The following is a 57,671-nucleotide window of genomic DNA, read 5'->3' as shown; positions in this document are numbered from 1 at the left end:
ATGCTGGAAACGGCCCGTCGTGAGGTGATCCTGCCTTACTGGCAGCAGCTGATTAATGCGGTGAAGGCTCTCGCCAGTGAATACCGTGATATTCCGCTGCTCTCCCGTACCCACGGCCAGCCCGCTACGCCGTCGACCATGGGTAAAGAGATGGCTAACGTCGCTTATCGACTGGAGCGTCAGTTACGTCAGCTGAAACAGATTGAGGTGCTGGGTAAAATCAACGGCGCGGTCGGTAACTACAACGCCCACATCGCCGCATACCCGGAAGTGGACTGGCATGCGCTGAGCGAGAGCTTCGTTACCTCGCTGGGGATCACCTGGAACCCCTATACCACTCAGATTGAGCCGCACGACTACATTGCCGAAATGTTCGACTGTATCGCTCGCTTTAACACCATCCTGATCGATTTCGACCGCGATATCTGGGGCTATGTGGCGCTGAACCATTTCAAACAGAAGACGATTGCGGGTGAAATCGGCTCATCGACCATGCCGCATAAGGTCAATCCGATCGACTTCGAAAACTCCGAAGGCAATCTGGGCCTGGCGAATGCCGTAATGCAGCATCTGGCCAGCAAGCTGCCGGTCTCACGCTGGCAGCGAGATCTGACCGACTCTACCGTGCTGCGTAACCTTGGCGTGGGTGTCGGTTATGCGCTGATCGCCTATCAGGCGACGCTGAAAGGCATCTCGAAGCTGGAAGTGAACCGCGATCGTCTGCTGGACGAGCTGGATCATAACTGGGAAGTGCTGGCGGAACCGATCCAGACAGTGATGCGCCGTTACGGTATTGAGAAGCCGTATGAGAAGCTAAAAGAACTGACACGGGGTAAACGCGTGGATGCCGCCGGCATGCAGGCCTTTATCGACAGCCTCGCGCTGCCGGAAGAGGAAAAAGTGCGTCTGAAAAAGATGACGCCTGCAAACTATATTGGTCGCGCTATTCAGATGGTTGACGATCTGAAATAATGCCCGCCGCAGACCGGCTCAGTCCGGTCTGCGTTAACATCTGGTTTAATACATTTCGCGTATACTTTCTGCAGGTTGACTCAAACAGAGTGTAAGGAATTTCTATGCGTGTTCTGGTTGTTGAAGACAATGCCCTGCTGCGCCATCATCTCGCCGTCCAGTTACGTGACATGGGCCATCAGGTTGATGCCGCCGAAGACGCCAAAGAAGCCGACTATTTTCTTCGGGAACATCTGCCTGATATCGCGCTGGTGGATCTCGGCCTGCCAGATGAAGATGGTATGTCTCTGATTCGCCGCTGGCGCAGCGATGCTGTACGTCAGCCGATTCTGGTGCTGACCGCCCGTGAAGGCTGGCAGGCCAAAGTTGAAGCGCTGGAAGCCGGTGCTGATGACTACGTTACCAAACCGTTTCACATTGAAGAGGTGGCGGCACGTCTGCAGGCGCTGATGCGCCGTAACAGCGGTCATGCTTCGCAAATTATTGATATGTCGCCGTTCCAGGTTGATCTCTCTCGCCGTGAACTGACAGTAAATGAACAGCCGGTAAAGCTCACCGCCTTTGAGTACACCATTGTCGAGACGCTGATTCGCAACGCAGGCAAAGTGGTGAGCAAAGATTCGCTGATGCTGCAACTCTATCCCGACGCTGAGCTGCGCGAAAGCCACACCATCGACGTTCTGATGGGCCGTCTGCGCAAAAAGATCTTAGCGTTGCATCCTACCGACGTGATCGCCACCGTGCGTGGCCAGGGTTATCGCTTTGATCTCTGACCATGTCCTGGTTTAATCGTTATCGCCCTATTTCGCTGCGCGCCCGCTTTCTTCTGGCCTCCGCAGCCATAGTTCTGTTCCTCTCACTCTCTTACGGTATGGTCGCGGTGATTGGCTATGTCGTCAGTTTCGATAAAAATACCTACCGTGTGATGCGTGGCGAGAGCAACCTGTTCTTTACGCTGGCGCAATGGCATGACAACAAGCTCACCATCGCTCAGCCAGAACGGATGACGCTCAACTTCCCGACGCTGGTGTTTATTTACGATGAGAAAGGCAGGCTGTTGTGGCAGCAACGCGATGTGCCAGAGATCCGTAAAAAGATCCACAGTGAATGGTTGCTGAAGCCCGATTTCTACGAGATTGATACCAGCAACCGTACCAGCATGGTGGCGATGGGCAATAATCTGAATGCTCAGCGACGACTCAACGACTGGGACAATGACAACAATGATACCTTTACCCATTCGGTCGCCGTTAACCGTTACGATGCCACCACGAATCTGCCTGCACTGACCATTGTGGTAGTCGACTCAATCCCACAGGAGTTGCAGCATTCCGATGTGGTCTGGTCGTGGTTCAGTTATGTGCTGGCTGCCAACCTGATACTGATTATTCCCTTACTGTGGCTGGCGGCGCACTGGAGTCTGCGGCCGATTGGCGCGCTGACACAGCAGGTGCGCGAACTGGAGACCAGTCAGCGCGAAAATCTGGCGGATAATCCGCCGCAAGAGCTGCGCAGTCTGGTTCGCAACCTCAATCTGTTGCTGACCAATGAGCGGCAGCGTTATACCCGCTATCGCACCACCCTTTCTGACCTGACCCACAGTCTGAAAACGCCGCTGGCCGTGTTGCAGAGTACCCTGCGATCGCTGCGCAACGGCAAAGAGCTGACGGTGGAACAGGCTGAGCCGGTGATGCTTGAGCAGATCAGTCGTATCTCGCAGCAGGTCGGTTATTATCTGCATCGCGCCAGTATGCAGGCCGATCACAATCCACTGCAGCGCGATCTGCATTCCGTCTCTGGTCTGCTTGACAGCCTCTGTTCGGCACTCAATAAAGTCTATCAGCGTAAAGGCGTGGCGATTACGCTGGATATCTCACCGGAGCTGACTTTTGTTGGCGACCAGAATGATTTCATGGAAGTCATGGGTAACGTGCTGGATAACGCCTGTAAATATTGCCTGGAGTTTATTGAAGTCAGCGCTTTCCAGAGTGAGAAAGCGCTGCATCTCTATATCGATGATGACGGTCCCGGCATCCCGGAGAGCAAGCGCGATCTGGTGTTTGTCCGCGGTCAGCGCGCCGATACTTTGCGTCCGGGTCAGGGGCTCGGGCTGGCGGTGGTACTGGATATCCTGGAGCAATATGCGGGTAAGGTCATCGCCTCCAGCAGTGCGTTGGGCGGTACCCGGATGGAAGTGGTGTTTCAGCGCCAGCAAGTCGAACATCGCCGCGAGTAGAAACCGGCCCGGGCTGTTATACTTGCTGGCATTTACAGCCCTAAGCGGAACCCTTGTATGGACTATCAGCTCGATCTCAACTGGCCCGATTTTATTCAACGTTACTGGCAAAAACGCCCGGTGGTGCTGAAGCGTGGCTTCAAAGACTTTGTCGACCCTCTCTCTCCGGATGAACTGGCCGGACTGGCGATGGAAAACGAGGTGGATAGCCGCCTGGTGAGTCATCAGGATGGCAAATGGCAGGTCAGTCACGGACCGTTTGAGAGCTACGATCATCTGGGCGAGAATAACTGGTCCCTGCTGGTGCAGGCGGTTAATCACTGGCATGAGCCTTCTGCCGCCCTGATGCGCCCTTTCCGCTTTCTGCCTGACTGGCGTATTGATGACCTGATGGTCTCATTCGCCGTGCCGGGTGGCGGCGTGGGACCGCATTTCGATCAATATGACGTGTTCATCATTCAGGGCAGTGGTCGCCGTCGCTGGCGTGTCGGAGAAAAAGTGCCGATGAAACAGCACTGCCCACACCCTGACTTACTGCAGGTAGAACCGTTCGACGCCATCATTGATGAAGAGATGGAGCCGGGCGATATCCTCTATATCCCACCCGGGTTCCCGCATGAAGGCTATTCGCTGGAAAATGCGCTCAACTATTCAGTGGGTTTCCGCGCGCCTAGCGGCCGTGAACTGATCAGCGGCTTTGCCGATTACACGCTGGCAAATGAGCTGGGTAGCCTGCGCTTTAGCGATCCCGACGTGCCGTCGCGCGATTGCCCGTCGCAGATCCTGCCACAGGAGATTGAAGGCGTGCGCCAGGTGATGCTGGACGTGATTAACCAGCCGGAACATTTTGCGCAGTGGTTTGGCGAGTTTATTTCACAGTCGCGTCACGAGCTGGATGTTGCGCCGCCAGAGCCGCCTTACCAGCCCGATGAGATCTATGACGCCCTGCAACAGGGTGATGCCCTGAGCCGGTTGGGTGGCCTGCGGGTGCTGACGATTGGTGATGCCGTTTACGTTAACGGAGAGCGGGTTGAATGCTCGCATCCTGAGGTCATGGCCGTACTGGCACACCACTACCGTATTACGCTGGAGGATCTGGGTGATGCGCTGGACGATCCGGCCGTACTGGCGCAGATCGCCGGGCTGGTAAATGCCGGTTACTGGTATTTTGGCGAAGAGTAATCGTGACCGCAGCTGACAATGCCCGTCGCCAGCGGCGGCGCTGGCATTCTGAACAGGCTCTCATGCCACTGCGGCAGAGAGCCTTTTTCGTCATCTGTTTCGTGGTCTTTTTCGATACAGGCCGGTTCGATCCAGGTCTCTACGATACATTTCTGTTTCGATAAAAGTCTGTTGCAATGGCCGCTGGCTTCGGCAACTCAGCCGCCCGGCAGAGTTACGCTTTCTTCTGCGCTGCCAGTTCCGACAACCGCACAATCACATCCACCGACTTCGCCATGATATTCAGCGAGGCAAACTCATGCTTGCCGTGATAGTTGTAGCCGCCAGTAAACAGATTCGGGCAGGGTAAGCCTTTCCATGACAGCGCTGAGCCATCCGTGCCGCCACGAATCGGTTTCACCACCGGCTCAATCCCACAGTCGCGCATCGCCTGCAGCGCCAGTTCCATGATGTGTGGGAACGGCTCAACCTTTTCGCGCATATTACGATAGCTGTTCGTAATCTCGACCGTCACTGAGCAATCCTTGTGCAGATTTTTCGTCATCTCCGTCGCAATCTGCTACAGCGTCTGTTTGCGCTGCTCAAAGCTCTCTGTTTCAAAATCGCGAATAATATAGTGCAATTCAGCGTGTTCAACCGTGCCTTTTATCTGGTGCAGATGATAAAAACCCTGATATCCATCGGTGTACTGCGGCTTTTCACTGGCCGGCACGGCGGCATGAAACTGATTAGCCAGATCCAGCGCGTTCACCATGACTCCTTTGGCTGAGCCAGGATGGACATTGTTACCCACGATTTTGACCGTGGCTGAGGCGGCGTTAAAGTTTTCATACTCAAACTCACCCAGATCGCTGCCGTCGACGGTATAGGCCCAGTCAGCGGCAAAACCTTCGACATCAAAATGCGAGGTGCCGCGACCGATCTCTTCGTCGGGCGTAAAGGCCACGCGGATGGCACCATGCGGAATATCGCTGCCAGCCAGCCGGGCCATCGCCGTCATGATTTCGGCAATACCCGCTTTATCGTCCGCGCCCAGCAGGGTTTTGCCATCCGTAGTGATCAGCGTATGGCCGATCAGCTTATGCAGCACCGGGAACATCACCGGCGACAGAATCTCATCGCCATTGCCCAGCGCAATGTCACCGCCGCGATAGTTTTCGATAATCTGTGGATTAACGTGCTTCGCAGTGAAGTCAGGCGAGGTATCCATATGGGAGATAAAACCGATCACCGGGGTGGGCCAGTCGACATTGGCGGGCAAGGTGCCCATCACACAGCAGTGATCGCTTAACGTGACGTCAGCAAAGCCCAACGCCAGCAGCTCTTCCTGCAGCTGACGCGCCAGCGTCCACTGCCCTTCACTGCTCGGCACCTGACGCGCCTGCGGTTTTGCCTGGGTTTCGACTGCGACGTAGCTCAAAAAACGCTCTAGTAACTGTTCCATATCCCATCCTTTAAAAGTGCTGTCCGTTATTATTCACAGACCAGCCGGACGCAACGTTGCGTCAAATCATTAGCTGACAGGTTAGCGCTGTCGATCCCCTTTGGGAAAGCGATCACGTCGAAAAAAAACAGGATTATGAGATTATTGCGGCAGGTCTCGCAATGCGTTGTTAATAATCCCGATTATCGGCTGCCCGGCGTGCTCAAAACATGGCAATGACACCGTTTTCAGGTATCATCCGCCCCTTCTTGCTGGCTGGCTGCGGTAGGCGGCTATGCTGTAACCTGTTCGACCTTTGACAGACTGAGACTAAAATGACGCAAACACGCGCACAGCAGGCGCTGGTTACGCTTTCTGGCATCAGTAAAGCTTTCGATGGCAAAACCATCATTGATGATTTTAATCTGACTATTCACCACGGCGAATTTATTACGCTGCTTGGCCCCTCCGGCTGTGGCAAAACCACCATTCTGCGCCTGATTGCCGGGCTGGAAGAGGCCGATCGCGGGCGCATCCTGCTGGATAATCAGGATATCACCGCCACCGTCGCTGAACATCGTCACGTCAATACGGTGTTTCAGAGCTACGCACTGTTCCCGCATATGACGGTATTCGAGAACGTTGCCTTTGGTTTACGGATGCAAAAAACACCGGCGGCGCAAATCACCTCCCGGGTCACTGATGCGCTGGCGATGGTGCAGCTGGAGAGTTTTGCCGATCGTCGTCCCCATCAGCTGTCGGGCGGACAGCAGCAGCGAGTTGCTATCGCCCGAGCGGTGGTCAATCGGCCAAAAGTGCTGTTGCTGGATGAGTCGCTCTCTGCGCTGGATTATAAGTTGCGTAAGCAGATGCAGAACGAGTTGAAAGCGCTGCAGCGTAAGCTGGGTATTACCTTTGTTTTTGTCACCCACGATCAGGAAGAGGCGCTGACCATGTCCGATCGCATCGTGGTGATGCGCGACGGAAAAATTGTGCAGGACGGCACGCCGCGTGAGATCTACGAAGAGCCTGATAATCTGTTTGTCGCCCGCTTTATCGGCGAGATTAACGTCTTTGATGCTGAAGTGATTGCCAGCGATAATGCCCCGCGGATTCGGGCGAGGGTGGAAGGCCGCGAGTGCGATATTCATTGTGCTTTCCCGGTCCGGACAGGTGACCGGTTGCATGTAATGCTGCGTCCGGAGGATTTACGCGTGGAAGAGATTCACGGTGACAGCGCAGTTGATGGCCTGATCGGCTATGTCCGTGAGCGTAATTACAAAGGCATGACGCTGGAATCGACCGTTGAACTGGAGAACGGCAAGCTGGTGACGGTGAGCGAGTTCTTTAATGAAGACGATCCTGACTTTGACCACTCACTGAACCAGAAAATGGCGGTGAACTGGGTGCCCAGCTGGGAGGTGGTATTGCCGTATGAAGCTGATGCGTAACGGTTTTCAGAAAAGTGTCATTGCGCTGATCGTCGGCTGGCTGGCGCTGTTTGTCTTTCTGCCTAACCTGATGATCTTTATCACCAGCTTTCTGACGCGCGATGATGCGCACTTTGTCAGCGCGGTATTTACCCTCAGCAACTACACGCGCCTGCTTGATCCGCTGTATGCCGAAGTGCTGCTGCATTCGCTCAACATGGCAACAATTGCCACGCTCTGCTGCCTGCTGCTGGGCTATCCGTTCGCCTGGTGCCTGACGAAATTGCCGGCGCGCCTGCGTCCGCTGATGCTGTTCCTGTTGATTGTGCCCTTCTGGACTAACTCACTGATCCGCATTTATGGCCTGAAAATATTCCTCAGTACCCGTGGCTGGTTAAATGATTTTCTGCTGACACTCGGCCTGATCGATAAGCCGTTTCGGATAATCTACACCCCGGAAGCGGTGGTACTTGGCCTGATCTACATTCTGCTGCCGTTTATGGTGCTGCCGCTCTACTCCAGCCTGGAAAAGCTGGACAAGCCGCTGCTGGAAGCGGCGCGTGATTTGGGAGCCGGAAAAATACAGACCTTCTTTCGCATCATTCTGCCGCTCACCATGCCGGGCATCATTGCTGGCTGCCTGCTGGTGTTGATCCCGGCGATGGGGCTGTTCTACGTGGCCGATTTAATGGGCGGCGCGAAAAATCTGCTGATTGGTAATGTGATCAAAAGTCAGTTCCTGAATATCCGCGACTGGCCATTTGGTGCTGCCACCAGCATTGTGATGACGCTGTTAATGGGCCTGCTGCTGCTGATTTACTGGCGCGTTGCGCGTCTGCTGAATAACAAGGTGGATTTAGGATGATGGCACGCCTGTTACGCGGCAGTTTTATGGCGATGATTTACGCCTGGTTTTATATTCCGATTGTGATTTTGATCGTCAATTCGTTTAACGCCTCGCGGTTCGGCATTAACTGGCAGGGATTCACAACGCAGTGGTATCACCTGCTGCTGAATAATGACAGCCTGCTGCAGGCGGCGCAGCATTCACTCATCATGGGGGTGCTGTCAGCCAGCTGTGCGACACTGATCGGCTCGCTTACCGCCGTGGCGCTCTATCGCTACCGCTTTCGCGGCAAGCCCTTCGTCAGCGGTATGCTGTTTGTGGTGATGATGTCGCCGGATATTGTCATGGCGATTTCGCTGCTGGTGCTGTTTATGCTGCTGGGGATCTCGCTGGGTTTCTGGTCGCTGCTGTTCTCACATATCACCTTCTGTCTGCCGTTTGTGGTGATTACCGTTTACTCGCGACTGAAAGGCTTTGATGTGCGGATGCTGGAGGCGGCGAAAGATATGGGTGCCAGCGAGACCACGATTTTGCGCAAAATTATCCTGCCGCTGGCGATGCCCGCCGTCGCGGCCGGCTGGTTGCTGAGCTTTACCCTCTCCATGGATGATGTGGTGGTCTCCTCGTTTGTGACTGGCCCAACCTTTGAAATATTGCCGCTGAAGATTTACTCAATGGTCAAGGTGGGGGTCTCACCGGAGGTGAATGCGCTCGCCACCATTCTGATGCTGCTGTCGTTGCTGCTGGTAGCCGGCAGTCAGTGGTTACTGCGTGACAGAAATTAATAACCGGGGAATGATAATGAAAAAATGGTCTCACTGGCTGGCGGCTGGCGCGCTGGCACTGGGGATGCAGTCTGCTCAGGCAGACGACGGCAAAACGCTCTACTTCTATAACTGGACCGAGTATGTCCCGCCGGGTCTGCTGGAACAGTTTACCAAAGAGACCGGCATCAGGGTGATCTACTCGACATATGAATCCAATGAGAGCATGTATGCCAAGCTCAAAACCTGGAAAGATGGCGCCTACGATCTGGTGGTGCCCTCAACCTACTTCGTGGCGAAAATGCGCAACGAAGGCATGTTGCAGAAGATCGACAAGAGCCAGCTGAGTAACTTCAGCAATCTTGATCCGAACCTGCTGAACAAGCCGTTCGATCCCAATAACGATTACTCCATTCCTTATATCTGGGGCGCAACGGCGATTGGCGTCAACCGTGACGAGATCGACCCTAAGAGCGTGACCCGCTGGGCCGATTTGTGGAAACCGGAATATAAGCAGAGCCTGTTGCTGACCGACGATGCGCGGGAAGTGTTTCAGATGGCGCTGCGTAAGCTCGGTTACTCCGGTAACACCCGCGATCCGGCGCAGATCAAGGCGGCCTATCAGGAACTGAAAAAGCTGATGCCAAACGTGCTGGCGTTCAACTCTGACAATCCGGGCAACCCTTATATGGAAGGTGAGGTGAATCTGGGGATGATCTGGAATGGCTCGGCCTACGTGGCCCGTCAGGCGGGAACGCCGCTGGAGATCGTCTGGCCCGAAGAAGGCGGCATCTTCTGGATGGATAACCTGGCCATTCCTGCTAACGCGAAGAACAAAGCGGGCGCGCTGAAGTTGATCAACTTCCTGCTGCGCCCCGACGTGGCGGCAAAAGTGGCAGAGACCATCGGCTATCCGACGCCAAATCTGGCCGCCAGAAAACTGCTGCCAGCGGCGGTGGCGAACGATCCGTCACTCTATCCGTCCGATGACATCATTCAGCACGGCGAATGGCAGGATGATGTCGGCGACGCCAGCGTGCAGTATGAGACGCTGTTCCAGCAGTTAAAAGCGGGCCGTTAAGCCTGATAAGCGGGCGGCAACTGCCGCCCGTTTTATTTGTACAGACCGCGCAGCAGCGTATGCACGAATTCCGGCACCACTTCGCTGGCCAGGCCGTAGTGACGCTCGGCAAACTCATTGCCAACCTGACTCGGTTCCAGGTTCAGCTCGACGGTATGCGCGCCCTGCAGTTTCGCCTCATGCACAAAACCCGCTGCCGGATAGACATGGCCTGAGGTCCCGATAGCAATAAAGTAGTCGGCCTGCTCCAGCGCCTGATAGATCTGCTCCATGCCCAGCGGCATCTCACCGAACCACACCACATGCGGGCGCAGCGCGGACGGAAACTGGCAGCAGGTACAGCGGTCGTCCGGGGTGATATCACCGGTCCACTCAATCACCTGGCCGCTGCTGACACAGCGTACCTTCAGCAGTTCGCCGTGCATATGCAGTACCCGCGCATTGCCGGCACGCTCATGCAGATTATCGATATTCTGCGTCACCAGCAGGAAGTTATCACCCAACACCTGTTCCAGTTCAGCCAGCGCCAGATGGGCGGCATTGGGCTGAATCTCCGCCTGTTGCAGCTGCTGACGACGGGCATTATAGAAACGTTGCACCAGCGCAGGATCGCGCTGGAAGCCTTCCGGTGTGGCAACATCCTCGACATGATGTTCTTCCCACAAGCCATCAGCGGCGCGGAAGGTGCGGATGCCGGACTCAGCAGAAATGCCAGCGCCGGTCAGCACCACCACATGGGGTTGCGGATGGGCGGCCAGTTCGGCCTGACGATCACGCTCGAAAATTCGCTGGCGAAAGCGCTGATGCACCTTTCTCCTGGTCTTTTTAAGGCGGGCAAGTCGTATGCGGCGACGTGGTGTACGCATAAAATCTCCTGGAGCAGCGGCTTCGGCGAGCCGCTATAAACAAATTCTGGGCTGAACTCACCCGATAATAACGGTTGCGCATGACAGCGCCATGCAGCAGAGGCCGAAAATGTGCGCGGCGCGAAGGGTGAATTCGCGCCGCGTGTCGTTACTGTCCGCTCAATACCCGAGCCGGGTCGATGCGGCTGGCGCGTCTGGCTGGATACCAGCTGGCTAGCAGGCTCAACACGATGGCGGTAATCAGAACGGAGAACACATCGATCCAGTGCAGTTCCGACGGCAGGAAGTCGATAAAGTAAATATCCCCTGCCAGCAGATGATGGCCGGTGAGTGATTCCAGCCCGTGCACCAGATGCGTCAGATTGAGTGACACCAGCACGCCCACTACCACGCCGCTGACGCTGCCGAGCAGGCCTGCCAGCAGACCGTACCAGATGAAGATGGCGCGAATCAGGCGATCTTTGGCACCAAGGGTGCGCAGTACCGCAATGTCACTGCTTTTATCCTTGACCGCCATCACCAGCGTGGAAACGATGTTAAAGCAGGCAACGCCAATCACCAGCACCATCGCCAGATACATGATGGCGCGAATCATCTGGATGTCGCGATACATGTAGCCGTAGGTGCCAATCCAGCTTTTGATATATACATACGAGCGGGTCGCTTCACCGGCATCACGCACCAGTTTCACTGCCTGGAACGGGTCATTCATTTTTAACGCAATGCCGGTAACGCTGTTGCCCATATCCAGATACTGTTGTGCATCGGCCAGCGGCACCAGCGCCAGGCTGTGATCGAGCATACCACTCAGTTGCAGGATTCCGCTGACCTGAAGCCGGATACGCTTCGGCTGCAGCAGCTTATTGTCCCCGTCGTTATTCGGGATCATGATGGTAATCCAGTCACCCTGTTTAACCTTCAGCGTATCTGCAATGCCACCGCCCAGGATGATCTGCTGTTTACCGGCGGCAAAAGCGGACCAGGCGTTGTTGGCGACAAACTGCGGCAGCGCGCTGAGACGCGGCTCCTGCGCCGGATCGACGCCTTTAACCTGCAGCGCTTCCAGCCGTGCACCGCTTTCTATCAGCCCGGTAAAATTGATATAAGGCGCCGCCGCCGCAATGCCGGGGACTTTTTCAATCGGTGCAATCATCGACTGCCAGCGCTGAAATGGCTGATTCACCGCTTCAATCTCACCGTGCGGCACCACCGCCAGAATGCGGTTATTCAGCTCACGTTCAAACCCGTTCATCGCGCTCAGGCCGATGATTAACACCGCCACGCCCAGCGCAATACCGATGGTTGAGATCACCGAAATCAGCGATACCATGCCGCCACGGCGACGGCCCCGGCTAAAGCGCAGGCCTAACAGCAGCGATAACGACGATCCCATTACACCGCTCCTGCCATGCTCAGCTGTTCGCTTAACTGACCGTCACGCATCTCCATCTGGCGCGACATGCGTTTCGCCAGTTGCAAATCATGGGTCACCACCAGAAACGCGGTGCCCTGACGCACGTTGAGCTCACCCAACAGGGCAAAAATCGCATCGGCGTTGCGCGCATCGAGGTTACCGGTTGGCTCATCGGCCATCACCAGACGAGGACGGTTGACCAGCGCACGGGCAATCGCCACGCGCTGACGTTCGCCGCCCGACAGTTCTGATGGCCGGTGTGCGGCGCGGTGGTCGAGTCCGACGGCGGCCAGCATCTCGCGGGCGCGGTCCTGCGCTTCAGCTTTGGCAACTTTGCCAATCAGCAACGGCATCGCCACATTCTCCAGCGCGCTAAAATCGGGCAACAGATGATGAAACTGATAGATGAAGCCCAGCTCGCGGTTGCGCAGATCCGCTTTAGCCGAGGAGGACATGGCGTTCAGTGACTGACCATCAAATATCACATCGCCCGAGGTCGGCGCATCCAGACCGCCCAGCAGGTGCAGCAGGGTACTTTTGCCCGATCCCGAACTGCCGACGATGGCCGTCAGTTCACCAGGCTGCAGGCTGAAAGCCACATTGCGCAGCACATCGGTCTGCACGCTGCCTTCCTGATAGCGTTTGCACAGGTCGCGACACTGCAACAAAGGAGAGTTACTCATAACGTAAAGCCTCAGCGGGTTGAACGGCGGCAGCGCGCCACGAAGGATAGAGCGTAGAAAGCAGCGCCACCACCATCGCGCTCAGGGCGATGGTTACCACTTGCCACAGATTAATGTCGACCGGCAGCGCGGCACCATCAAGGAACAGGCCGATCAGCGGCATCAGATTATTCAGCTGACTGGCCAGCAGCACGCCCAACAGCGTACCGAGTAAGGTGCCAATAATGCCGGCGCTGGCGCCCTGCACCATAAACACCGCCACTATCTGCCGGCGCGTCAGCCCCTGCGTTTGCAGGATCGCTACCTCACCCTGCTTCTCCATAATCAGCAGGCCCAGCGAGGTAATGATGTTAAAGGCGGCAACGGCGATGATCAGGCTCAGCAGCAGCCCCATCATATTTTTCTCCATCCGCACCGCCTGGAAGAGATCGCCTTTACGCTCACGCCAGTCTTTCCATACCAGCCCGGCCGGCAGGGTCTGCTGACTCAGGCTATCAACCTGCAGCGGCTTATCCAGCCACAAGCGCCAGCCGGTAACATTTCCGGCCGGGTAACGCATCACGCGTGATGCATCCTGTTGATTGACCAGAATCTGATAGCCATCGACTTCACTGTTGGCAGCATAGGTACCCGCCACGGTAAACAGACGCTGACTCGGGACCCGCCCCATCGGGGTAAACTGGCTGACAGACGGCACCATCAGACGCAGCTGATCGCCACGCTTCACGCCGAGTTGTGACGCCAGCTGCTCGCCGAGGATCACATTATATTGTCCGGGTTGCAGCACGCTCTGTTGGGTATTGACCAGAAAAGGGGTCAGCGGATCCTTTTCATCCGGCTGAATGCCGAGCATCACGCCGACCGAGACGCTGTGCGGGCTTTGCAACACCACGTTGGCGGTAGTCAGCGGCGCAATGCGGCTAACGCCCTGCAACGCCAGGCTGGAAGCCGGTTGTTGTTGCGGGTTGATACTGCCTTTGTCGCTGGTCACCAGCGCCTGAGGCATCAGCCCAAGAATGTTGCCTTCAAGTTCACGTTCGAAGCCGTTCATGACAGACAGAACCGTCACCATCGCCAGCACGCCAAGCGTAATGCCAATAGTAGAAAGCCAGGAGACAAAGCGACCGAAGCGATCCGATGCGCGTCCGCGCATGTAACGCAGACCGATAAATAGCGCGACAGGTTGATACATGGAATCCAGTAAGCCGTTGCCTGAAAATAGGTAGGGGGATGATAAAGGAGCCGCTGCCTTTATGAAACCTCTAACCCTCTGAGTCGGCGGCAAAGTTGTATCAGAACAGGTCACTCTGCACGACAAAGCGCCAGTATAGCGGCTAAAGCAGCGGGTTATTGGCGGATTATCCCGCGATGATCGGGGTAGACTACAATCAGTAAGACGATAAAGCGTGACGTTATCGCACTGCGGTAAGAGGTAGCGACCATGTTTAAATTTCCCAAAGGCAGCATCGTAAAACATAAATCCGGGGAGATCAGAGGCGAAGTGATCAACGTCTTCGAACAGGGAGACGCGCCCGCCGGCTACTACGTTAAATGGGATGATGGCAATCATAGCTATCATTCTGAGCAGGAATTAACCTGGGCGAACATTGACCGCCCGCGCATGTATTACACACAGCAATCCATAAAATAACCCTCAGCCCTGTCCGGCTGTTTACCCCGTCGCCACCGTGCGACGGTGGTTTTCTCTCGCCCCTCTTCTCTGTTTGCCATCAACGCTGACGCTCGTTTCTCCCTGCCTGAACCGCGGGTTCCGCTCGCTGCCGCAGGAAAATTGTGCCGCAGAGGTGATCGCCATGACGTAATATGGAATGATTACGTCCTGGTAAAAATGGAGCAACCCCGAGATCCCATGTCCGAACAGACTCGCTATACCCTGCCCGTTAAATCCGGCGATCACCGTCAGCTCGGCCAGCTTATTGGCGCTGCGCACGCGGTGGAGTGTGCCAGCATTACCGAGCGACATGCCGGTCCGGTGTTAATGATTACGCCCGATACCCAAACCGCCCTGCGTCTGCTGGATGAGATCCGCCAGTTTACCGATCTGCCGGTGGCGCATCTCGCCGACTGGGAAACGCTGCCCTACGACAGTTTTTCACCGCATCAGGATATTATTTCCGCCCGTCTGTCGACGCTGTATGGATTGCCGGTGATGCAGCGCGGCATGCTGATTATGCCGGTCAATACCCTGATGCAGCGCGTCTGTCCGCACAGCTTCCTGCACGGCCATGCGCTGGTGATGAAACAGGGCCAGAAACTGTCGCGCGATCGGCTGCGCGATCAGCTCGAGCAGGCGGGCTACCGTCATGTCGATCAGGTGATGGAACACGGCGAATACGCTACGCGCGGTGCGCTGCTGGATCTGTTCCCGATGGGCAGCGACCAGCCCTATCGCATCGACTTTTTTGATGATGAGATCGACAGCCTGCGCCTGTTTGATGTCGACAGCCAGCGTACGCTGGAAGCGGTAGCGGAAATCAATCTGCTGCCGGCGCATGAATTCCCCAGCGACAAAGCGGCGATTGAGCTGTTCCGCAGCCGCTGGCGCGAAATTTTTGATGTGCGCCGCGAGTCGGAGCATGTCTATCAGCAGGTCAGCAAAGGGACGCTGCCCGCCGGTATCGAATACTGGCAGCCGCTGTTTTTGAACAGCCGCTGCCCAGCCTGTTCAGCTATCTGCCTGACAATACGCTGATTGTTAACTGCGGCGATCTGGAAGGGAGCGCAACCCGCTTCTGGCAGGATGCTGAGGCCCGCTATGAAAACCGCCGGGTTGATCCGATGCGTCCGCTGCTGGAACCCACCAGCCTGTGGTTACGGCCTGATGCATTAATGGGCGAGCTGAAAAGCTGGCCGCGTATCCAGATGACCAATGAGCAGCTGCCCGCGAAAGCTGCCAACACCAATCTGGGTTATCAGCCCCTGCCCGACCTGACGGTGCAGGCGCAGGCTAAAGCGCCGCTGGATCATCTGCGTCAGTTCATCGAAACCTTCAGCGGCGCGGTGGTGTTCTCGGTTGAAAGTGAGGGTCGCCGCGAAAGCCTGCAGGAGCTGCTGGCGCGCATTAAACTCCGTCCTCAGGTGGTCAAACGCTTTGATCAAACCGGCGAAGAACGTTTCAGCCTGATGATGGGTGCCAGCGAGCGCGGCTTTATCGATACGCAGGGCAACCGGGCGCTGATTTGTGAAAGCGACCTGCTGGGCGAGCGTGTCAGTCGCCGCCGCCAGGATACCCGCCGCACGATTAATCCTGACATTCTGATTCGTAATCTGGCCGAGCTGCATCCTGGCCAGCCGGTAGTCCATCTTGAGCATGGCGTCGGCCGCTACATTGGCCTGACGACGCTGGAAGCGGGCGGCATTCAGGCGGAATACCTGATGCTCTCTTACGCCAACGACGCCAAACTCTATGTGCCGGTCTCCTCGCTGCATCTGATCAGCCGTTACGCTGGCGGTGCCGACGATAATGCGCCGCTGCATAAGCTCGGCAGCGATGCCTGGTCACGCGCCCGGCAGAAAGCCGCCGAAAAAGTGCGTGACGTGGCGGCAGAACTGCTGGATATCTATGCTCAGCGTGCCGCCAAAACCGGTTTTGCCTTTAAACATAATCGTGAGCAGTATCAGCTGTTCTGCGAATCTTTCCCGTTTGAGACGACGCCCGATCAGGCGCAGGCGATCAATGCGGTGTTAAGTGATATGTGCGAGCCGCTGGCCATGGACCGTCTGGTATGTGGTGATGTGGGCTTCGGTAAAACCGAAGTGGCAATGCGCGCCGCGTTTCTGGCAGTGGAAAACAACAAGCAGGTGGCGGTGCTGGTGCCGACCACCCTGCTGGCGCAGCAGCACTACGATAATTTCCGCGATCGTTTCGCGAACTGGCCGGTGCGGATTGAAATGTTGTCGCGCTTCCGTACCGCCAAAGAGCAGGCCCAGGTACTGGAGCAGGCCAGCGAAGGCAAGATCGATATTCTGATCGGCACCCATAAGCTGCTGATGAGCGATCTCAAATGGCGCGATCTCGGCCTGCTGATCGTCGATGAGGAGCACCGCTTCGGGGTACGTCACAAAGAGCGGATTAAAGCGATGCGGGCTGATGTCGATATCCTGACCCTGACCGCTACGCCAATTCCGCGTACCCTGAATATGGCGATGAGCGGCATGCGTGATCTCTCGATCATAGCGACCCCGCCGGCGCGCCGTCTGGCGGTGAAAACCTTTGTGCGTGAGTTCGACAATCTGGTGATTCGGGAGGCGATCCTGCGCGAGATATTACGCGGCGGTCAGGTCTATTACCTCTACAACGACGTCGAAAATATCGAGAAAGCGGCACAGCGCTTAACCGAGCTGGTGCCGGAAGCGCGCGTCGCTATTGGTCACGGTCAGATGCGTGAACGCGATCTGGAACGGGTGATGAATGACTTCCACCATCAGCGGTTTAACGTGCTGGTGTGTACCACCATCATCGAAACCGGCATCGATATTCCAACCGCCAATACCATCATCATTGAGCGTGCGGATCACTTCGGTCTGGCGCAGCTGCACCAGTTACGGGGACGCGTCGGCCGCTCCCATCATCAGGCATACGCATGGCTGCTGACGCCACATCCTAAAGCGATGACTGCCGATGCCCAGAAGCGACTGGAAGCGATTGCGTCGCTGGAAGATCTGGGTGCCGGTTTTGCGCTGGCGACGCACGATCTGGAGATTCGTGGTGCCGGTGAGCTGTTGGGTGAGGAACAGAGCGGCCAGATGGAGACGCTGGGCTTCTCGCTCTATATGGAGCTGCTGGAAAATGCGGTGGATGCACTGAAAGAGGGTCGCGAGCCATCGCTTGAAGATCTCACCAGCAACCAGACAGAAGTCGAGCTGCGGATGCCCGCCCTGCTGCCGGAAGCGTTTATTCCGGATGTCAGCACGCGCCTCTCCCTGTACAAACGCATCGCCAGCGCGGAGAGCGAGGATGAGCTGCAGGAGCTGAAGGTCGAGATGATCGACCGCTTTGGCCTGCTGCCCGATCCGGCGCGTAACCTGCTGGACGTGGCGATATTGCGGCTTAAAGCACGGGCTGTGGGCGTACGCAAGATTGAAGCCAGCGATAAAGGTGGCTATTTCGACTTTGCGCCCAACAACAGTGTTGATCCGGCCTGGCTGATTGGCCTGCTGCAGAAAGATCCTAAACAGTGGAAGCTGGAAGGTCCGACTCGCTTACGCTTTACCCGTGAACTGTCGGAAAGGAAAGTCCGCATGGAATGGGTGCAGGGATTTGTATCGCAACTGGCTGAAAATCGGGCCTAGAGTGCCCTTTCACTGCAGCGTGCGGCAAGGTGAATGTCAAAACAAAAAGGCGCATCCTGAGATGCGCCTTTTTGTTTACTACTGTGCTGTGTGGCCGCTAACGCGGCAAAGCTTTGCCCAATTACGCCTGGTCGCTGTTAAGAATCAGCTGACCATTGCGGTCCAGTGGAATACGTGTGCCAGGGTCGTTTTCCATGCGGATTTTGCCCTGCTGGTCGCCTATTTTATAGGTCACGTCATATCCCAGCATTTTCTCTTGTTTATCGTATACCGTTTTGCAGCGCTGTTCGGTAGTGGTGTAGGTATCACGGTTCTGCATGCCGGCCTGGACCTGATTACCGGCATAACCACCTGCGACTGCACCTGCTACGGTTGCTACATCTTTACCGCGACCGCCACCGAACTGGTGACCTAATACTCCACCCGCCACTGCACCTAATACCGAGCCAGCCAGACGGTTTTCATCCTGTACCGCACGACGATGCGTCAGCGTCACATTACGACATTCCTGACGCGGCTGCTTGATGCTCTCTTTGATGGGTGTTGCAGCCAGCACCTGTGCATATTGTGGACCGCGATCAAACACATTCATGCCTGCCACGGCGGCAACACCTAAGGCCGCTGCCACACCAATACCGATACCCGCTAACATTGATTTATTCACAGGACGTTCCTCCTGAAAGTGTTACCGCGCATTCCTGCCGCTGAAGCATCCTCTTCAACTGAGGCAGACCGGCGTGCGCGACTCGCCGTGTTTCCTGAGATGAAGTTTTACAGATGGACCGAAATTGCAACATCAGATAAATGGAGGAAAAACGGTCACTCCGGCAACAGGGCCAGCTTTTAGGAGAGTTCTGAGGCGAAAAAAACGGCAGTGAAATTGCGTAATGCAGAGGGATGAGAAACACAGAATCAACAAGAGCAGCGCGGTTTCGCCGGGTCTGGCCGCGAAGGATGATCGGAATAATGAGGTCGCGTTTGCCCGGCTCACTGCCCCTGCTTTGCTGCAGAGCTCGATGCCTCATGCTTGCGGATGCAGGCTGGCCGTGCGTGAGGCTTCTGAGGTGTCCGGGCAACAGATAAAAAAGCCCCTGATGCGGGGGCTTGATAAAACACAGCAGACAGTATGCTGAGTCGCGGGCGTCAGGAGATTAGTGCAGTTTCAACCGCGGGCGGATCACCCGATTAATACTGCCGACCAGCATCATCAGTCCGGTTTTGAAATAGCCGTGCAGTGCAATCTGGTGCATACGGTAGAGCGAGATGTAAACAAAGCGCGCAATCCGTCCTTCAACCATCATCGATCCGCGCATCAGGTTACCCATCAGACTCCCTACGGTACTGAAGCGTGACAGCGAGACCAGCGAGCCGTGATCTTTATAGACGTAGGCTTTCAGGGGCTTACCCTGGCGCTGCAGCAGAATATTTTCCATGGCGCGTGATGCCATCTGGTGTGCCGATTGTGCACGCGGCGGCACAAAACCGCCACCCGGCAAGGCACAGGAGGCGCAATCGCCAATCGCATAGATGTCATCATCCAGCGTGGTTTGCAGCGTCTCTTTCACCACCAGCTGATTGATACGGTTGGTCTCCAGCCCGCCAATCTCTTTCAGAAAGTCAGGGGCTTTGATGCCGGCGGCCCATACCATCAGGTCAGCCTCAATAAACTCACCGTTTTTAGTATTCAGGCCGTGGCGCTCAGCGCTGGTGACCATGGTCTGCGTCAACACCCGCACGCCCAGCCTGGTCAGCTCCTGATGGGCGGCCGCTGAGATGCGCGGCGGCAGCGCGGGCAGAATCCGCTCGCCCGCCTCAACCAGCGTGACGTTCAGCGCTTCACGTCCCAGCCCTTTGAAGCCATAACTGTGCAGCTGTTTTACCGCATTATGCAGTTCCGCCGACAGCTCGACACCGGTTGCGCCGCCGCCGACAATGGCGATATTCACCTTCTCTACTTTGCCTTCGCTGGCAGAGAACTTCAGGAACAGGTTGAGCATTTCATTGTGGAAACGGCGAGCCTGATGCGGATTGTCGAGGAAAATGCAGTGATCTTTGACGCCTGGCGTGCCGAAATCATTGGAGGTGCTGCCCAGCGCCATCACCAGCTGGTCGTAAGCCACTTCGCGTTGTGGCACCAGCACCTCACCATTCGCATCCAGTACTTCTGCCAGCTGGATCACTTTGCGGGTGCGATCGATATCGGTCAGCGAGCCAAACTGAAATTCAAATCCGTGATTGCGGGCATGCGCCAGATAGCTTAACGCATCAATACCTTCATCCATTGAGCCGGTTGCCACTTCATGCAGCAGCGGTTTCCACAGGTGGCTGTGGTTACGATCCACCAGAATGATTTCGGCTTTCTTTTTACGACCGAGTTTATGACCCAGCTGCGTCGCCATTTCCAGGCCGCCAGCGCCCCCTCCAACGATAACAATTTTCTTAACAGACGTAGTCAACAAGGACCCCCTCAAATTGTGAACCAAAAGTTAATCAATGGTTAAATTAAACCTTAATAAACATAGGGTTGGCGAAGTGAAAATCGCAATCTGAGGGCAGAATAGCATGGCGTGAACAGGAGAACATAAGAAAATTGATATACATCAAAGCAGACAGATAAAACTCAGAGAATTACGCAGAGAAAACAGGCACCTCGCGGTGCCATTCCGTTTAACCTAATGTTTTAAAAGCTTTTATCCGCTGAAGATGTGGGGAGATATTTTTGAATTTGTGCCCTTCGGACTCATCCCAGACAATTTCATAAAAAGGATGGAGTTGATCGGCGATGCGCTGGCTGTCGAGCGCCTCATCCTGTCGCGAAAGAAAGGTCAGACAGCGGTCACGATTGCGTTCGCGAAAATCGCTGACGCATTTGGTCGCGATATCCTGATACTCCTCCGGGCGGTCAATTTTTCCTTCCATGTTCTCAAACGGATAGAGGTTAGGATTAAAAATGGCCTGACGGATGCCGCACAAAAACCCGATGCGCTCTGACCAGTAACCGCCCAGCCCTACGCCACAAATCAGCGGGCGATCGTCGTCGCACAGGCTCAGCATTTTATCGGTCTCCTTCAGCAGAAACTGCATGTCATGTTTGGGATGACGGGTGCTGTAACTGATCAACCTGACGTCAGGATCGATAAACTGCAGTTGCAGCACCTTTTCGTGATTACCCGGACTGGTGGAATCAAAACCGTGCAGATAGATGATCATGATAATCCTCAAGGTAGAGATAGCGCCGGGCAGTCACTGCTTACCGCGACGCTTTATAAGCCAGCCAGCGTTCCTGAAGTGAACTCAGTTGCTGCGCATTGCTTTTCCAGCGACGGCTTGCCTGCAGGCTGTCGCGGGTAAAAGTGCCTCGATGATACAACTGCGTTACGCGCTCTGCCCCGATCAAGGTCAGGTTATCTAACACACTGATCGCCCCCTGACGCTGATTGCAAACCAGAATCATGTCACAGCCGGCAGTCAGTGATTGTTGCGCACGCTCCGGATAGCTCCCCATCACGGCAGCCCCTTCCATCGACAGATCGTCGGAGAAGATGACGCCATCAAAGCCCAGTTGCTGGCGTAACACTGTTTTGAGCCAGTAAGGCGAACCGCTGGCGGGTAGCGGATCGATTTCAGTGTAGATCACATGCGCCGGCATAATGGCGTCCAGCGCCTGTTCGCCGATCAGCGTACTGAAGATTGCCATATCATGTTCGCGCAGCGTGGCTTCATCGCGCGGATCGCGTGGCGTCTCTTTGTGTGAATCGGCGCTGACCGCCCCGTGGCCAGGGAAATGTTTCCCGGTGGTTTTCATGCCGGCTTCGTGCATGCCGGCGATAAAACGGCGGGCGACCGCCAGCGCAATCGCCGGATCGGCATGAAACGCCCGGTCGCCAATCGCTGCGCTGATGTGTCCGATGTCGAGCACTGGTGCGAAACTGATGTCGATATCCATCGCGATCATCTCGGCGGCCATCTGCCATCCCGCCTGCTGCGCCAGCTCGCCTGCGGTGGTCTGGTCATGGAGCGCAGCAAAGGACTGCATTGCCGGCAACTGGGTGAAACCCTCCCGGAAACGTTGTACCCGTCCACCCTCCTGATCGACCGCCACCACCAGCCGGGTATGCGATGCCGCGCGAATCTGTCGCACTAACTCCGCCAGCTGCGCCGGATCGTGATAATTACGGGCAAACAGTATCAGCCCGCCAACCAGCGGATGCTGCAAAATCTCGCGTTCTTCGCCGTCCAGCTCATAGCCTTCGACGTCGAGCATCAATGGGCCGGGTAAATGTGATGTCATAACCTGAATCCTGTAGCGTTGCGTCGCTGCGCAACGCAGTTAAATCTGTTCCCAGCTCTGTCGAGCCATCTGTTGCAAAGTTTCATCGCCACTTTGCTCGGCGCGCAGCTGATACCAGCTGGCCATCAATAGCCGCAGCCACGGCTGCCAGCGTGCCACCTGTCGCTGCAGCGTGCTTAACGGCAGTCGTGCCGCGTCAGCGTACTCTCTCAGCCAGTCAGCCTGATGCTGCGGATCGGCCGCGCACACTGCAGCCAGTTCCAGTGCCACATCGCCATCCGCCGCATATTCCCAGTCGATTAAACGCAGCTGCCGGGCATCCTGAATCAGATTGCCGGCGTGGACATCCATATGCAGCGGTGCCAGCCTCAGCGGTCGGGGTTCGCCCTGCCGGGTGACGCTCTGCAGCGCACGCTGCCAGCGGTGATGCCGCTGCTGACACGCCTGCCAGTAGTGCCACAGCAGCGGCCGCAACAGCAGGCGATAGCCGGTCAGCGGCTGCTGATGTAACTGTCGAAGCAGTGCGACGACCGCCGGACGTTGCTGGCTGAACCCCGCGCTGTCGAGCGGTTCGCCAGCCGACCATGCCAGCAACACGCCGTGAGCGTTGCCCGCGATCGGCCGTGCCGCCAGGCCACCCGGCTGCAGTTTGCTTAACAGACGAAATTCACGCTGCCGATCGACAAACGGAATAGCGGGATGGGGCGCGGGCCGCGCGATAAAAGTCCCGCGTGGCGTGACAATTTTCTGGCTCTGGCCGGTCAGGCCCGCCAGCGGCGTGACGGTCATTGACGCGGTCTCACCGATGGCCTGCTGAATAATCCGCTGGAAAGCCGGATTAATTCTGAGCAACGCCGTTACCGGACCAGATAATCTCGCCAGTCTGCACCAGCATCAGCTGCATCTGCAGCGTCGGCGCTTTCACGTCACCCTGCGCGTTGCTGTAGAGCACATACTGAGCGTTAACGTTGCGCGCCAGACCGATCGCTTTACTGCGCGAATTAAGGCTGTCGTCCGGTGATAAACCCAGCGTCTGCCTGGCCTGATTCAGTTGTTCGGTGGATACCAGCGTGAACTTACCATTGTTGTTCAGGGCATTCTGAATCGCGGCGGTCGCTTTCTCGCTTTGCAGCGCGCCGTTAGTGCTGTTTTTAATCCGGTCCACCAGCAGTACGCTGCCTGGCTCTGCGCTGGCGGCACTGACCATCTGCGCCACTAATGGCTGAACGCTGGCATCCCAGTTAATGGTTTTCAGCTTCGGCGGCTGAGGAATCGGCTGCGGTTGCGGTACCTGTTCAGGTTGCGGAACCGGCTGAACCGGTTCAGGCGGCTGCGTCGGTTCGACCGGTGCAGGCTGCTGCTGTTTCACCACACAACCGGTCAGAATGAGCGCCATCAGAAGCGCTCCAGTACGATTAACACTGCGTATCACGTAAACAATCCTTAAAGATAGAGATAAAGGCGAACCTTGCTGGCGCTCAGGTTACCCAGTTGCGACATCACGACAATGCTGCCCTGTGCCGGCACGCTGACGGTTTGTACCGGTTCCTGCGGGGTGATTTCCAGCCCCTTGTCGTCGTACCAGTAATAACGATAGTGCACAATCACCGGCGTTTCGCGTTGATTATAGAGCACGCTGGCGGCACGCTTCTGTCCATCGTGCTCATCCAGCGTCGGTTCATCGGTAATGATGCCCGCGGATAAGACAGACGACTCCATCACCAGTGACTGCGAGGTGTTGATCATCGGTTTATCACTGCTGCAGCCGGCCAGGCTAAGCAGGAACGGCAGGCCAATCAGCCAGGATCGCATAGCACGTTTCCGTAAGAGGTTCAGTTTGACAACATCGGCCCAAGCGGCTCGCCGCCCAGCAGATGCATATGGATGTGATACACCTCCTGACCACCATGTTTGTTGCAGTTCACAATCAAACGATAGCCATCCTGGTCGATGCCCTCCTGCCGGGCAATCTTCGCGGCGGTAGTGAACATGCGGCCCAGCGCATGTTCATGCGCCGCTTCAACCTCATTCACCGTCGGGATCAGCACGTTCGGCACGATCAAAATATGGGTTGGCGCTTTTGGCGAGATATCGCGAAATGCGGTGACCAGTTCATCCTGATAAACCACATCAGCGGGGATTTCGCGGCGGATAATTTTACTAAAAATGGTTTCTTCAGCCATGGTGCAATTCCTTGAGCCTGAGTCGTAATCAAGCAGTATGCGGGAGAAATTTGTTTTCTTTCAACCTCAGGTCCACTTTTCTTGCATTGTTCGCCTCTCTTTACAGCATCGCTGCTCAGCACCAACTCAACCTCGCTCCGAATCACGCATATTGATGGGCGCGACAACACAAAAATGAAACGCTGTTTTATAAATTAGATTTTCGCCGCCCTTTTCTTTGTATCATTGCCACTTCACCCCGGACGCTTGCCAAATCACGAAGGTTAACCCGCCGTCGCAGTTCTACTTTGCTATTCAGTCCGGCTGAGATGCCCGGCGTCGTTATGAGGGATTTACCGACATTCACCATCAAGGAGCACGCACCATGCGCTCACGTAAGATTGGTCTTGGTCATTATCTGGCCTACGGTTCCGGGGATTTTCTTGGGGCGGGCACCACGGCGCTGACCGCCGCCTGGTTGCTCTATTTCTATACCACTTTTTGTGGGTTGACCCCGATTGAGGCGACCCTGATTTTTGCTGCTGCCCGCGTACTGGATGCCGTCGTCAGCCCGCTGATGGGCTTCCTGACCGATAACTTTGGTTCAACCTGGCTGGGCAAACGCTTTGGCCGCCGCCGCTTTTTTATCCTGCTGGGCATACCCTGTGTCTTCAGTTACAGCCTGATGTGGATCAGCGACATGAGTTTCTGGTGGTATCTCGGCACCTATCTGCTGTTCGATATCATCTACACCATGATTCTGGTGCCCTACGAAACGCTGGTTCCTGAGATGACCGACGATTTCAAACAGAAAACCCGCTTCTCGGGCGCACGCATCGGCCTGGCCCAGCTTTCCGCTATTCTGGCGGCGTTTTTACCCGGTATCCTGCTGGGCGCGCTCGGTAAAGACAATCCGCACTCCTTTTTCTACGCCAGTCTGGTCTTTTCCATCATCTGCGCACTGGTATTGACGCTGGTCTGGTTCTTTACCTGGGAACGGCACCCGGATGATTTTTCTGCCGAGTCACGTCGTGCAGAACAGGAGAAACAGCAGCTGACGCTGATGCAAAACCTCAAGCGGCTGCAGGTCGAGCTGACCTCAACCTTACGTATTCGCATCTTCCGCCAGCACCTTGGCATGTATCTCGGCGGATACATCGCTCAGGACGTCTTTAACGCCGTCTTCACCTGGTATGTGGTGTTTGTCCTGATGCAGAGCGCCCAGGTTGCCTCGAACCTGATGGGCACCATGGCGGTGTTACAGTTTATCGCCGTAATGGGGATGATTCCGCTCTGTATCCGCATGGGGCCGGCGCCCGCCTATCGTCTGGTGGCGGTGCTGTTCGGGATGGCAGCACTCTCGTATGCCCTGCTGTGGTATGCCGGAATGAACGATAACCTTGCGCTACTGTTACTGATTTCCGCGGTGGCGGGTCTGGGACGCGGCGGCATTAACTATGTGCCGTGGAACACCTATACCTACATCGCTGATGTTGATGAGGTGATCACCGGTCAGCGTCGTGAAGGTATTTTCGCCGGCATCATGACCCTTACCCGCAAGGCATCGCAGGCCGGTGCGGTAATGCTGGTCGGCATCGTGCTGCAGCTCTCGGGCTTTGTTTCCGGCCAGGCAACTCAGCTGCCGGGCGTCAGCCACACGATTCTGGTGATCCTCAGCCTGGGTACCGTGGCGGTACTCACCTGCGGCTTCCTGGTTTCACTACGCTTCAAGCTGAATCTGCAGACTCACACCGTGCTGCGTGAAGAGACGCTGAAGATGCGGGAAGCGGGACGTATCGTGCCGGAAAAAATCACCCCCGAAGCACGACAGATTGTCGAAACGCTGGCGGGTATGCCCTATGAAAACCTGTGGGGCAACAACAACATTGGCTTCCTGAACCGAATGAAGCCTGCTGCGCCAAAGTTAGCCACGCAGCGCCCTTTACTCTCATCTATAAACCCGACCTTAAAGTGACAGGAATAAACCATGACTGTATTTCCCGTTAAACACAGCGCGTTATTGTGCCAACCTGAACATCTGCTGCCACGCAGCGAACTGGTACAGCTGATTCAAAAGCTGACACAAAATCTGGTCAATATCACCGATGAAACCGGCGAGTTTCTGCTGCGACTCGACGATGGCCGGGTGATTGATACCAAAGGCTGGGCGGGTTGGGAATGGACACACGGCATTGGCCTGTATGGCATGTTGCACTACTATCAGCAAACCGGCGACCAGCAGACGCTGGCGATCATTGATAACTGGTTTGCTGAGCGGCTGGCAGAGGGAACGCCGACCAAAAATGTGAATACCGTTTGCCCGTTCCTCACCCTGGCTTACCGCTACGAAGAGACCGGCAACGCCGCATGGCTGCCAGTGCTGGAGCGCTGGGCAGAATGGGTGATGTACGAAATGCCGCGCACCGAACAGGGTGGCCTGCAACACATCGTTTATAACAACGAAAACACCCAGCAGCTGTGGGATGACACCCTGATGATGAGCGTGATGGCGCTGGCAAAAATCGGCCAGTTGCTAAAGCGTGACGAGTGGGTCGAGGAAGCCAGTTACCAGTTCCTGCTGCATACCCAGTATCTGATGGATCGGGAAACCGGCCTGTGGTTCCACGGCTGGAACTTTGACGGCCGCCATAATTTTGCCAATGCGCGCTGGGCGCGCGGCAATAGCTGGCTGACCATCGTTATTCCTGATTTTCTGGAGATGATGAACTGGCCTGAGCATCACGCGACCCGCCGCTTCCTGCAGCAGGTGCTGGAAACACAGGTGAAAGCCCTGCAGGCGTGTCAGCACAGCAGCGGCCTCTGGCATACCCTGCTTGACGATCCACAGAGCTATCCGGAAGCCTCGGCCACCGCGGGTTTTGCCTATGGCATTCTGAAAGCGGTACGCAAGCGTTATCTGCCGGCGGAGTACCGGGAGATGGCGGAAAAGGCGCTGCGTGGCGTGATTGCCAACATCGATGACGACGGTGAACTGAAGCAGGTATCGTTTGGTACCGCGATGGGCAGCGAGCTGGACTATTATCGCAACGTGCCGCTGACCTCCATGCCCTACGGCCAGGCGATGGCGCTGCTCTGCCTGACCGAGTATCTGCGCGTTTACCTTTAAATCCTGGCCATAAAAAAAGCCCCGCTGAGCGGGGCTTTTTTGTTACTCAGCAGCCATTACATGCTGCGGATGTAATCATCCATATCGGTTTTCAGGTTATCGGACTTGGTACCGAAAATCGCCTGAACGCCTGAACCGGCTACCACGACGCCACGCGCGCCAAGGTTTTTCAGTTCGGTCTGGTCCACTTTCGCCACGTCAGCCACGCTGACACGTAAGCGGGTGATACAGGCATCAAGGTTAGTGATGTTCTCTTTACCACCAAATGCTGCAACCAGTTTGCCCGCCATTTCGGTGCCGGTCGCCGTGGACTGCTCGGTGCTGGTCTCTTCACGGCCTGGGGTTTTCAGGTCCAGTTTAGCGATCAGCACGCGGAAGATGGTGTAGTAAATCAAACCGTAGATGATACCGATAATCGGGAACAGCCAGATTTTGCTGCTGTTACCGCTCAGTACGATAAAGTCGATCAGACCGTGCGAGAAGCTGGTACCGTCACGCATTCCGAGCAGAATACAGATTGGGAAAGCCAGACCAGCCAGCAGCGCATGGATTACGTACAGAATCGGCGCAACGAACATGAATGAAAATTCAATCGGTTCGGTGATACCGGTCAGGAACGCAGTCAGCGCAGCGGAGATCATGATACCGCCCACTTTGGCACGGTTTTCAGGCTTCGCGGAGTGCCAGATAGCAATCGCTGCGGCTGGCAGACCATACATTTTGAACAGGAAGCCACCGGAGAGTTTGCCTGCGGTAGGGTCACCTGCCATGTAACGTGGGATATCGCCGTGGAACACCTGACCGGCCGCATTGGTGTATTCACCGATCTGCATCTGGAAAGGAACGTTCCAGATGTGATGCAGACCAAATGGCACCAACGCGCGTTCAATTACGCCATAAATACCAAAGGCGACAACCGGGTTTTGATAGGCAGCCCACTGCGAGAATTCCTGAATCGCGGAACCTATCGGTGGCCAGATAAAGGAGAGCAGCACGCCGAGAATGATAGCTGCCAGACCGGAAATAATCGGCACAAAACGCTTACCGGCAAAGAAGCCAGATATTCCGGCAACTTAATGCGGTAAAAACGATTGAACATGTATGCGGCAATCGAGCCGGCGATAATGCCGCCCAGCACCCCGGTATCAGCCAGGTGTTTCGCCTCAATTTCTGCCGCAGGCAGATGCAACACCAATGGCGCCACGACCGCCATGGTTTTCACCATGATGCCGTAAGCGACCACGGCTGCCAGCGCCGATACACCGTCGTTATTGGTAAAGCCCAGCGCCACGCCGATGGCGAAGATCAGCGGCATATTGGCAAACACCGATCCGCCCGCTTCTGCCATCACATGCGAAACCACTGCAGGCAACCAGCTGAAGTTGGCCGAACCGACACCTAACAAAATCCCGGCAATCGGCAGAACCGATACCGGTAGCATGAGCGATTTACCGACCTTTTGCAGGTTGGCAAAAGCATTTTTGAACATAGCGTAAAGCTCCTGAGTATGAGTGCATGTTTCGCGCAGTGCGCGTGGTAAAGAGGGAGGATTCTTTACCGGTTGGCGGTATCCGCCTTTTGATTTATTACGAAGGGTAAAATAATTCGCTGTTTGTTACTTTGATGGTTATCACGTTTCGGCAATCTCAGCCGTGCACATTACGAAATATCTTACTGACCCGCACGAATTATCGGCAATAAAACGCTGGCCTTGTTGCGAAAACAAGGCCATATGCGCAGATTACAGATTAATTACACAGTCTGAAATAAACAGTCGAATCAGATACCCAGCCGACTCATCGGAATATGAAACAGCTCAGAAAAGTTACGGGTCGTGGTAGCTGCCAGCGTGTCGATATCCACGCCTTTCAGCACCGCCAGATAATCTGCCACATCACGGGTATAAGCAGGCTGATTCTCTTTGCCGCGGTAGGGGACCGGCGCCAGATAAGGCGAATCGGTTTCAACCAGCATACGATCCAGCGGAACGTAACGCGCCGCTTCCCGCAGTTGCTCCGCATTACGGAAGGTGACGATGCCGGAGAACGAAATATAGAATCCCATATCCAGCAGTTTAGCTGCGGTAGGCTGATCCTCAGTGAAGCAGTGCAGTACACCGCCACAACGTTCAACCTGCTCCTCACGCAGTATCGCCAGCGTGTCTTCACGCGCATCACGGGTATGCACAATGATCGGTTTATTCAGGGCAATGCCGGTGCGGATATGCTCGCGGAAAGAAGCCTGCTGTTGTGCTTTGGTCTCCTGCTGGTAGTAATAATCCAGCCCGGTTTCGCCCAGCGCCACCACCTGTGGGTCGGCGGCCAGACGGCGGAATTCATCAACGTCATAGGCCTCCTCCTGATTGAGCGGATGTACACCGCAGGAGAGCGCAATATTGGTGCGATCGCCAACCAGCGCTTTCAGGGTATGAAATCCGGGCAGCGTGGTGGCGATTGCCAGCATAAATTTCACATCGCGCGCCGCGGCTTTGGCAATCACATCATCAAGATCGCGATGGTTTTTCTCATAATCCAGACCATCAAGATGGCAATGGGAATCAACAATAAACATAGTTACTCTCAAAAAGGGTTAGCCGATCAGCGCTGGCTTCATGTTATCAGCCCAGCTCAGCAGCTGGTCAGTCAGCAATAATTCGCGGTTAACCGCTGCCACGTGCAACAACTGCTCGCGACAGCGCATCCAGCCCTGCGCGCTGCTGTTAAGCGCAGTAGAGGTAAAGTGTTCGGCCAGCAGCACCACCACGTCCTGACGGTCAACGTTACTCAGCCACTGACCGGCATTCTGCTGCCATTTCATCGCATCCAGCAGCAGAGAGAGCAGCCAGCCAATACGCACCGCCGCGTCGTCGGCGTTGAGTGCCGGCAACAGGTGCAGAATATCCTGTTGCAGTGCCGCGGGCAGCGCATCGCACAGTTTCTGTCGCGCCTGCCATGGGCCTGCTGACAGCAGATTAAGCGCCGCTTCAGGCGCACCGGCACTGAGGCGCAGCGCCGTCACCAGCATCGCTTCATCCTGATCTGACTGCTTTTTCAGCCAGTGCAGGCTCTGCCCTTCGTCCGGCGGCGACAGATTCAGCGTCATGCAGCGACTGCGCAGCGTCGCCAGCAGACGCGAAGGATCGCGGCTGCTGAGAAAGAACCAGCTATTGGCAGGCGGCTCTTCCAGCGTTTTCAGCAGGGCATTGGCGGCCGCCTCAGAGAGCTGAGCCGCGTCGGGCAGCCAGACGACTTTGGCACCGCCCTGCTGACCAAAATGGTACATTTTTTCCGTGACCTGCCGCACCGCATCGATGCCCAGGGTATTTTTGCCTTTCTCCGCTTCCAGCCGATACCAGTCCGGATGGGTGTTAGCCTGCATCAGCTGACAACCGTGGCACTGACCACAACTTTTCAGTCCGTCAGGCTGCTGGCACATCAGCCAGCGGCTTACGCCCCATACCAGCGCTTCATCGCCCATTCCGGCCATCGCCTGAATTAACAGCGCATGGTGACCGCGACCCTCCTGGTGCTGAGCAATCAGCTGGCGGTAGGGCTGATTCAGCCACGGATACCAGTTCATCTCGCCTGCTCCGCCAGCCAGCCCTTGAGAGCGGCCTGAAGTGACGCTGTCACTTGCTGCAGCGACTGGGTTGCATCAATGGTCAGAATAGTAGGATCTTCTGCCGCCAGCGCCAGATAGCGCGCCCGGGTACGTTCAAAAAAGCGCAGCGATTCCTGTTCAATACGGTCCAGCGCGCCGCGCGCCCGGGCGCGTTGCAGACCGATATCTGGCGTGACATCAAGATAGAGCGTCAGATCGGGGCGAAAATCGCCCAGCACCGCATCGCGCAGGGTACGCATCAGTTCGCTGTCAAGCCCGCGCCCGCCCCCCTGGTAAGCCTGTGAAGAGAGATCGTGACGATCGCCAATCACCCAGGCACCACGGGCCAGCGCCGGTTTGATTACCGTTTCAACCAGCTGCACACGCGCTGCATAGAGCATCAGCAACTCCGCTTTATCGGTAACCTGCTCGCCCTCAATGCCCTGCTTGACCAGTAGCCGCAGCTGCTCCGCCAGCGGTGTCCCACCGGGTTCACGGGTGAAGACCATATCTTCAATCCCGCGTTCGCGCAGCGTGGCGACAATCGCCTCGCGCGCGGTAGTTTTACCGGCGCCTTCCAGGCCCTCAATGACGATAAACTTACTGTTCATTTTTTTCCTTCAGCGTTTGCCGGTAAACCTGCACCGCCCGGTTATGGCTGGCCAGATTGGTGGTAAAGGTATGGCCGCCCTTCCCGTCCGCCACAAAATAGAGATAATGACTCTTTTCCGGATGGGCCGCCGCTTGTAACGACGCTTTGCCCGGCATCGCAATTGGCCCTGGCGGCAGACCATTAATCATATAGGTATTGTAATCGGTTGCCGTCTCCAGATCTTTACGCGTCAGGGTGCCGTTGTAGGCCTGGCCCATGCCATAAATCACCGTAGGATCGGTTTGCAGTCGCATACCAGTACGCAGTCGGTTGATAAACACCGAAGCGACACGGGCGCGCTCTTCACTGACGGCGGTCTCTTTTTCAATGATCGAGGCCATCGTCACCAGATCCTGCGGCGTTTTATAGGGCAGATTATCCGCTCTTTCCTGCCAGACCTGATCGATGGTTTTCTTCATCCGCTCATGGGCGCGCTGCAGAATTGCCAGATCGCTGGTGTTGGCGGTATAGAGATAGGTGTCCGGGAAGAAGTTGCCTTCCAGCTGCTGCGGTTCAACCTTCAGTTCGCTGGCAAGCGTAGCAAACTGATCGTCTTTCAGCGTATGACGGATATAGGGCGCCTTACGCAGCTCGCTCAGCCACTCAGTCAGGCGCTGGCCCTCGACAAAGCGCAACGGAAATTGCGCCTCTTTACCACTGGCCAGCAGCTGCAGCAGCGAACGCACCGTCATGGTCGGCGCCAGTCGGTAGGTACCGGCCTTGAAGGTTGCCAGTTCCGGCTCAACCTTCAGTAACGCGCCAAACCAGAAGCTGTGCGGAATAATGTTCTGACTTTCTAACTGGGCTTCCAGCGCTACCCGGCCGGTACCGGCAGGCAGCGTGTAGATCGTTTCCTGATGAAGGGTTAACGGGGTAGACGCGAACTGTTTTATCTGCCAGTAACTCAAGGCAGCCGCGACACCCACTATCGCCAGCAGGCTGGCGAGAATTTTTTACTTCGGCTCATGATGCATCCATTATCTTTTTACAGCTTGCGTACAACTGCTTAAACAGCGTACGTTCAGTAAAGTTCACCGACTCCAGCTGTCGTACCGGCAGAACCGGCATCAGGGCGTTACATACCACGATTTCATCGGCAGCCAGCAACGCGTCAGGCTCACACTGAACAATCCGGCAAGCCTGCCCTGCTGCTGCAAGCTGCGCCATCAGACTACGCCGCATAATGCCATCGACGCCCGCCCAGCGCAGGTCCGGGGTAAAAATCTCCGCGCCCTGTCGCCAGAATAAATTGGCCGCACAGCATTCCACCACCCAACCTTCAGTGTCAAGCACCAGCGCTTCGTCGGCGTCCGTCTGGTCAAGATGAGTGCGAATCATCACCTGCTCCAGCCGGTTGAGATGCTTCAGCCCGGCAAACTGCGGATTGCGCGCCAGCCGAATCGGGCTGATAGCCAGCGAGACGCCCAGCTGCTGTAAATCCGCATAGTGTTGCGGCCAGGGTGCCAGAGAGACGATGCGCGTCGGTTCACCACCCCCTTTCCGGCTGTAACCGCGCCCGCCGCTGCCGGCGCTGAGGATCACTTTCAACACCGCCTGCGTCTGCTGCTGCGCGGCCTGACGCATCTCATTTTCCAGCTGCAGCCAGTCGATACCGCCGATCAACAGCCGCGCGCAGCTCTCCCTGAGACGTTGCATATGACGTTCCAGTAACAGGATTTTGCCGTGCTGCACCGCTGCGGTGGTAAAGCAGCCATCGCCAAACTGTAATCCACGATCGCTGGCCGCCAGCGTTGATTGTTCGATGCCGTTAATCCACATGGTTTTCTCCTGTCGCGGCCGTGACTGGCCGAAGCCAGGGCTGAGGGATAATCAGGATAAAAAAAAGGCCCGCATTGCGGGCCTTTTCAGCAATCTGAAACGATTATACTTTACGGAAAATCAATGAACCGTTGGTACCACCGAAGCCAAAGGAGTTACACAAGGTGTACTCCAGGCCGGAAACCTGACGCGCAGTATGCGGCACGAAGTCGAGATCGCAGCCTTCATCCGGGTTGTCGAGGTTAATGGTAGGCGGTACAGCCTGGTCACGCAGCGCCAGAATCGAGTAGATCGATTCCACTGCGCCGGCGGCACCCAGCAGATGCCCGGTCATCGATTTGGTTGAGCTCACCATTACCGTACTGGCTGCTGCCCCGAACACCGATTTCACTGCCCGTGTTTCCGCTTTGTCACCCGCTGGCGTCGAGGTGCCGTGCGCGTTGACATAGCCGATCTGCTCTGGCGTCAGCTGAGCATCACGCAGCGCATTGATCATCGCTGCTGCTGCACCCGAGCCATCTTCCGGCGGCGACGTCATATGATAGGCATCGCTGCTCATACCAAAGCCGACAATTTCCGCATAGATTTTTGCGCCGCGTTTCTTAGCATGTTCGTACTCTTCGAGTACCACAATACCGGCACCGTCACCCAGTACGAAACCGTCACGATCTTTATCCCAGGGGCGGCTGGCTGCCTGTGGGTTATCGTTACGGGTTGAGAGCGCACGCGCAGCCCCGAATCCGCCCACACCTAACGGCGTACTGGCTTTTTCAGCACCACCCGCCAGCATCACATCAGCATCGTCATAGGCGATGATACGGGCCGCATGACCAATGTTATGCACGCCAGAAGTACAGGCAGTGGCAATAGAGATGCTGGGGCCTTTCAGGCCATACATGATGGTAAGATGACCCGCCACCATGTTGACGATGGTTGAAGGCACAAAAAACGGGCTGATTTTACGCGGACCGCCGTTGACCAGTGAAGTATGATTATCTTCAATCAGACCTAAACCACCGATGCCGGAACCAATCGCTGCGCCCATGCGGCCTGCATTTTCGTCGGTCACAACCAGACCGCTGTCCTGCATCGCCTGCATACCGGCAACGATGCCGTATTGGATGAAGTCATCCATCTTGCGCTGATCTTTGCGCGAGATGTAGTCATCACAATTAAAACCTCTTACCAGACCTGCAAAACGTGTTGCATACGCACTGGTATCAAAATGGTCGATCAGGTTAATGCCGCTCTGACCGGCAAGGAGAGCACTCCAGGTAGACTCTACGGTATTGCCGACAGGAGACAACATGCCAAGACCGGTCACAACTACACGACGCTTAGACACGTTCGTCCTCCAGGGAGGGGAAATAGGGAACTATGTGGGACAAACATAAAAATCAGGCGGTCGAGCGACCGCCTGAAGATATTCATTAGCCTTTGTGGCTATTGATGTAGTCGATCGCTGCCTGAACGGTAGTGATTTTCTCAGCTTCTTCGTCTGGAATTTCAGTATCAAACTCTTCTTCCAGAGCCATTACCAGCTCAACGGTATCAAGAGAATCGGCACCCAGGTCTTCTACGAAAGATGCAGAGTTGGTCACTTCTTCCTCTTTCACACCCAGCTGCTCACTGATGATTTTCTTAACGCGTTGTTCGATATCGCTCATACTATTTAATTTCCTATCAAAACTCGCTTTCGCGATGGTTTTCGTAGTGTATAAAATGGTGAAAAAGATGCAACAAAATCCCGGCTGGTCGAACCACGATTTTACGCTATTTTGCGGTTTTAACCGCAAATAATGCAAATGATTTCGTGATTTATCAGACCATGTACATGCCGCCATTGACGTGCAGCGTTTCACCTGTGATGTAGGCTGCTTCGTCAGAGGCTAAGAATGCCACGGCATTGGCGATTTCCTGCGCTTCGCCTAAACGACCCGCAGGGACTTCCGCCAAAATTCCGGAACGTTGATCTTCGTTCAGTGCCCGCGTCATGTCTGTCTCAATAAAACCTGGAGCCACGACGTTGACGGTAATGCCACGTGACGCGATTTCGCGCGCCAGTGATTTGCTAAAGCCAATTAAACCCGCTTTTGCTGCCGCGTAGTTTGCCTGGCCCGCGTTACCCATGGTTCCAACAACGGAACCGATGGTGATGATACGGCCCACGCGCTTTTTCATCATGGCACGCAATACCGCCTTAGAAAGGCGGAAGACAGAAGTGAGGTTGGTATCGAGGATATCCTGCCACTCATCGTCTTTCATGCGCATGAGAAGATTATCACGCGTAATGCCTGCATTATTGACTAAAATATCCACTTCGCCAAATTCTGCGCGAATATTCTCTAAAACAGTCTCGATCGATGCAGCGTCAGTCACATTGAGTAACAGGCCTTTGCCCTTGTCGCCAAGGTAAGCACTGATGGCGTCGGCGCCACTCTGGCTGGTCGCGGTGCCTACCACTTTAGCGCCTTTTGCCGCCAGCGTCTCTGCAATCGCACGACCAATGCCGCGACTCGCGCCGGTAACCAGCGCAACTTTACCTTCAAAGCTCATGATTTTCCTCTTATTCCTTTCCGAGTGCAGCCGTCAGTGATGCACTGTCGTTGACGGCAGCCGCTGTCAGGCTATCCACAATGCGTTTGGTCAGACCGGTCAGCACCTTGCCAGGGCCGATCTCCAGCAGTTGGGTCACGCCCTGGGCCGCCATCGCTTCCACGCTTTCAGTCCAGCGAACCGGGCTGTAAAGCTGGCGCACCAGCGCATGACGAATCGCGCCAGCGTCAGTTTCCGCTTTCACATCGACGTTATTGATCACCGGTACGGCAGGCGTATTGAAGGTGATGGACTCCAGCGCAACGGCCAGTTTGTCGGCTGCAGGCTTCATCAGCGCGCAGTGTGAAGGGACGCTGACCGGTAACGGCAGCGCACGTTTAGCACCGGCAGCCTTACAGGCCGCACCCGCACGTTCTACCGCTTCTTTGTTGCCGGCGATGACCACCTGGCCTGGCGAGTTAAAGTTAACCGGCGAAACCACCTGACCTTGTGCACTCTCTTCACAGGCTTTACGGATTGACGCGTCATCCAGGCCGATAATCGCCTGCATCGCGCCGGTGCCTTCCGGCACCGCTTCCTGCATCAGTTTGCCACGCAGTTCAACCAGCTTGATCGCATCGGCAAAATCGAGCACACCCGCACACACCAGCGCGGAATATTCACCCAGGCTGTGGCCGGCCATCATTGACGGCTGTTCACCGCCCTGCTGCTGCCAGACGCGATAGATAGCAACCGAAGCGGCTAACAACGCAGGCTGGGTTTGCCACGTTTTATTCAACTCTTCAGCCGGCCCCTGGCTGACTAACTGCCATAAGTCATATCCCAGTGCCGCAGAAGCTTCGCGGAAAGTCTCTTCCACCTGCGGATAAGCAGCGGCTAGATCTGCCAGCATACCGACCGTCTGTGAACCCTGGCCTGGGAAAACAAAAGCAAATTGCGTCATCTTATGTTCCTGTCAATCAAAAGCGAACCAGTGCAGAACCCCAGGTGAATCCACCACCAAAGGCTTCCAGCAAAATAAGGTGTCCGGGTTTGATGCGGCCATCACGGACCGCTTCATCCAGTGCGCTTGGCACCGATGCGGCAGAGGTATTGCCGTGGCGATCCAGGGTGACCACCACTTTATCCATGGTCATCCCCAGTTTTTTCGCCGTCGCGCTGATAATGCGCAGGTTGGCCTGATGTGGCACCAGCCAGTCGAGCATTTCACGGTCGAGGTTGTTCGCCTGCAGGGTTTCATCAACGATGTGCGCCAGCTCGGTGACCGCCACTTTGAACACTTCGTTGCCAGCCATTGTCACGTAGGCAGGTTTATCCTGATGGGCACGATCCTGATAAGGCAGCGTCAGCAGCTGAGCATAACGACCATCGGCGTGCAAATGGGTGGAAATAATTCCCTGCTCTTCACTCGGGCCAAGCACTACCGCACCTGCGCCATCACCAAACAGAATGATGGTGCCACGATCTTCGGGATCGAGCGCGCGCGCCAGCACGTCAGCCCCGATCACCAGCGCATGCTTCACCGCACCATTTTTGATGTACTGATCGGCCACGCTCAGCGCGTAAGTAAAGCCCGCACAGGCGGCGGCAAGGTCAAACGCCGCGCAATCTTTGATCTCCAGCATTTGCTGGATCATACAGGCGGAGCTGGGGAAGGCATGACTGGAAGAGGTTGTGGCGACAATAATCAGCCCAACATCGTTCGCCTCAACGCCGGCCATTTCGAGGGCGCGTTGAGCCGCGCTGAATCCCATGGTGGCGACCGTCTCGTCAGGCGCAGCAATACGGCGCTCACGGATGCCGGTGCGGGTGACAATCCACTCGTCCGACGTCTCCACCATTTTTTCCAGATCGGCATTGGTGCGAACCTGGCTAGGCAGATAACTGCCCGTACCGATAATTTTGGTATACATCTAGGCTTTGTCACTCCTGGCTAATACAGCATCAAGGCGCGCAGCAATTCGTTCGGGAATCTGCTGCCGCACCGCCTGCTCTGCCTGTTCTATCGCCACGGTAAAGGCATGTTGGTTTGCTGCACCGTGGCTCTTGATCACTGTTCCGCGCAATCCTAACAGACAAGCGCCATTGTACTGGTCTGGGTTGAGATGCCCGAAGCGCTTCGCCAGACGTTTCTGAATCCAGCGTCCCAGCAACCTCAGCCACCATGACCGTTTTTTGCCTTCCCCCGACGACTTCAGCAGGGAAAGAAACATTCTTACCACGCCTTCCATGGTCTTCAGCGTGACATTACCGACAAACCCGTCACAGACCATCACATCCGTTTTACCGGTGAGTAGCTCATTACCTTCAAGGTAACCAATATAGTTGATCTGCGGTGATTCTCGCAGGATTACCGCCGCGTCGCGAATGGTTTCCAGCCCTTTGGTCTCTTCGTGACCAATATTGAGCAGGGCGACACGTGGTCGGGTAATGCCGAGGACATGCTCTGCCATCACCGATCCCATCACCGCAAACTGAACCAGCATCGCGCTGTCTGAGCCGACGTTCGCGCCCAGATCCAGCACCACCGTTTTGCCCTGCTGCTGGTGCGGTAACACGGACATCAGCGCCGGGCGTTTAATGCCGTCCAGCGGCCTGAGCATCAGCGTGGCCAGCCCCATCAGCGCGCCGGTATTCCCTGCGCTGACGCAGGCCTGCGCACGTCCCTCTTTAACCATCTCCAGCGCCACACGCATTGAGCTGCCGCGACTGTTTCGGATGGCCTGAGCGGGCCGCGCATCACTTGCAATAACCGATTCGGCAGGAATCACCTGCAAACGCCCCAGTAAGGAGGAATCCGCTTTGGCAAGCAATGGCGTGAGGATGTCGGGATTACCGACCAGAAGAAGGAACAGCTGCGAATGAGAGGCCAGTGCCTGCAATGCTGCAGGCACTGTCACGCAAGGACCGAAGTCCCCGCCCATGGCATCAATAGCCAGGGTCAAACGTGTCAAGGTATCGCCTTGCTAAGCAAGAAACTTACTTAACGATAACCTTGCGACCGCGGTAGTAACCATCCGCAGTAATGTGGTGACGCAGATGAGTTTCGCCAGAAACTTTATCTACTGACAGAGCAGCAGTGGTCAGCGCATCGTGCGAACGACGCATACCACGCTTAGAACGGGTGGGTTTATTCTGTTGTACGGCCATGGACCTTACTCCTATTACTTACGCTTTAAACTGGCTAATACGGCAAATGGATTTGGTTTCTCCGCCTCTGCAGGCAGTTTGCCAAAGACCATGTCCGCCTCGGACACTTCACAGTGTTCAGAATCATGTACCGGAACGACCGGCAGCGCGAGAATGATCTCATCCTCGACAACCGCCAGCAGATCGATCTCACCAAACTCGTTGACATCGACCGGCTCGTACGCTTCCGGCAATGCCTCAGCCTGCTCTTCAGAAGAGACAGGACTGAAGCAATAACTTACGTGTACATGATGAGGAAAGGTCTGGTTGCAGCGCTGACAACGCAACGTCACTTGTACTTCAGCTGTACCCGTCAGTACCGCCAGACGTTGACTGTCAACCGCAAACGACATGGCACAATCCACATCACTGTCCACACTAACTACTGACTCGGCCACGCGCTCCACCTGTACAGATGTGTAGACACCTTGATAATCAAGGCGTTTTTGAGCGGTGCGGACCGGGTCCAGCGTCAGGGGTAATTTTACCTTTTGCATAGGGCGCGCATATTAACTTTGTAATGTCATAGAGTCAAAGAAAAAGGCCGTTAAACAGCATCTTTCAACCACTATTCGCATCCAGTGCGGCGCACAGTTTAAAATGACTGTCACCAATTCGCTATCACTATTGAAAAAAATGACCACATCGATTCTTTTAGCTTCTACCTCGCCTTTTCGCAAGGCGTTATTAGATAAGCTGGGCCTGCCCTTTATCACCGCCGCCCCCGAGGTAGATGAAACCCCGCAGCCCGGTGAAACCGCGGAAGCGCTGGTCTTACGCCTTGCCGTCGCGAAAGCGCAGGCGCTGGCTCAGGCTTACCCCGATCACTGGATCATCGGTTCCGATCAGGTCTGCGTGCTGGATGGGGTGATTACCGGTAAACCGCACAACGTGGAGAATGCCCGGGCGCAGTTACGCGCCGCCAGCGGTAACCGCATCACCTTCTATACCGGCCTGGCGCTTTTTCATCCCGCCAGCCAGCAGCTGATGCAGTGTTGTGAACCTTTTATGGTGCATTTTCGTGACCTTAGCGAAGCGGAAATTGCCGCCTATATAGAGAAGGAACAGCCGCTGTACTGTGCCGGCAGTTTTAAGAGTGAAGGTCTGGGGATTTGTCTGTTTGATCGGTTAGAGGGGCGCGACCCTAATACGCTGGTGGGACTACCGCTGATCGCGCTTAACGGTATGTTACGGCAAGCCGGCATCAATCCGCTGTCGGACTGATGCCGTTGCAGTTACGCTTTCAACTGACGTAGCCGGAGCAGGCACTGCTTCAGGCCGTCATCCAGCGGCGCTTCCACCCGCATCACTTCGCCGGTGCCGGGATGAGTAAAGGTGAGCGCCGCGGCGTGCAGGAATAGCCGCTTTAAGCCGGTTGAGGCCAGCTGGCTGTCGAATTCACGTTCACCGTAGCGATCGTCGAAAGCGATCGGGTGGCCGGCATGCAGGGTATGAACACGTATCTGGTGGGTCCGTCCGGTCACCGGGCTGGCTTTAATCAGCGTGGCAAAGTCAAAACGTTCTTCTACTTTAAAGCGGGTTTCTGACGGTTTCCCTTCGCTGCTGACGCGCACAATACGTTCGCCGCTCTGCAGAATATTCTTCAGTAACGGGGCCTGTACCACTTTCAGGTGTGAAGGCCAGTTACCGCGTACCAGCGCCAGGTAATCTTTCTGCATTCCCTTTTCACGCAGCTGCTCATGCAGAGAACGCAGCGCCGAGCGCTTTTTCGCCACCAGTAAAATGCCGGAAGTATCACGATCCAGCCGATGAACCAGCTCCAGGAAGCGTGCTTCAGGCCGCAAGGCACGTAATCCCTCGATCACGCCGAAGCTCAGCCCGCTACCGCCGTGCACTGCGGTGCCGGACGGCTTATTCATTACCAGCAGGGATTCATCTTCATACAGGATGGCATCGGCCAGCGAGGCGACTTTGGCCAGCTTCGGTGATACCGCATCCTCGTCACGCTCGGCGACCCGCACCGGCGGAATACGGACCTCATCACCCTCCTCAAGCTTGTACTCCGGCTTGACGCGCTTTTTATTCACCCGCACCTCACCTTTACGTACGATGCGATAAATCATGCTTTTCGGCACACCTTTCAGTTGGGTGCGCAAAAAGTTATCAATGCGTTGTCCGGCATTTTCAGCCGTGATGGCGACAAAGTGTACGCCCGGATTCTCTGTTTTCATGGCGGCGATTCTAAATAGTGTCCCCTGATAGCGCCACCCCTTTTTCTGTGCTTAACTCTGGGGTTAGTGTCGCGATAAGCGCCCCGGCTGCTGGCTTTTTCAACAACATGGCGCTTAACCCGATATATTATGGTGTTAAATGTAAAGAAACTTCACAGGCTGGCTAAAGTCGCCTTGCTATATGAAGGTTAGCAATGGAATAATGCTTAAGTTTCTTACCTGAAGGGTTTCAGGGCAGAAAAAGAGCGAAATTGTCATTTTGCCGGATCGAGCAGACACGCAGCAATGGCGTAAGACGTAATGCGAAATCAGGCACTTAGCGGGCTGCGGGTTGCGGCCTGGACAGCAGTATGGAGTGCACGGGTTTTTTTATTTCTCTCAGGCATTTCCACTATCTGGTGCTGTTTTCCCTTATGGAAAACAGGCCACCGACGTTATTTGCGCCCCTCGCGCGGTCGACAGCCGTGAGGCTGACGACATTGCACTAAGTCACGGGGCCATCGGTTGATACTCGTCCAGGGTAACTATGCCCGCAGCTGTAATCACTCATGAAAGAATAACGAGTAAGTCACGATGAAAAGAATGTTAATAAACGCAACTCAGCAGGAGGAGTTGCGCGTTGCCCTGGTTGACGGTCAGCGTCTGTACGATCTGGATATCGAAAGCCCAGGACACGAACAGAAAAAAGCCAACATCTACAAAGGTAAAATCACTCGTATTGAACCCAGCCTTGAAGCTGCGTTTGTCGATTATGGCGCAGAGCGTCACGGTTTCCTCCCTTTAAAAGAAATCTCCCGCGAATATTTCCCCTCCAGCTACAACGCGCATGGCCGTCCGAATATCAAAGACGTTCTGCGTGAAGGTCAGGAAGTCATTGTCCAGATTGATAAAGAAGAGCGCGGCAATAAAGGCGCTGCGCTGACGACGTTTATCTCTCTGGCGGGCAGCTATCTGGTACTGATGCCGAACAACCCGCGTGCGGGCGGTATCTCCCGTCGCATCGAAGGTGACGATCGTACCGAACTGAAAGAAGCCCTGTCGGCGCTGGAACTGCCGGAAGGCATGGGATTGATCGTCCGCACCGCCGGTGTCGGTAAATCTGCCGAATCGCTGCAGTGGGATTTAAGCTTCCGCCTGAAACACTGGGAAGCGATTAAAAAAGCCGCTGAAAACCGCCCGGCACCGTTCCTGATTCATCAGGAAAGCAACGTGATTGTACGTGCGTTCCGCGACTATCTGCGCCAGGACATCGGCGAAATCCTGATCGATAATCCGAAAGTACTGGAACTGGCGCGTCAGCATATCGCTGCGCTGGGCCGTCCGGATTTCAGCAGCAAAATTAAGCTCTACACCGGTGAAATCCCGCTGTTCAGCCACTATCAGATCGAATCGCAAATCGAATCCGCTTTCCAGCGTGAAGTCCGCCTGCCTTCCGGCGGCTCGATTGTAATCGATAGCACCGAAGCGTTAACCGCAATTGATATCAACTCAGCACGCGCCACGCGCGGCGGCGATATTGAAGAGACGGCGTTTAACACTAACCTTGAAGCAGCAGACGAAATTGCCCGTCAGCTGCGTCTGCGTGACCTCGGCGGCCTGATCGTCATCGACTTTATCGATATGACGCCGGTCCGCCATCAGCGCGCGGTAGAAAATCGTCTGCGTGAAGCGGTGCGTCAGGACCGTGCGCGTATCCAGATTAGCCACATTTCACGCTTCGGCCTGCTGGAGATGTCACGTCAGCGTCTGAGCCCGTCGTTAGGCGAATCCAGCCATCACGTCTGCCCACGCTGTAGCGGCACCGGCACCATTCGTGATAACGAATCACTGGCGCTGTCGATCCTGCGCCTGATTGAAGAAGAAGCGCTGAAAGATAACACCAAAGAAGTGCACGCCATCGTGCCGGTTCAGGTAGCCTCTTACCTGCTGAATGAGAAGCGTGAAGCGGTCAATGCCATTGAAAAACGCCAGGGCGGCGTGCGGGCCATCATTGTCCCTGATGACAAGATGCAAACCCCACACTATTCCGTGCTGCGCGTGCGCAAAGGTGAAGAGACCCAGACGCTGAGCTACCACCTGCCGAAGCTGCATGAAGCTGAAATGGCGCTGCCATCGGAAGAGGAACACGGCGAACGTCGTCGTCCTGAGCAACCAGCACTGGCGGCCTTTGTGATGCCTGATGCGCCTCCGGCACCGGTAGAAGTGGCACCCGAAGCGCCGCGCGCTGAAGCGCAACCAGCAGCGAAAGCGCCAGCCGTCGCGGCTCCGGCAACCGTCAGTACCGGCTTCCTTGGCCGCCTGTTCGGTGGACTGAAGAAGATGTTTGGTGGCGAAGACGCTCCTGCGGCAACGCCTGCTACGCCTGAAGTTTCAGAACCGAAGAAAGCGCCGGAAAGCGAAGAAGAGAACGCAAATCAGCGTGGCGATCGTCGCAACAACAACCGTCGGAATAACAACCGTCGTGAGCGTACGCCGCGTAATGGTGAAAATGGTCAGGCACGTGAAAGCCGCGAACCGCGTGAGCCGCGCGAAAGCCGTGAACCACGCGAAAGCCGTGAACCGCGTGAAAGCCGTGAGCCACGTGAAGGCAATGATAACCGTCGCACCAAGCGTCAGTCTCAGCCTAACGAAGTGCGTGAAGAGCGTCCGGCACTGAGCGAGGAAGCCCGTCAGCAGCGCGACGAGCAGCAGCAACAGCGTCGTGAGCAACGTGCTGAACGTCAGCGCCGTCGTCAGGAAGAGAAACGCACCCAGCAGGAAGCTGCGAAAGCTGCCGAGCAGCCAGTGGTTGCCGAGGCTGTTACTGAAGCCCCTGAAGCGCAGGAAGACGATCGCGTGCAGGTGATGCCGCGTCGTAAGCCGCGTCAGCTGAGCCAGAAAGTCCGCGTTGACGACAACCGTCAGCCATTGCCCGCAGAAGCCACTGATATTGCCGTGCCGACTGAAGCGCATGCAGTACAACAGCCAGCGGCCGAGGTGCTGCCTACCGAAGCCCCGCAAATGGAAGATCAGGATGATAACGATAGCCGTGATAACGCCAATATGCCGCGTCGCTCACGTCGTTCGCCACGTCATCTGCGCGTCAGCGGTCAGCGTCGTCGCCGTTATCGTGATGAGCGTTACCCGACCCAGTCAGCTATGCCACTGGCGGCTGCAGCCGCGTCACCAGAAATGGCTTCCGGTAAAGTATGGGTACGTTATCCGGTAAGCCAGGCCAGCGAAGAGCAGGTGGTGCAGGATGCGGTTCAGGAAACGCCAGATTACAGCCGTCAAGAGACTGCAGGCGCCATTGCGCTGCCGGTTGCTGCTGCGGTTGAGTCGGAAACGTCACAGGACGCACCTGTACAGCAGGCTGAACCACAGGCAGAAACACCGGTACCGGTTGTAAACACTGACGATACCCGTGCGATCGATGCCCCGGTTGATCATCAGCCTTCTGTGATCCCGGCTGCGGCTGAAGCGATCGCTGAAACCATCGCAGCTCAGGCACAGCCTGCTGAGCCGGTAAGCGAAACGCCGGTAGCGGCGCAGAGTGAAGAAGCGGCACAACCTGCAGAGATGGCTCAGCAGGCACCGGTCGACGTCAGCCGTGAAACTGAAGCACAGGTAGAAGAAGTGCTGAATGCCCCGGTCGCTGCCGACGCTGAGACGGTGTTAAGCACTGAACCTCATGCGCCTGTCGCGGCACGTGACGTCGAACCTGCACCGGTGGCAGCATCGCCAGAACCGGTTGCACCGGTTGTTGCTGCTGAGCCGGTTGCCACTGCTGAGCCTGCCGTCGCCGCAGATGTCACCCGCTGGAAGCACTTCGCTTCTGCGCCGATGACCAAAGCGCCTGCGCCGGTCTGGCAGCCAGAACCTGCACGTCACAGCGACTGGGTACGTTCTCCGTACCAGTTCGATGGCCGCGGTTCTGCTGGCGGTCACGCGGCTACCCATCAGGCCACGGCACCCGCGACTAAGCCATAACGCTGACCTTGCTCTGAACCTGACCCCGGCCTGCAAGCCGGGGTTTTTTATGCCTGTTTTCTGCGGCTCAGCTGGCCTGCAGGCAAAAAAATCCCACCCTCTTTTATCAGGAGGATGGGAGAAACTAAGCGCACCCGGTTAAAGTACGCTCAAATTTTCAGGTCAGATTATGAATTCAGCTGGAACAGAGACATCTTAGACATATCGGTATAGGTTTTGTACGACGCCTGTAGCGCCGTCTGCTGCATGGTGTAACTGGAAATCGCCTGGGTATAATCCACATCCACCAGATCGCTCATCTGCGAGCTGTAAATCACGTTACGATCGTCGCCCTGGGCATCCAGCGTATCGAGTTCCGACAGCTGAGTCCCGATTTCGGAGCGCACGGTTAAAACGTTGTTCAGCGAGTTGCCCAGACCGCGGTTGGTTTTATCCATCGCATCCTGGAACGTCTGCCTGGTCGCGGCATCCGCATCATCCTGCGGCACTTTCAGCGCGGCAATGGCGCTATCCAGCATGGCGAACAGGTTGGTTTCGCTGGCGCTGCCGTCCGGCTCTTTGGTGGCATTGCCGGTGATCGCCATGAAGATACCGTCACCGGTATGGCCGACGGTCATGCTGCGGCTGCTGTCTACTTTCTGGGTAATAGCATCGGTCCCGCCCGCATAGCTCACGCCAGTGCCGGCGCCATCCACAAACGGCGCGCTGTCGGTTTTGTAACCGGCAAAGATATAGCGACCGTTGGCATCCTGGCTGTTAGCCTGGTTGAGTAACTGGGCGCGGATCCCTTCCAGCTGGGTCGCAATCGAGCCACGGTCATCGTCACTCAGCGTGCCGGTTGAACCGCTGACGATCAGCGTTTGCGCATCCTGAATACTGCCGGTCACGCCTTTCAGCGCGTTTTCTTCCAGCGATAATCCCTGGTCAGCAAAGGTGCGCGCCAGCGCGTACTGGCTGCTCTGCGACTGCGTCTGCGACAACACCACCGCGCGTGAAGCGGCAATGGGATCGTCTGACGGATTGGTGACGCGGCGGCCACTGGAAAGCTGCTCGCCCACTTTCAGCCAGGAGGCTTGCGAGTCGGTAATCCCACGCACCTGCTGGTTAAATATCATATTTGTACTGATTCGCATGCTATCCCCTACCCTTAGCGAATATTGATCAATGCATCAAAGATGGTGCTGGCAGTCTGCAGCACCTGCGCATTTGCCATGTAATATTGCTGATATTTTGTCAGGTTGGCGTACTCTTCATCGAGGTTAACGCCAGAGACCGATTGCTGCCGGTCGGTCAGCTGACTGACCACACTTTCCTGCGTGGTGCTGGTGATTTCCAGCGAGCTGGTTTTGTTGCCAACGGTGCTGACGATACTGGCGTAAGCCTGTGCCAGCGTGGCGTTGCCACCAACCAGTTTGCTGTCCTGCAGGTTCAGCAGCTTCTGCGCATTACGGTTATCGCTTTCGCCACCTGTTGCACCGGCAGCGGCGATCTGTGATTCGCTGGTGATGGCCACTGACATGTCGTTAATCGCGTTCTGCACCGGCTTAACCAGGAAACTGTCTTTGGCAGCCGGCGCAGGGGTTGAGCCGACGGTCAGCTTCAGACCGTCAAAACTCAGCGTGGTGTCGCCATTGCTCTCCTTTGCCTGGTTAATGGCGACGGAGACACCGTCAGACGCGCGGGTCGCGGTCCAGTTGCTGCCGTCATAGCTCAGGGTGTAGTTAGAGGCTTTCAGCGCACTGGTGTCGGTCCACTCAGCGGTGACCGAGGTTGCGGTGCTGTTTTTGCTGTTACTGACCACGGTCGGCGTGCCGATATTAAAGAAATCAACGCCCTTATCACCGTTGCTGTCAAAGCCCTGTTTATGCACGGCGTTAAAGCTGGTGGTAAAGGCTGCGGCCAGCTGGCCGAGCTGGTTCTGCGCCAGATCGAGATCCTGCGAGCGGAACGCCAGCAGGCCACCCAGCGAACCGGTGGTAATCAGTTTTTCCGGGATCTCGACATTACCGGCCTGTTTATCCACATAACCAATGGTCGTACGGGTCGGATCGCTGCTGGAGGTCATTGCCACCAGCTGGTTTGAGTTAGTGCCGTTGACCAGCGTCAGGCCGTTTGCCATTGAAACGCTATAGCTTCCATCCTGTTCCGACACGGTCACGCCGACCACATTGTTCAGGTCGCTGACCAGCTGGTCGCGCTTGTCCAGCAGGTCATTCGGTGCCGTACCGGTGCCGGTCGTCAGTCTGGCGATCTGCTTGTTCAGATCCGCAATCTGCGTGGTGTAGGTATTGACCTTATCCACGCTGGAGCCGATATCGCTGTTAACGCTGTTCTGCATGCTGGTCAGATACTGCGAGGTGGTCTGGAACTGGCTGACCAGCCCCTGGGCATTGCTCAGCATTGACTGGCGTGCCGACGGATCGTTGGCGTTACTTACCACGTTCTGCAGGTTGGTAAAGAAGCTCTGTATCGACGTCGACAGGCTGGTAGTCGAGGTCGATAACAGATCGTCAATGTTAGAAATCTGGCTGTACTGGGTGTTTACCGCATTGTAGTTCGCGCTGGAGCCGCGCAACTGGGCGGCGATAAACGCATCATATTCACGCTGAACGCCGGTCACGTTAACCCCGTTGCCATAGTAGCTATTGCCCTGCAGGGTACTGTTAGCCTGGGCAAGGATAGTAGTCTGGCGTGAATAGCCCGCCACGGTGTAATTGGTAATGTTGTTGCTTGTGGTGCTCAGGGCGGCCTGCGCGGCACTCAATCCGCTCATCGCGGAGTTAATTATGCTGGACATCTCGGTTCCTTACATTCCCCGTCAACCGGGCTGGCAGTCATCAAAGTGGGCGCCAGCAGGCGAAAACGCATCTGGCTTATGATGGTGTTATCGGCGTGCTTAAGTGAAACTTGAGGCTCAATGATCAGAACAGGTCGCCTAAATCCTGGCTGTAGGCTTTAACGACTTTGTCGCCCATGCTCTTGAATTGCTGAATCATTCCCACCAGCTTTTGTGCATATTTGGGATCGGTCGCGTAACCCGCCGCCTGCAGTGCCTGCGCGCCCTGCTCGGCGCTTGACGCGTTAGCCACGGCCGCGTAGCGGGGATTGTTGGTAATCAGTCTGACGTAATCAGTCAGGGCTTCGAAATAGGAGTTGTAAACCCGGAAGCTGGCGCGCACTTTCTTCGCTTCGCCCTGCTCATATTCGGTGGTCATGATGTCGGTAGTCTCGCCTTTCCAGCCACCGCTGGCTTTAATGCCGAACACGTTGTAGCTCGGCTTGCCATCGCGGGTCAGGATCTGGCGCTGGCCCCAGCCCGACTCCAGCGCCGCCTGCGCCAGAATCAGATGGTGAGGAATGCCGCTCTGCTGACTGGCGGCCTGTGCCGGCTGCGTCAGCTGTGCAATAAACTCGCGGCTGTCGGTCGGCAGGCCGGTCGGTGAGGAGACCGGCAGACGCGGCATGGCTTTGCGCACCATCTGCTCCAGCTGCTGCGCCGGCTGTTGCACCGCGCCCACGGTGCTCAGAATGAAGCTATTATCCAGCTTCATTGGCACCGTGCCGGCCTTCTCATCTGGTGCGGTGGCGGGCTGCATCTGCTTAACGATGGTTTCCGCCAGTCCGAGGCCGCGTTTGCCCATCTCCTGCGCAATCTGCTGATCGTACATTGAAGTAAAAAGTTTGGTTTGTTCGTTGCTCATCATTCCATCCTGCGGCAACGCCTCACGCATGCTTTTCAGCATCATCTGTACAAACATCCCTTCGACCTGACGTGCGACCTGCAGCGCTTTCCCTTTCGGATCGCCGCTGGCCTGGTGTTTCAGTTCGTTCAGTGAGCGGCTATCGTAAGCCGCACTCATCAGAGATTGCGTATCCGTCATCAGATAATTTCCAGTTTAGCGCGCAGACAACCAGCGCTCTGCATCGATTGCAGAATCGACATCAGCTCGATAGGCGATGCGCCCAGCGCGTTCAGCGCGCGCACCACGTTGTTCAGGTTGGCACTGGCATTGACACGTTGCAGCGCACCACCGGTCTGACGCAGATCGATCTGGGTCTGGGTAGTGGCCACCGTCTGACCACCGGCCAGCGGCGTATCAGGCTGACTGACGTTCTGCTGCTGATTGACCGTCACCGACAGGTTACCCTGCGCCACCGCACACTGATTCAGCGTCACTTCGCGGTTCATCACCACGGAACCGGTACGGGAGTTGATGATCACTTTCGCATCTTCAACCGGTATCGAAACGTTGATGTTCTGGATATCCGCCAGCAGCCGCACCTGTGCACCGTTATTCGGCGATACGCGGATCTGCACAGTTCGGGCATCCAGCGGCTGGGCAGCACCGTAACCGCCACGTGCGTTAATCGCATCGGCAATCCGCTGCGCCATTGAGAAATCTTCGCTGTTGAGCTGCAGGTTAAGGGTGTTCTGTGAACCAAAGTTACTCTGCAGTTCCCGTTCAACCGTCGCCCCACCGGTAATCCGGCCGCCGTTCAGCTGGTTAACCTGTACGCTGCTGCCGCCTGCCGAAGCACCAGCACCGCCGACCAGGATGTTCCCCTGAGCCAGCGCATAGACCTGGTTATCGACCCCTTTCATCGGAGTCATCAGCAGCGTTCCGCCGCGCAGGCTTTTGGCGTTACCCAGTGACGACACCACCACGTCAAGCGTCTGCCCCTGACGGGCAAACGCGGGCAGTTTGGCGGTCACCATCACTGCCGCCACGTTTTTCAGCTGCATGTTGGTGCCGGTCGGTACGGTAATCCCGAGCTGTGACAGCATGTTGCTCACCGTCTGGGTGGTGAATGGCGTCTGGGTGGTCTGGTCACCGGTTCCGTCCAGCCCGACCACCAGCCCATAACCGAGCAGCTGGTTTTCGCGCACGCCCTGTACGGTGGTTAAATCGCGAATCAAATCGGCCTTTGCCAGCAGGCTGACGCCCAGCAGCAGTGCCACTCCCATTCGCAACAGCGTTAACTTTTTCATTGAAACCTCTTACATCGGCGAGATGTTCAGGAAGAAACGCTGTAACCAGCCCATGGTCTGCGCCTCATTGATATAACCGTTACCAACGTACTCAATACGTGCATCGGCGACGGCGGTAGATAACACGGCGTTGCTGGCGCTGATGGTGCGTGGGTTAACCACGCCCGAGAAGCGAATGAACTCCGTGCCCTGATTAATGGCGATCTGTTTCTCGCCCACCACGTGCAGGTTGCCGTTCGACAACACCTGATCCACGGTGACGGTAATAGTGCCGGTAAAGGTGTTGTTGGCGGAGGCGCCGCCTTTACCTGCGAAATCGTTTTTGCCTTCGGCGCCAAAGTTGGCTTTTTCGCCACTGGCACCCACCAGCCCTGCCAGCCCGGTCGGAATCGCGCTTAAACCGAAGCTGTTGCTGCCATCGCGGCTGGCATTCGCCGAGGAGCTTTTGCTGGCGCTGACGTTTTCCTGCAGCGTAATCGTCAGGGTGTCGCCAATGTTACGTGGGCGGCGATCTTCAAACAGCGGCTGATAGCCGTAGTTGAGCGGCGCAACGCCCTGGAAAATTGAGCCGTTTACCACCGGTGGCGCGGACGGCATCGGCTGCGCCGTGGTCGCCCCTTCTACCAGCGGTGTACGCGGTACCAGTGCACAACCGTTAAGGGTTAGCAGCAACGAGGCGACTAACCAATGTCCAGGCTTGAGAATCTGTTGCTTCGCCACGGAGTCACGACCTTATCTGTGTCTGTTCTTCAGGCCAGCCGGAACTGGCCCTGTTGGGGATTAAAGCTGGGTCAGTTTCGCCAGCATCTGATCGGAGGTGCTGATCGCTTTGCTGTTGATTTCATAGGCGCGCTGGGTCTGGATCATGCTGACCAGCTCTTCCGCCACGTTGACGTTCGACGTTTCGGTATAGCCCTGGTAGAGCAGACCCGCGCCATTCTGGCCTGGGGTGCTGTCGGTCGGCGCACCCGATGCCTGCGTTTCCTGATAAAGGTTTTCACCGACGCTATCGATCGGCATCGTTCATAAAGGTGCTCAGGGTTAACTGGCCGACCTGAGTCGCCTGGGTCTGTCCCTGCTGCGTCACGCTCACTACCCCGTCACGCGCCACGGTGATGCTGGTGGCGTTGGCCGGAATGGTGATGCCTGGCTGCACCGGGAAGCCGGAGTTGGTTACCAGCTGGCCATTCTGATCGACCTGGAAAGCGCCGTCACGGGTATAAGCTGAGGTGCCATCCGGCATCTGAATCTGGAAATAGCCCTGACCATTAATCGCGATATCTTTCGAGTTGCTGGTCTGCGACAGGTTGCCCTGGGTATGCAGACGTTCAGTGGTCACCGGACGCACACCGGTACCAATCTGCAGGCCAGAGGGCAGCGTAGTCTGTTCTGACGACTGGGTGCCCGGCTGACGCATGGTCTGATACATCAGATCTTCGAACACCGCACGCGAACGCTTAAAGCCATTGGTGCTGACGTTTGCCAGGTTGTTGGCAATCACGTCCATGTTCATCTGCTGCGCATCAAGACCGGTTTTCGCGATCCATAAAGAACGAATCATGTTGTTATCCTCGCGCCTTAGCTGCTCATGTTCAGCAGCTGGTTGGCTTTTTGTTCGTTTTCATCGACGTTGGTGATGACTTTCATCTGCATCTCAAAACGTCGGGCGTTGGCGATCATGTCGACCATGGTTTCCACCGGTTTCACGTTGCTGCCTTCCAGCACACCCGGCATCACCTGCATGGTGGGGTCAGCCTGCAACGCCGCACCGCGCGTGGCCTGCGTGGCGGCTGTCGGACGGAACATGCCGTCGTCGCTGCGCTGCACCTCCTGGCCGGTTGCGCGCACCAGCTTGAGCTTACCAAGCTGGACAGTGGCATTCGGTGCATCGCCGGCATTCAGGCCGGTGATGGAACCGTCGGCGGCAATGGTGATTTCCGATCCCTGCGGGATCACAATCGGACCGCCATCGCCCATCACAGGATTGCCCTGAATCGTCAGCGTACCGTTCGGGCTGATTTGCATGTTGCCGTTGCGGGTATAGGCTTCGCTGCCGTCAGCGGTACGCACCGCCAGCCAGCCATCCTGCTGCACCGCCACGTCGAGTGGGCGCTCGGTGTAATCCATGGTGCCCTGACTCATATCGGCACCCGGCGTTGATGCCGTCACCAGCGTGCGGGTCGGCAGAGACCAGCCATTGACCGGCACCGCACGCAGCGCATTAAGCTGCGCACGGAAGCCTGGCGTTGAGGCGTTGGCGAGGTTGCTGGCGGTAACCGCCTGCTGATCCAGCGTCTGGCTGGCCGCGCCCATCGCGGTATATATCGCGTGATCCATAAAGCAATCCTGTTAGCGAATTAACGTAAGTTAACCAGCGTGTTAAGAATCTGGTCCTGAGTTTTGATGGTCTGCGCATTCGCCTGATAGTTACGCTGCGCGACGATCATGTTCACCAGCTCTTTACTCATGTCGACGTTAGAGGCTTCCAGCGCGCCGGCAGTCAGTGAGCCGAAGGTGCCGGTGTTCGCCAGACCAATCGCTGCCTGACCTGAAGCGTTAGAGGCAGACCAGACGTTATCGCCCTGTGACTGCAGGCCTTCCGGGTTAGAGAAGCTTGCCAGTACGATCTGACCCAGCAGCTGGGTTTTCTGGTTGGAGTAAGTGCCGGTAATGGTGCCGTCATCGTTGATGGCGTAGCTGGTCAGATCGCCAGGCGCATAACCATCCTGGGTCGGGCTGCCGAAAGTGGTAGCACCGGTGTTCTGCTGCAGGCTGCCCAGCATGCTCAGGGTGATCGGCTGGTTAGCCACTGCACCGTTGGCTGCTTCCGTCTGGCCTGTCGCCGGTATGTTAAGGGTTAAGCCCACGGTGCCATCGGTTGTGCTGCTGACCACGTCGCCATCGGTGTCCAGCTTATCCATGCTGGTCAGTTTGCCGCTGGTGTCGAACGCCATTTTGAAGTCACCTGCGGAATAGCCGGTGTTGGCGTCGATGGCGTGCACGGTCCAGCTGTTGCTGGCGGTGTCTTTGACAAAGTACATGTCGAGCGCATGGTCGTTACCCTGCGAGTCGTACACGGTCGCCGTGGTCTTTTTGTTATAGCTGTCGGCGTTAGCAGTAGAGAACGTCGTGACCGTCGGGGCAGTGTCAGTGGAGTTCAGGTTCGCGACCAGGCCGGTGGTGGTGGTGGCACGTGCTGGCATCTGCTCGGTCGGAATGCTGATCGCTACCGGGTTTGCACCCGCCTGGATGGTGGCCGGTGAGCCGCTGGCCGGATAACCGGTCACGTTCAGACCCTGGGTGTTGATCAGGTTACGGTTGGCATCCAGTGTGAACTGACCGTTACGCGAATAGTAAACCGCGCCGCTGGTGTCCGTCATACGGAAGAAACCGTTGCCGCTCAGCGCAACGTCGAGGCCACGGCTGGTGGTGGTGGTCGAACCGTCGTTAAAGTTCTGAATCACCGCAGCAACTTTGGTGCCGAGGCCAACGTTAGAACCGGCAAACATATCGGCAAAGGCGATGGTGCTTGATTTAAAACCCGCTGTCGCGGAGTTGGCGATGTTGTTACCGATGACATCAAGGTTACTTGAGGCAGCGCCAAGGCCGCTGACCGCTTGGGAAAATGACATGTGTGTGTCTCCTGTCTACAGGTTAATCAGAGAATCTGACGTACTTCGTCAAGGGAAGCGGAGCCCATGGTGCCGAGATCCAGTTTTGTGGTGTCGTTCGCGGTACTTACCCCATTGACGTAGGCGTAGTTAAGCGGTTGTGCCACCAGTTGTGTGCTGCCATTGCTTGCCGCAATCGCAACGCTGTATTTACCGTCAGGCGCGGTTGAACCGTCGCTCAGTTTGCCGTCCCACGAGAAGGTATGAACGCCGGCGCTGAGTGCGCCGAGGTCGACGGTATCAATCACCGCGCCGCTGGCATCTTTAATCGTGGCGGCGGTCGCGGTTGAGGCCGACGCCAGCTCCACACCAAACGGGGTGGTGGTGCCGCTGCCGACCAGTACCTGTGAGCCGTTGACCATCACGCCATGCCCAATCAGCGTGGAGGTCTGCAACGACTGGCTGGTGCTGATCTGACCGGAGATTGATCCCAGCGTGGTGTTCAGCTTTTCAATCCCGCTCAGGGTGTTGATCTGTGCCAGCTGAGTGGTGAGCTGGCTGTTGTCCATTGGATTGGTGGGATCCTGGTTCTGTAACTGGGTCACCAGCATCGTGAGGAACTGGTTTTGCAGATCCTGCGCGCTGTTGCCGGTGCCACTGGTGCCGGAAGAGCTGAGGACCGTGGGGTCCAGCTTCTCGTTAACGCCTACCGCGATAGCCATAATTTTTCTCCGTTATTGCCCGATCGTCAGGGTTTTCATCATCATCGACTTCACGGTGTTGAGCACTTCGACGTTAGCCTGATAACTGCGCGACGCTGACATGGTGTTGACGGTCTCAGAGACCACATCCACGTTCGGCATCTTTACGTAGCCTTTGGCATCCGCCATCGGGTTACCGGGGTCGTACACCAGCTTCGCCGGGGTAGGATCGTCTACCACCTTTGCCACTTTCACGCCGCCAGTGGCCGCGCCAGGTGCCGCATCGGTCTGAAACACTACCTGTTTAGCGACGTAAGGTTGCCCATCCGGGCCGGTTACGCTGTCGGCGTTGGCCAGGTTACTGGCACTGACGTTTAATCGCTGTGATTGCGCGGTCATCGCTGAGCCGGCAATGTCAAAAATGTTGAGCAAGGCCATAATTATTGCCCTTGTAACACGCTCATCATGCCTTTGATCTGGCTACTGATAAGGGTGAGATCGGTTTGATATTTCAGGCTGTTATCCGCGAACTGGGTACGTTCACGGTCCATATCTACTGTGTTGCCGTCGGCGGCTGGCTGATCGGGGATGCGATAAAGCATATCCATCGACGGCGCCGCGTTGGTCTGTGCTTCAATGTGACGAGCTGACGTGACTTTTAACGCCATGCTACTGCCTTCTGCACGACCATTGGCCATCACCCGACTCAGCTCGCTGGCAAAGTCGATATCCCGGGCCTGATAACCAGGGGTATCGGCGTTGGCAATGTTTGACGCCAGGATCTCCTGACGTTGAGCACGCAGGTTGAGGGCTTCCGTACCAAATTTCAGCGCCGCATCCAGTTTGTCGAGCATGGTTCCTCCGCGAATGAGAATTTCGAGCTGGCAGCTTAATTTGGAAAAGCAAGAGGTGATCGTCTGAATAAGGCCAAAAACCCACGCTATTTTGACTCTTGAATAATTTTTGCTGCGCGTACACTCGTTGCCATCATCAGTGAGGAAAAGCACATGCGTGGATATCAAACCCTGCTGGCCAGCCTGCTGGTCCTGATCGCCCTGCCGGTGACGGCCGGGGATTTCAGTGCGCAACTGGAACAATTTTTTAAAGCACGCGATGCACAGCACGCCGCGGGCATGAAGGTGGTGGTCCGTACGCCGCAGGCCCAGTGGCCCGACTGCGACACGCCAGCCTTTACGCTGCCAGGCAATAGCCGCCTGTGGGGCAACATGAGCGTGGCGGCAAACTGCGGTGAGAACCGTCGCTACATTCAGGTCCAGGTACAGGTTACCGGGTCTTACCTGGTGGCTAACCGGCTGTTAACGCGGGGCAGCAGCGTCAGCACGGCTGATTTCAGCCTGCAGACCGGCCGGCTGGACGTTCTGCCAGCGCGCTCGCTGCTCAACGATGAGGCGGTAGCGGATGCGGTGGTGCTGCGCGATATCCAGCCAGGCCAGCCGATTAATCCATCAATGCTACGGCAGCCGTGGCGGGTCAAGGCGGGTCAGAATGTGATGGTGATTGCCAGTGGCGACGGATTCGACGCCAGCGGTGAGGGTAAGGCGCTGAACAACGCTACCCAGTCACAGTGGGTGCGGGTACGGATGGGAAACGGGCAGATCGTCAGCGGTCGGGTGCGGGATGATGGGAATATTCTTATAACACTATAAAGCGTTAAAGAAGCCAGTTGTTCTGCCGATAGAAGAATCAACTAAGCAATTACGCTATTCTGATTCAGGTGGCAGACTCCCCTGACCGTACAGGAGCTTGAATATGAGCATCGACAGAACGCAACCGCTGAAACCCGCCAGCACCGTACAGAGCCGTGATACCAGCGAGCCCGCCACGCCTAAAGTGCGTCAAAGCACCACGCCGGCGGCCAGCACCACACCCGCCGCCGCGCAGGTCAGCCTGAGCAGCGCTCAGTCACAGCTGATGCAGCCGGGCAGCCAGGACATTAACGTCCAGCGGGTCGAACAACTGAAAACCGCCATTCGTAATGGCGAACTGAAAATGGATACCGGCAAGATCGCTGACGCGCTGATTGCCGACACTAAGGCGTATTTAGAGGGTAACTAGTCCCCATGAGTAACTTGCTGACCACATTAGATAAGATGCAGGATGTGCTGGCATCGCTGTCGACCCTGCTGGAAGAAGAACAGCAGCAGCTGTCGGCCGGAAACATTAACAGCAACCTGTTGCAGCGCATTACCGAAGATAAAGGCGCGCTGCTCAGTACGCTGAACTATCTGGATGAGATGCGCCGTACCGCCGAGCAAAGTCTGGCAACTCAGGCACCTTATCGTGGTCAGAACGAGATGGCGAGCCGCTGGCAGCGCATTGAGCAGCATACCCGCCGCCTGCAGGATGCCAACGTGCATAATGGCATGCTGCTGCAACATCAGATCCGTTTTACCCAGGATGCCCTGCAGGTGCTGAAGCCGCACCAGACTCAGGCTTTCTATGGTCCGGATGGGATGGGTAAAGGTCAGGCGACACTCAGCCGCAAAGCCTGACGGCTGATTGCGCAAAAAAATCCCGCCAGGTGCCTGATGCTCGTCAGTTAAGGTTACCTTTGCAAAGGCTGTCACGATCAAACGTGGCAGCTTTTTTTTGGGCAGGCGTGCCGGAGTGCGGGCCTGCG

General features: G+C 56.3%; 52 protein-coding genes and 4 pseudogenes (1 of these 56 running past the window's edge). 17 read left to right on the top strand and 39 right to left on the bottom strand.

Features of this window, described 5'->3' with window-relative positions; all coding sequences use genetic code 11:
* The 4 genes from purB to HA41_RS08545 form a co-directional block, all read left to right on the top strand.
* Positions 1-972, top strand: the 3' portion of a protein-coding gene (gene purB / locus HA41_RS08560) for an adenylosuccinate lyase (RefSeq protein WP_094120419.1). The gene continues 399 nt to the left of window position 1, outside the view; only the last 972 of its 1,371 coding nucleotides appear in the window; its start codon lies off the left edge, out of view; its stop codon occupies positions 970-972.
* A gap of 104 nt (positions 973-1,076) precedes the next feature.
* Complete coding sequence (gene phoP, locus HA41_RS08555) at positions 1,077-1,745, top strand: two-component system response regulator PhoP (protein ID WP_094120418.1); 669 nt, start codon at positions 1,077-1,079, stop codon at positions 1,743-1,745.
* A gap of 2 nt (positions 1,746-1,747) precedes the next feature.
* On the top strand, positions 1,748-3,208 hold the full coding sequence (gene phoQ, locus HA41_RS08550) for a two-component system sensor histidine kinase PhoQ (protein WP_094120417.1): 1,461 nt from the start codon (positions 1,748-1,750) through the stop codon (positions 3,206-3,208).
* Positions 3,209-3,265: 57 nt separating this feature from the next.
* A complete protein-coding gene (locus HA41_RS08545; RefSeq protein ID WP_094120416.1) occupies positions 3,266-4,390 on the top strand; it encodes a ribosomal protein uL16 3-hydroxylase in 1,125 nt (374 codons plus the stop codon).
* A 214-nt stretch (positions 4,391-4,604) separates the two neighbouring features.
* Here HA41_RS08545 and pepT read toward each other — a convergent pair.
* Positions 4,605-5,834 (bottom strand): annotated as a pseudogene (gene pepT / locus HA41_RS08540) (peptidase T).
* Positions 5,835-6,148: 314 nt separating this feature from the next.
* Between pepT and potA the strand changes: the two are divergent.
* Genes potA through potD form a run of 4 tightly spaced genes read left to right on the top strand, consistent with a single transcriptional unit; the run spans position 6,149 to position 9,935 of the window.
* Positions 6,149-7,264, top strand: a complete 1,116-nt coding sequence (gene potA / locus HA41_RS08535) for a spermidine/putrescine ABC transporter ATP-binding protein PotA (protein ID WP_094120415.1) — start codon at positions 6,149-6,151, stop codon at positions 7,262-7,264.
* Positions 7,257-8,108 carry a spermidine/putrescine ABC transporter permease PotB gene (gene potB / locus HA41_RS08530; protein WP_143807299.1) on the top strand — a complete coding sequence of 284 codons (852 nt, stop codon included), beginning with the start codon at positions 7,257-7,259 and terminating at the stop codon, positions 8,106-8,108. The genes potA and potB overlap by 8 nt, the downstream gene beginning before the upstream one ends.
* On the top strand, positions 8,105-8,875 hold the full coding sequence (gene potC / locus HA41_RS08525) for a spermidine/putrescine ABC transporter permease PotC (RefSeq protein ID WP_094120413.1): 771 nt from the start codon (positions 8,105-8,107) through the stop codon (positions 8,873-8,875). The genes potB and potC overlap by 4 nt, the downstream gene beginning before the upstream one ends.
* A 16-nt stretch (positions 8,876-8,891) precedes the next feature.
* Positions 8,892-9,935 carry a spermidine/putrescine ABC transporter substrate-binding protein PotD gene (gene potD, locus HA41_RS08520; protein WP_094120412.1) on the top strand — a complete coding sequence of 348 codons (1,044 nt, stop codon included), beginning with the start codon at positions 8,892-8,894 and terminating at the stop codon, positions 9,933-9,935.
* A 32-nt stretch (positions 9,936-9,967) separates the two neighbouring features.
* Here the strand turns inward: potD and cobB are convergent, their stop codons facing one another.
* From cobB to lolC, 4 genes are all read right to left on the bottom strand, one after another.
* On the bottom strand, positions 9,968-10,801 hold the full coding sequence (gene cobB, locus HA41_RS08515; protein ID WP_094120411.1) for a Sir2 family NAD+-dependent deacetylase: 834 nt from the start codon (positions 10,799-10,801) through the stop codon (positions 9,968-9,970).
* A 148-nt stretch (positions 10,802-10,949) separates the two neighbouring features.
* Complete coding sequence (gene lolE / locus HA41_RS08510; RefSeq protein ID WP_094120410.1) at positions 10,950-12,194, bottom strand: lipoprotein-releasing ABC transporter permease subunit LolE; 1,245 nt, start codon at positions 12,192-12,194, stop codon at positions 10,950-10,952.
* On the bottom strand, positions 12,194-12,898 hold the full coding sequence (gene lolD / locus HA41_RS08505) for a lipoprotein-releasing ABC transporter ATP-binding protein LolD (RefSeq protein WP_094120409.1): 705 nt from the start codon (positions 12,896-12,898) through the stop codon (positions 12,194-12,196). The genes lolE and lolD overlap by 1 nt, the downstream gene beginning before the upstream one ends.
* Positions 12,891-14,090 (bottom strand): lipoprotein-releasing ABC transporter permease subunit LolC, encoded by a 1,200-nt coding sequence (gene lolC / locus HA41_RS08500; protein ID WP_094120408.1) that lies wholly within the window; start codon positions 14,088-14,090, stop codon positions 12,891-12,893. The genes lolD and lolC overlap by 8 nt, the downstream gene beginning before the upstream one ends.
* A 249-nt stretch (positions 14,091-14,339) precedes the next feature.
* Here lolC and HA41_RS08495 point away from each other — a divergent pair, with 249 nt between their 5' ends.
* Entirely contained in the window at positions 14,340-14,549 is a 210-nt protein-coding gene (locus HA41_RS08495; RefSeq protein ID WP_094120407.1) for a hypothetical protein, read from the top strand.
* A gap of 219 nt (positions 14,550-14,768) precedes the next feature.
* A pseudogene (gene mfd, locus HA41_RS08490) lies at positions 14,769-18,211 on the top strand (transcription-repair coupling factor).
* Positions 18,212-18,332: 121 nt separating this feature from the next.
* Here mfd and HA41_RS08485 read toward each other — a convergent pair.
* The 8 genes from HA41_RS08485 to hinT form a co-directional block, all read right to left on the bottom strand.
* Positions 18,333-18,875, bottom strand: coding sequence for a glycine zipper 2TM domain-containing protein (locus HA41_RS08485; protein ID WP_094120406.1), 543 nt, complete (start codon positions 18,873-18,875; stop codon positions 18,333-18,335).
* Positions 18,876-19,362: 487 nt separating this feature from the next.
* On the bottom strand, positions 19,363-20,667 hold the full coding sequence (locus tag HA41_RS08475) for an NAD(P)/FAD-dependent oxidoreductase (RefSeq protein WP_094120404.1): 1,305 nt from the start codon (positions 20,665-20,667) through the stop codon (positions 19,363-19,365).
* A gap of 211 nt (positions 20,668-20,878) precedes the next feature.
* Positions 20,879-21,421, bottom strand: coding sequence for an alpha/beta hydrolase YcfP (gene ycfP, locus HA41_RS08470; RefSeq protein ID WP_094120403.1), 543 nt, complete (start codon positions 21,419-21,421; stop codon positions 20,879-20,881).
* A gap of 40 nt (positions 21,422-21,461) precedes the next feature.
* Complete coding sequence (gene nagZ, locus HA41_RS08465; protein WP_094120402.1) at positions 21,462-22,502, bottom strand: beta-N-acetylhexosaminidase; 1,041 nt, start codon at positions 22,500-22,502, stop codon at positions 21,462-21,464.
* Positions 22,503-22,541: 39 nt separating this feature from the next.
* Positions 22,542-23,324 carry a thiamine kinase gene (thiK, locus tag HA41_RS08460; RefSeq protein WP_425270644.1) on the bottom strand — a complete coding sequence of 261 codons (783 nt, stop codon included), beginning with the start codon at positions 23,322-23,324 and terminating at the stop codon, positions 22,542-22,544.
* 16 nt (positions 23,325-23,340) lie between these two features.
* On the bottom strand, positions 23,341-23,934 hold the full coding sequence (gene lpoB, locus HA41_RS08455) for a penicillin-binding protein activator LpoB (protein WP_094120401.1): 594 nt from the start codon (positions 23,932-23,934) through the stop codon (positions 23,341-23,343).
* An 11-nt stretch (positions 23,935-23,945) separates the two neighbouring features.
* Positions 23,946-24,314 (bottom strand): YcfL family putative periplasmic lipoprotein, encoded by a 369-nt coding sequence (locus HA41_RS08450; protein WP_094120400.1) that lies wholly within the window; start codon positions 24,312-24,314, stop codon positions 23,946-23,948.
* Positions 24,315-24,334: 20 nt separating this feature from the next.
* Entirely contained in the window at positions 24,335-24,685 is a 351-nt protein-coding gene (gene hinT / locus HA41_RS08445; protein ID WP_094120399.1) for a purine nucleoside phosphoramidase, read from the bottom strand.
* A 364-nt stretch (positions 24,686-25,049) separates the two neighbouring features.
* On the opposite strand from hinT, the gene HA41_RS08440 reads away from it, so the two are divergent.
* Both HA41_RS08440 and bglB read left to right on the top strand, forming a co-directional pair.
* Positions 25,050-26,639 (top strand): MFS transporter, encoded by a 1,590-nt coding sequence (locus HA41_RS08440; protein WP_094120398.1) that lies wholly within the window; start codon positions 25,050-25,052, stop codon positions 26,637-26,639.
* Between the two features lie 12 nt (positions 26,640-26,651).
* A complete protein-coding gene (bglB, locus tag HA41_RS08435; RefSeq protein ID WP_094120397.1) occupies positions 26,652-27,791 on the top strand; it encodes a beta-galactosidase BglB in 1,140 nt (379 codons plus the stop codon).
* Between the two features lie 56 nt (positions 27,792-27,847).
* Here the strand turns inward: bglB and ptsG are convergent.
* The 14 genes and pseudogenes from ptsG to yceD all read right to left on the bottom strand — a co-directional run bounded on the left by ptsG (position 27,848) and on the right by yceD (position 40,064).
* A pseudogene (gene ptsG, locus HA41_RS08430) lies at positions 27,848-29,280 on the bottom strand (PTS glucose transporter subunit IIBC).
* Between the two features lie 290 nt (positions 29,281-29,570).
* Positions 29,571-30,362: a metal-dependent hydrolase gene (locus HA41_RS08425; RefSeq protein WP_094120396.1), complete on the bottom strand. Its 792-nt coding sequence runs from the start codon at positions 30,360-30,362 to the stop codon at positions 29,571-29,573.
* An 18-nt stretch (positions 30,363-30,380) separates the two neighbouring features.
* The gene (gene holB, locus HA41_RS08420; protein WP_094120395.1) at positions 30,381-31,370 is read right to left on the bottom strand and encodes a DNA polymerase III subunit delta'; all 990 of its coding nucleotides are present in this window, start codon (positions 31,368-31,370) and stop codon (positions 30,381-30,383) included.
* Complete coding sequence (gene tmk, locus HA41_RS08415; protein WP_094120394.1) at positions 31,367-32,002, bottom strand: dTMP kinase; 636 nt, start codon at positions 32,000-32,002, stop codon at positions 31,367-31,369. The genes holB and tmk overlap by 4 nt, the downstream gene beginning before the upstream one ends.
* The gene (gene mltG / locus HA41_RS08410) at positions 31,992-32,978 is read right to left on the bottom strand and encodes an endolytic transglycosylase MltG (RefSeq protein ID WP_244175106.1); all 987 of its coding nucleotides are present in this window, start codon (positions 32,976-32,978) and stop codon (positions 31,992-31,994) included. Before mltG ends, tmk begins: the two co-directional genes overlap by 11 nt.
* 28 nt (positions 32,979-33,006) lie before the next feature.
* A complete protein-coding gene (pabC, locus tag HA41_RS08405; protein ID WP_094120392.1) occupies positions 33,007-33,822 on the bottom strand; it encodes an aminodeoxychorismate lyase in 816 nt (271 codons plus the stop codon).
* Between the two features lie 103 nt (positions 33,823-33,925).
* Positions 33,926-35,167, bottom strand: a complete 1,242-nt coding sequence (fabF, locus tag HA41_RS08400) for a beta-ketoacyl-ACP synthase II (RefSeq protein ID WP_094120391.1) — start codon at positions 35,165-35,167, stop codon at positions 33,926-33,928.
* A gap of 85 nt (positions 35,168-35,252) precedes the next feature.
* Entirely contained in the window at positions 35,253-35,489 is a 237-nt protein-coding gene (gene acpP / locus HA41_RS08395; RefSeq protein WP_003849865.1) for an acyl carrier protein, read from the bottom strand.
* A gap of 154 nt (positions 35,490-35,643) precedes the next feature.
* Positions 35,644-36,378: a 3-oxoacyl-ACP reductase FabG gene (fabG, locus tag HA41_RS08390; RefSeq protein ID WP_094120390.1), complete on the bottom strand. Its 735-nt coding sequence runs from the start codon at positions 36,376-36,378 to the stop codon at positions 35,644-35,646.
* A gap of 10 nt (positions 36,379-36,388) precedes the next feature.
* Entirely contained in the window at positions 36,389-37,321 is a 933-nt protein-coding gene (gene fabD / locus HA41_RS08385; protein WP_094120389.1) for an ACP S-malonyltransferase, read from the bottom strand.
* Between the two features lie 16 nt (positions 37,322-37,337).
* Positions 37,338-38,291, bottom strand: a complete 954-nt coding sequence (locus HA41_RS08380; protein WP_094120388.1) for a beta-ketoacyl-ACP synthase III — start codon at positions 38,289-38,291, stop codon at positions 37,338-37,340.
* Positions 38,292-39,332 carry a phosphate acyltransferase PlsX gene (gene plsX, locus HA41_RS08375; RefSeq protein WP_094120387.1) on the bottom strand — a complete coding sequence of 347 codons (1,041 nt, stop codon included), beginning with the start codon at positions 39,330-39,332 and terminating at the stop codon, positions 38,292-38,294. It lies immediately after the preceding gene.
* Between the two features lie 25 nt (positions 39,333-39,357).
* A complete protein-coding gene (gene rpmF / locus HA41_RS08370) occupies positions 39,358-39,528 on the bottom strand; it encodes a 50S ribosomal protein L32 (RefSeq protein ID WP_003849870.1) in 171 nt (56 codons plus the stop codon).
* A gap of 14 nt (positions 39,529-39,542) precedes the next feature.
* Positions 39,543-40,064 (bottom strand): 23S rRNA accumulation protein YceD, encoded by a 522-nt coding sequence (yceD, locus tag HA41_RS08365; protein ID WP_094120386.1) that lies wholly within the window; start codon positions 40,062-40,064, stop codon positions 39,543-39,545.
* A 139-nt stretch (positions 40,065-40,203) separates the two neighbouring features.
* Here yceD and HA41_RS08360 point away from each other — a divergent pair, with 139 nt between their 5' ends.
* On the top strand, positions 40,204-40,791 hold the full coding sequence (locus tag HA41_RS08360) for a Maf family protein (RefSeq protein WP_094120385.1): 588 nt from the start codon (positions 40,204-40,206) through the stop codon (positions 40,789-40,791).
* An 11-nt stretch (positions 40,792-40,802) separates the two neighbouring features.
* On the opposite strand, the gene rluC is transcribed toward HA41_RS08360, so the two are convergent.
* Positions 40,803-41,759 carry a 23S rRNA pseudouridine(955/2504/2580) synthase RluC gene (gene rluC / locus HA41_RS08355; RefSeq protein ID WP_094120384.1) on the bottom strand — a complete coding sequence of 319 codons (957 nt, stop codon included), beginning with the start codon at positions 41,757-41,759 and terminating at the stop codon, positions 40,803-40,805.
* Positions 41,760-42,332: 573 nt separating this feature from the next.
* On the opposite strand from rluC, the gene rne reads away from it, so the two are divergent.
* Positions 42,333-45,728: a ribonuclease E gene (gene rne / locus HA41_RS08350; protein ID WP_094120383.1), complete on the top strand. Its 3,396-nt coding sequence runs from the start codon at positions 42,333-42,335 to the stop codon at positions 45,726-45,728.
* Between the two features lie 167 nt (positions 45,729-45,895).
* Here rne and flgL read toward each other — a convergent pair whose 3' ends face one another.
* The 11 genes and pseudogenes from flgL to flgB form a co-directional block, all read right to left on the bottom strand.
* A complete protein-coding gene (gene flgL, locus HA41_RS08345) occupies positions 45,896-46,861 on the bottom strand; it encodes a flagellar hook-associated protein FlgL (RefSeq protein ID WP_094120382.1) in 966 nt (321 codons plus the stop codon).
* Positions 46,862-46,875: 14 nt separating this feature from the next.
* The gene (gene flgK / locus HA41_RS08340; RefSeq protein ID WP_094120381.1) at positions 46,876-48,525 is read right to left on the bottom strand and encodes a flagellar hook-associated protein FlgK; all 1,650 of its coding nucleotides are present in this window, start codon (positions 48,523-48,525) and stop codon (positions 46,876-46,878) included.
* Positions 48,526-48,649: 124 nt separating this feature from the next.
* The gene (gene flgJ / locus HA41_RS08335; RefSeq protein WP_094120380.1) at positions 48,650-49,609 is read right to left on the bottom strand and encodes a flagellar assembly peptidoglycan hydrolase FlgJ; all 960 of its coding nucleotides are present in this window, start codon (positions 49,607-49,609) and stop codon (positions 48,650-48,652) included.
* Complete coding sequence (locus tag HA41_RS08330) at positions 49,609-50,718, bottom strand: flagellar basal body P-ring protein FlgI (RefSeq protein WP_094120379.1); 1,110 nt, start codon at positions 50,716-50,718, stop codon at positions 49,609-49,611. Before HA41_RS08330 ends, flgJ begins: the two co-directional genes overlap by 1 nt.
* Positions 50,719-50,727: 9 nt before the next feature.
* Positions 50,728-51,438: a flagellar basal body L-ring protein FlgH gene (locus HA41_RS08325; protein ID WP_094120378.1), complete on the bottom strand. Its 711-nt coding sequence runs from the start codon at positions 51,436-51,438 to the stop codon at positions 50,728-50,730.
* 60 nt (positions 51,439-51,498) lie between these two features.
* Positions 51,499-52,279: pseudogene (gene flgG / locus HA41_RS08320) on the bottom strand (flagellar basal-body rod protein FlgG).
* A 17-nt stretch (positions 52,280-52,296) separates the two neighbouring features.
* Positions 52,297-53,055 carry a flagellar basal body rod protein FlgF gene (locus HA41_RS08315; protein ID WP_094120377.1) on the bottom strand — a complete coding sequence of 253 codons (759 nt, stop codon included), beginning with the start codon at positions 53,053-53,055 and terminating at the stop codon, positions 52,297-52,299.
* A gap of 20 nt (positions 53,056-53,075) precedes the next feature.
* Positions 53,076-54,350 carry a flagellar hook protein FlgE gene (flgE, locus tag HA41_RS08310; RefSeq protein WP_094120376.1) on the bottom strand — a complete coding sequence of 425 codons (1,275 nt, stop codon included), beginning with the start codon at positions 54,348-54,350 and terminating at the stop codon, positions 53,076-53,078.
* Between the two features lie 26 nt (positions 54,351-54,376).
* Positions 54,377-55,051 (bottom strand): flagellar hook assembly protein FlgD, encoded by a 675-nt coding sequence (gene flgD, locus HA41_RS08305; protein WP_094120375.1) that lies wholly within the window; start codon positions 55,049-55,051, stop codon positions 54,377-54,379.
* Positions 55,052-55,063: 12 nt separating this feature from the next.
* The gene (flgC, locus tag HA41_RS08300) at positions 55,064-55,468 is read right to left on the bottom strand and encodes a flagellar basal body rod protein FlgC (protein WP_031376557.1); all 405 of its coding nucleotides are present in this window, start codon (positions 55,466-55,468) and stop codon (positions 55,064-55,066) included.
* Between the two features lie 2 nt (positions 55,469-55,470).
* On the bottom strand, positions 55,471-55,884 hold the full coding sequence (gene flgB / locus HA41_RS08295; RefSeq protein WP_094120374.1) for a flagellar basal body rod protein FlgB: 414 nt from the start codon (positions 55,882-55,884) through the stop codon (positions 55,471-55,473).
* Positions 55,885-56,037: 153 nt separating this feature from the next.
* On the opposite strand from flgB, the gene flgA reads away from it, so the two are divergent.
* From flgA to flgN, 3 genes are all read left to right on the top strand, one after another.
* A complete protein-coding gene (gene flgA, locus HA41_RS08290; RefSeq protein WP_094120373.1) occupies positions 56,038-56,697 on the top strand; it encodes a flagellar basal body P-ring formation chaperone FlgA in 660 nt (219 codons plus the stop codon).
* A 103-nt stretch (positions 56,698-56,800) separates the two neighbouring features.
* Complete coding sequence (gene flgM / locus HA41_RS08285; RefSeq protein WP_094120372.1) at positions 56,801-57,106, top strand: flagellar biosynthesis anti-sigma factor FlgM; 306 nt, start codon at positions 56,801-56,803, stop codon at positions 57,104-57,106.
* Between the two features lie 5 nt (positions 57,107-57,111).
* Positions 57,112-57,543: a flagellar export chaperone FlgN gene (gene flgN / locus HA41_RS08280; RefSeq protein ID WP_094120371.1), complete on the top strand. Its 432-nt coding sequence runs from the start codon at positions 57,112-57,114 to the stop codon at positions 57,541-57,543.
* Positions 57,544-57,671: the final 128 nt, after the last annotated feature.

The organism is Pantoea conspicua (assembly GCF_002095315.1).
Taxonomy (GTDB): Bacteria; Pseudomonadota; Gammaproteobacteria; order Enterobacterales; family Enterobacteriaceae; genus Pantoea; species Pantoea conspicua.
This window is presented reverse-complemented; position numbering and strand designations above follow the sequence as displayed.

Bases quoted from the DNA above. Each gene is read 5' to 3' on its own strand.
- phoP (WP_094120418.1), top strand. From the start codon at position 1,077: ATGCGTGTTCTGGTTGTTGAAGACAATGCCCTGCTGCGCCATCATCTC.
- phoQ (WP_094120417.1), top strand. From the start codon at position 1,748: ATGTCCTGGTTTAATCGTTATCGCCCTATTTCGCTGCGCGCCCGCTTT.
- HA41_RS08545 (WP_094120416.1), top strand. From the start codon at position 3,266: ATGGACTATCAGCTCGATCTCAACTGGCCCGATTTTATTCAACGTTAC.
- potA (WP_094120415.1), top strand. From the start codon at position 6,149: ATGACGCAAACACGCGCACAGCAGGCGCTGGTTACGCTTTCTGGCATC.
- potB (WP_143807299.1), top strand. From the start codon at position 7,257: ATGCGTAACGGTTTTCAGAAAAGTGTCATTGCGCTGATCGTCGGCTGG.
- potC (WP_094120413.1), top strand. From the start codon at position 8,105: ATGATGGCACGCCTGTTACGCGGCAGTTTTATGGCGATGATTTACGCC.
- potD (WP_094120412.1), top strand. From the start codon at position 8,892: ATGAAAAAATGGTCTCACTGGCTGGCGGCTGGCGCGCTGGCACTGGGG.
- cobB (WP_094120411.1), bottom strand. From the start codon at position 10,801: ATGCGTACACCACGTCGCCGCATACGACTTGCCCGCCTTAAAAAGACC.
- lolE (WP_094120410.1), bottom strand. From the start codon at position 12,194: ATGGGATCGTCGTTATCGCTGCTGTTAGGCCTGCGCTTTAGCCGGGGC.
- lolD (WP_094120409.1), bottom strand. From the start codon at position 12,898: ATGAGTAACTCTCCTTTGTTGCAGTGTCGCGACCTGTGCAAACGCTAT.
- lolC (WP_094120408.1), bottom strand. From the start codon at position 14,090: ATGTATCAACCTGTCGCGCTATTTATCGGTCTGCGTTACATGCGCGGA.
- HA41_RS08495 (WP_094120407.1), top strand. From the start codon at position 14,340: ATGTTTAAATTTCCCAAAGGCAGCATCGTAAAACATAAATCCGGGGAG.
- ycfP (WP_094120403.1), bottom strand. From the start codon at position 21,421: ATGATCATCTATCTGCACGGTTTTGATTCCACCAGTCCGGGTAATCAC.
- nagZ (WP_094120402.1), bottom strand. From the start codon at position 22,502: ATGACATCACATTTACCCGGCCCATTGATGCTCGACGTCGAAGGCTAT.
- HA41_RS08450 (WP_094120400.1), bottom strand. From the start codon at position 24,314: ATGCGATCCTGGCTGATTGGCCTGCCGTTCCTGCTTAGCCTGGCCGGC.
- hinT (WP_094120399.1), bottom strand. From the start codon at position 24,685: ATGGCTGAAGAAACCATTTTTAGTAAAATTATCCGCCGCGAAATCCCC.
- HA41_RS08440 (WP_094120398.1), top strand. From the start codon at position 25,050: ATGCGCTCACGTAAGATTGGTCTTGGTCATTATCTGGCCTACGGTTCC.
- bglB (WP_094120397.1), top strand. From the start codon at position 26,652: ATGACTGTATTTCCCGTTAAACACAGCGCGTTATTGTGCCAACCTGAA.
- HA41_RS08425 (WP_094120396.1), bottom strand. From the start codon at position 30,362: ATGTTTATTGTTGATTCCCATTGCCATCTTGATGGTCTGGATTATGAG.
- holB (WP_094120395.1), bottom strand. From the start codon at position 31,370: ATGAACTGGTATCCGTGGCTGAATCAGCCCTACCGCCAGCTGATTGCT.
- tmk (WP_094120394.1), bottom strand. From the start codon at position 32,002: ATGAACAGTAAGTTTATCGTCATTGAGGGCCTGGAAGGCGCCGGTAAA.
- pabC (WP_094120392.1), bottom strand. From the start codon at position 33,822: ATGTGGATTAACGGCATCGAACAATCAACGCTGGCGGCCAGCGATCGT.
- acpP (WP_003849865.1), bottom strand. From the start codon at position 35,489: ATGAGCGATATCGAACAACGCGTTAAGAAAATCATCAGTGAGCAGCTG.
- fabG (WP_094120390.1), bottom strand. From the start codon at position 36,378: ATGAGCTTTGAAGGTAAAGTTGCGCTGGTTACCGGCGCGAGTCGCGGC.
- fabD (WP_094120389.1), bottom strand. From the start codon at position 37,321: ATGACGCAATTTGCTTTTGTTTTCCCAGGCCAGGGTTCACAGACGGTC.
- HA41_RS08380 (WP_094120388.1), bottom strand. From the start codon at position 38,291: ATGTATACCAAAATTATCGGTACGGGCAGTTATCTGCCTAGCCAGGTT.
- rpmF (WP_003849870.1), bottom strand. From the start codon at position 39,528: ATGGCCGTACAACAGAATAAACCCACCCGTTCTAAGCGTGGTATGCGT.
- yceD (WP_094120386.1), bottom strand. From the start codon at position 40,064: ATGCAAAAGGTAAAATTACCCCTGACGCTGGACCCGGTCCGCACCGCT.
- HA41_RS08360 (WP_094120385.1), top strand. From the start codon at position 40,204: ATGACCACATCGATTCTTTTAGCTTCTACCTCGCCTTTTCGCAAGGCG.
- rluC (WP_094120384.1), bottom strand. From the start codon at position 41,759: ATGAAAACAGAGAATCCGGGCGTACACTTTGTCGCCATCACGGCTGAA.
- rne (WP_094120383.1), top strand. From the start codon at position 42,333: ATGAAAAGAATGTTAATAAACGCAACTCAGCAGGAGGAGTTGCGCGTT.
- flgL (WP_094120382.1), bottom strand. From the start codon at position 46,861: ATGCGAATCAGTACAAATATGATATTTAACCAGCAGGTGCGTGGGATT.
- flgK (WP_094120381.1), bottom strand. From the start codon at position 48,525: ATGTCCAGCATAATTAACTCCGCGATGAGCGGATTGAGTGCCGCGCAG.
- flgJ (WP_094120380.1), bottom strand. From the start codon at position 49,609: ATGACGGATACGCAATCTCTGATGAGTGCGGCTTACGATAGCCGCTCA.
- HA41_RS08330 (WP_094120379.1), bottom strand. From the start codon at position 50,718: ATGAAAAAGTTAACGCTGTTGCGAATGGGAGTGGCACTGCTGCTGGGC.
- HA41_RS08315 (WP_094120377.1), bottom strand. From the start codon at position 53,055: ATGGATCACGCGATATATACCGCGATGGGCGCGGCCAGCCAGACGCTG.
- flgE (WP_094120376.1), bottom strand. From the start codon at position 54,350: ATGTCATTTTCCCAAGCGGTCAGCGGCCTTGGCGCTGCCTCAAGTAAC.
- flgD (WP_094120375.1), bottom strand. From the start codon at position 55,051: ATGGCTATCGCGGTAGGCGTTAACGAGAAGCTGGACCCCACGGTCCTC.
- flgC (WP_031376557.1), bottom strand. From the start codon at position 55,468: ATGGCCTTGCTCAACATTTTTGACATTGCCGGCTCAGCGATGACCGCG.
- flgB (WP_094120374.1), bottom strand. From the start codon at position 55,884: ATGCTCGACAAACTGGATGCGGCGCTGAAATTTGGTACGGAAGCCCTC.
- flgA (WP_094120373.1), top strand. From the start codon at position 56,038: ATGCGTGGATATCAAACCCTGCTGGCCAGCCTGCTGGTCCTGATCGCC.
- flgM (WP_094120372.1), top strand. From the start codon at position 56,801: ATGAGCATCGACAGAACGCAACCGCTGAAACCCGCCAGCACCGTACAG.
- flgN (WP_094120371.1), top strand. From the start codon at position 57,112: ATGAGTAACTTGCTGACCACATTAGATAAGATGCAGGATGTGCTGGCA.